We start from the raw sequence: 56339 nt of genomic DNA, 5'->3' as shown, positions 1-56339 counted from the left end.
TGCTTGTCAAGGCATCTTTCCCGCCTTGACAAGCACTCCCGCGCCGTCGTCACAATCAGCTTCGGGGTGCCCAACCGCACAAGCCGACCCGTACGAAACCGCAGCCGAAACCGGCCTCACGCGATCAACAACGTCTTCCCAATAGTCCCCCGAGATTCGATCGCCGCGTGCGCATCAGCCGCCCGCTCCAACGGAAACCGCTGCCCGATCACCGGAATCAACTGCCCAGCCGCAGCCGCCTCCAGCGCCGATTCCGTATACCCGCGCATCGCCGCCGCATCACCGATCGACCGGACCAGCTTCACGCCCCGCGCCGCAGCGTCCTCTTCGGACACTTCAGCCCACGAACCGCTTGCCAACCCGTACATCGCCATCCGCCCGCCAGGCCGCACCAGAGAGAACGCCGCCGTACCGACCGCTCCTCCCACACCGTCGAACACCACGTCCACCTCCCCAGCCAACGCAGTCCACTCCGGATCCGTGTAGTCGACCGCGAGGTCCGCGCCCAATTCCCGAGCACGGGCAACCTTTTCCGCCCCGCCCGCAGCCGCCACGACCTCCGCGCCCGCAGCCTTCGCCAGTTGCACCAAGAGGCTGCCGACCCCTCCTGCGGCAGCCTCGACGAGCACCCGTTCCCCTGGCGCCACCGCGGTCGCGTGTACCAACCCGGTCGCCGTGCGGCCGTCGGCCAGCAGCGCGACGGCCGCGTCGAGGCTGAGCGCGTGCGGCACCGGGAACACCAACGCCGCGTCCACGACCACGCGCTGGGCGTAACCGCCGCTGCCGCCGGTCGACGTCACCACGCGTTTCCCGATCAGCGCTGGGTTCACGCCCTCCCCGGCGCGGCTGATCACGCCCCCGACGCCGTTGCCGGGCACCATCGGCAGCGCGCCCGCGAACGGCCCGGTGCCGGTCGCCCTGAACTGCGTTTCCACGAAGGTGACGTTGGCGAACGCCACCTCGATCAGCACCTGCCCCGGCCCGGGAGCCGGATCGGGGGCGTCCCCCGCCTCCAGCACCGCCGGCCCGCCGAACTCCCGCAGCCACACCGCTCGCATGTAAGCCCTTCCTAGAGTCTCCGCCATGAGCCAGCCAACTACCTCAAGTGCGGTCGAGGTCAAGTGCGTTGTCCTGACAGCACTACTGACCCGGCGCAAGACTGTGGCGACGGGATGATGACACCGCCGTCCGGGTAGATCACCGTGAGTGGCAACACCTTCGCCAGAACCGCCGCCAGGAGGCAAGCAGTGCGCATCGCCGTTCCCCGTGAGATCAAGAAGCACGAGTACCGGGTCGCCTTGACCCCGGCCGGCGTGCACGAACTGGTCGGTCGCGGGCACGACGTCTTCGTCGAGACGGGTGCCGGGACCGGGTCGTCCATCACGGACGAGGAATACGTCGCCGCGGGCGCGAAGGTGCTCGCCACGGCGGACGAGACGTGGTCCGAGGGCGAACTCGTGCTGAAGGTGAAGGAGCCGATCGCCGAGGAGTACCCGCGCCTGCGCAAGGATCTGGTGCTGTTCACCTACCTGCACATCGCCGCGGACCGTCCGCTGACCGACGCGCTGCTGGCCGCGGGCACCACCGCGATCGCCTACGAGACGGTGCAGAAGCCGAACGGCGCGCTGCCGCTGCTGGCCCCGATGTCCGAGGTCGCGGGCCGGCTGGCCCCGCAGGTCGGCGCGTACGCCCTGATGAAGCCGAGCGGCGGCCGCGGCGTTCTGCCCGGCGGCATCCCCGGCGTGCACCCGGCCCGCGTGGTCGTCATCGGCGGCGGCGTCGCCGGGCTCAACGCCGCCCGCGTCGCACTGGGCCTCGGCTCCGACGTGGAAATCCTCGACACCAACGTCGACCGCCTCCGCCAGATCGACAACGACTTCGGCGGCCGCATCCGCACCGTCACCTCGAACCGCCTGTCGGTCGAAGAGTCGGTCCTGGAAGCAGACCTGGTCATCGGCGCGGTCCTGGTTCCCGGCGCGAAGGCCCCGAAGCTGGTCTCCAACGACCTGGTCTCCCGCATGAAGCCGGGCAGCGTCCTCGTGGACATCGCCATCGACCAGGGCGGCTGCTTCGCCGACTCGCGCCCCACCACGCACGACGACCCGACCTACACGGTCCACAACTCGGTCTTCTACTGCGTCGCCAACATGCCCGGCGCAGTCCCGCGCACGAGCACCTACGGCCTCACCAACGTGACCCTCCCCTACGCAGTGCAGTTGGCAGACAAGGGCTGGAAGCAGGCCTTGGCGGCAGACCCCTCCCTGGCCCTGGGCCTCAACACCCACGCAGGCGCCCTGACCAACGCCCCCGTCGCCACCGCCCACAACCTCCCCCACACCCCAGTGGAAACCGCCCTGGCGTAACCAACCAAACACGAAAAGCGGCGAGGCCCCACCGGGACCTCGCCGCTTCTCTTGCACCACAAGTCTTTTTGTACCAACAAGACCCACCACCCAACCGCCGCCTGAGGCACCGTGGGGGTCCGGGGGGCTCGGCCCCCCGGGTACTACGACGCCCCTTCCTGGGCGAAGCGCCGCCAGGCGCGAGCAGAGGAAGGGAAGAAGGGGCGACCCGCTCAACCAGCCTGGGGGTCACTGGGAGCGGGTCGCCGAGTACTAGCTTAAAGAACATTGGGCGGGAGCGCGCGCCCGGGGGTGGATTTCGCCGGGGTTCTTCCCGGTGACCAGGTGAACGTTCAACCTTCCGCCTTCGGCCGCCGGACCAGGCTTTCCCTGCTCCATGCGGCTTCCAGGGTCCTGGGGAATCCGCTGGCGTGCCCTTCGTCACCTCTGCTCTGGGAGGGCTCGGGAGCGCGCCGGTTGTGCCCGTTTGGTCCGGGCCGGCGGTTCGCCGGGGAATAAATTGTCGGTGCCGCTCCCTAACCTTCTGATGTGACCACCACTGCGACGCCTGCGCGTCAAGACCGTCCGATTGCTGAGACGGCGCCCCGACCGGTCGGCTGGGTGCGCCGGTTGTCCGCTGCCTGCTGGGAGCATCGCGGCGTCGTCGTGCTCGCGATGACGGCGGCGATCTTGAGCGTCGGCGTGCAGGCGGCGAGTCCGTTGCTGGTGCGGTCGGCGGTGGACGACGCGGTGGCCGGGCACACGTCGCAGCTGGGCGGGCTCGCGGTGGGGCTGGTGGCGTTGCAGGTCGTCGCGTTCGGCTCGGCGTTCCTGCGCCGGTATGTCGGCGGGCGGCTGGCGCTGGACGTGCAGCACGATCTGCGGAACCGGGTGTTCGGCGCGGTGTCGCGGCTGGACGGCGGGAAGCAGGACGCGTTGCGCACCGGGCAGGTGGTGTCGCGCGCGATTTCGGATTTGCAGCTGGTCACCGGGTTGCTGATGCAGGTGCCGTTGTCGGCGGGCTCGGTGATTTTCGCGGTGCTGGCGCTGGGCGCGATGCTGTGGATGTCGCCGCTGCTCACGCTCATCGCGCTGGTGGTCGCGCCCGCGGTCGGGATTGTCGTGGCGCTGAGCAGGCGGCGGTTGTTCCCGGCGACCTGGTCGGCGCAGCAGCGCGCGGCGGATGTCGCGCAGCACGTCGAGGAAACCGTCACCGGCGTGCGCGTGGTGAAGGGTTTCGGGCAGGAGGCGCGCGAGGTCGCCCGCTTGGAGCGCACGGCACGAAAGCTTTTCGCGGAACGGCTGCGCGCGGCGAAGCTGTCCGCGTTGCCGACAGCGACCACGTCGGCACTGCCTGCCGCGGGTCAGGTCGCGGTGCTGGCGATCGGCGGCGTGCTGGCGTTGAACGGGCAGATCAGCCTGGGCACGTTCCTCGCGTTCGCCACGTATCTCGCGGCGTTGATCGGCCCGGCGCGGTTCCTGTCCGGCTTGGTGGTGCAGTCGCAGCTCACGCGCGCTGGCGCGGAGCGGGTGTACGAGCTGATCGACGCGCAGCCGGAGGTCACCGACAGCCCCGACGCGCGGCCGTTGCCGCCCGGCACGCTGGGCGTGGAACTGGACGACGTGAAGTTCGGCTACACCCGCAGTGACCCAGTTCTCGACGGGCTCACCCTCGAAGCGCGCCCCGGTGAAACGCTCGCGCTGGTAGGTACCGCAGGGTCGGGCAAGTCCACGATTTCCATGCTGCTGCCCCGGTTTTACGACGTGCATTCGGGTTCGGTGCGGGTCGGTGGGCTGGACGTGCGCGACGTGCCGTTGAAAGACCTCCGGCAGGCGATCGGCGTGGTCTTCGAGGAAGCTTTCCTGTTCTCCACGTCGGTGCGCGACAACATCGCTTACGGCCGCCCGGACGCGAGCGACGAGGAGGTCTTCGCGGCCGCCCGCGCGGCGGAGGCGGACGAGTTCATCCGCGCGCTGCCCCAGGGGTACGCCACCGAGGTCGGCGAACGCGGGCTCACGCTGTCCGGCGGGCAGCGGCAACGGCTCGGGCTCGCCCGGGCACTGCTCACCGACCCGCGTGTGCTGATCCTGGACGACGCGACGTCGGCGATCGACACCGTCACCGAAGCCGCGATCCACGACACGCTGCGCGCAGTCACCGCCGAGCGCACCACGCTGCTCATCGCGCACCGGCGCTCCACGCTGCAACTGGCGGACCGGATCGCGGTCATGGACCAGGGCCGAGTGGTCGACGTCGGCACCGAGGAAGAGCTGCTGGCGCGGTGCGCGCTGTTCCGCGAACTGGTCGCCGGTCCGGGCGACGACGTCGAAAAACCGCACCGCTGCGACAACCTTGAGCCCGGCGCGGACGGCACCACCGCGGTGCTGTGGCCACACGACGAACGCGACGAGGTCGACGCTCTCGCCGAGGCCGCCCAGTCCCGCGGCGGCGCCCCAGGTGGTGGGACCGGCTTCGCTGGCAGCGGCGGTGCCGACGTGCCACCGACCCCAGAACTGCTGGAAGGCGTCCGCCGTCTTCCCCCGGCTACTGACCGCCCGCGACTGTCCGATGTGGACGTCACAGCCCCCGATCCCGGCTTCCGGCTGTCCCGGATCCTGCGTCCGGTGCGGTGGCCGCTCGCCGGAGTCGTCGGCCTGGTCGCGGCCGACGCGCTGGCCTCGCTCGCGCTGCCCGCGCTGTATCAACGCGGAGTCGACCACGGCGTACTGCCCGGAGTAGCAAGCGTCGTGTGGCTGCTGGCCGGAATCGGCGCACTCGTGGTGGCCGCCGACTGGTTCGTGGTGCGGTGGCAGACGCGGCTCACCGCGCGCGTCGGGGAGACGGTGCTGTACTCGCTGCGCGTGCGCAGTTACGCACACCTGCAACGGCTTGGGCTGGACTATTACGAGCGCGAACTGTCCGGGAAGATCATGACCCGGATGACGACGGACGTCGACGCGCTGTCCACGTTCCTGCAGACCGGCCTAGCCACCGCGGTCGTCAGCGCACTCACCTTGGTAGGCATCACGGTCGCCCTCCTGGTCACCGATGCCGCCCTGGCCGTGTACGCGCTGGCCATGCTGCCGATCCTGCTCGTCGCGACATTCGTGTTCCGTCGGGTCGCTTCGCGCGCGTACAGCGAGGCGCGCGAGAAGGTGAGCGTCGTCAACGCAGACATGCAGGAGAACGTCAGCGGTCTGCGCGTCGCTCAGGCGTACACGCGCGAAGAGCGTTCGGCGGCGGTGTTCGCGTCGCGCAGTGACGACTACCGGCGATCGCGGCTGCGCGCGCAGCGGTACATCGCGACGTACTTCCCGCTTGTCTCGCTGCTGTCGGATCTGGCGACCACCACGGTGCTGGTCGTCGGCGCACACCGCGTCGCCGGCGGCACTCTCGAAGCCGGTGTGTTGCTCGGATTCTTGCTGTACCTGCAGCAATTCTTCTCGCCGATCCAGCAACTCTCATCGGTCTTCGACGGCTACCAGCAGGCCCGCGTCGGCCTGAGCCGCATCGGCGACCTGCTGCGCACGCCGACGTCGGTGCCCGCCGCCGAGCGGCCGGTCGAACTGCCCAAGCACCTGTCCGGCGAAGTGCGGTTCAAGGACGTCGATTTCGCTTACACCGGCACGGAAAAGCCCGCGTTGGAGAACCTGACGCTCGACGTCGCAGCAGGCGAAACCGTCGCACTGGTCGGCGCGACCGGCGCGGGCAAGTCCACCGCGGTGAAGCTGGTCGCGCGCTACTACGACGCCACCGGCGGCGCAGTGTTGATCGACGGTGTCGACGTACGCGAATACGACCTGCCCGCACTGCGCGCCCGGATGGGCGTGGTGCCGCAGGAAGCCCACCTGTTCTCCGGCACCGTCGCGGACAACGTGCGCTACGGCCGCCCCGAAGCCACCGACGCGGAGGTCGAAGCCGCCGTCCGCTCAGTCGGCGCCTTGGACGGCGTAGCCGCGCTACCCGCCGGCTTCCGGCAACCAGTAGGCGAACGCGGCCGCTCGCTGTCCGCCGGGCAACGGCAGCTCGTCGCACTGGCCCGAGCCGAACTGGTCGACCCGGACGTCCTCCTGCTGGACGAAGCCACCGCTGCCCTTGACCCAGCGACCGAAGCCACCGTGCTGCGAGCCACCGAACACCTCGCCCGCCGCCGGACCACCTTCGTAGTCGCCCACCGCCTGGCAACCGCCGCGAAGGCCGACCGCATCGTGGTGCTCGACCACGGCCGCATCGTCGAACAGGGCACGCACACGGAGTTGGTCGCAGCGGACGGCCACTACGCGCGGTTGTGGGCACTGGGGTGAGTCAGGCGATCTTGCGGCGACAGATCACGTTGGCGCGCAACCCTGTCGCCACGCTCCCGACACACCACCGCATCGCCAGCGAACACGCCCACCGGATCAGCCGCGAGCAACAGGCGCTACCCGCAACCGCGAGCACCGGAGCGCATCAAGAAATCTTCCGGCGATAAATCACATTCGCGAACACATACGCCACCACCAAAATCCCCACACACCAAGCAAGCGCGGTCCAGATCCCGCTCCCCACCGGACGCTCCGCGAACAGGTCCCGGATGGTGTTCACGATCGACGTCACCGGCTGGTGTTCGGCGAACGCGCGCACCGGTCCAGGCATCGTGCCGGTGGGCACGAAGGCCGAACTCACGAACGGCAGGAAGATGAGCGGGTACGAAAAAGCACTCGCGCCGTCCGCGGATTTGGCGGTCAGCCCGGGGATCACCGCGATCCAGGTCAGCGCCAGGGTGAACAGCACGACGATCCCGAGCACCGCGAGCCAAGCCAGTAGGCCCGCGCTGGTGCGGAAGCCCATCGCGAACGCGACGAGCACCACGACCGCGACCGAGATCAGGTTCGCGATCACCGACGTCAGCACGTGCGCCCACAGCACCGCCGAGCGCGCGATCGGCATGGACTGGAAGCGCTCGAAGATGCCGCCCTTCAGGTCCAGGAAGAGCCGGAACGCGGTGTAGGCGATCCCGGACGCGATGGTGATCAGGAGGATGCCGGGCAGCAGATAGGTCACATACGACTCGGAGCCAGAATTGATCGCGCCGCCGAGGACGTAGGTGAAGAGCAGCAGCATGACGATCGGCGTGATCGTCGTGGTGATGATCGTGTCGAGGCTGCGGGTGATGTGCCGCAGCGACCGTCCTAACAGGACCGAACTGTCGCTGACGAAGTGGTTGCTCATCGCCCTTCCCCCCTGCTTCCGGCTCCGACGAGGGAAAAGAAGACGTCCTCCAGCGTCGGCTGCTTCTCGACGTACTCGACCTTGGCCGGCGGAAGCAGCTGCTTGAGCTCGGCGAGCGTGCCGTTCACGAGCACCCGCCCCTCGTGCAGGATCGCGATCCGGTCGGCGAGGTGTTCGGCCTCGTCCAGATACTGCGTGGTGAGCAGCACCGTGGCCCCCTGCTCGGCGAGCTCCTCCACCGCTTTCCAGACGTCGTTGCGCGCCTGCGGATCGAGCCCGGTCGTCGGCTCGTCGAGGAAAATGACCTGCGGGTCCCCGATCAGGCTCATCGCGATGTCAAGACGGCGACGCATACCCCCCGAATACGTCGACACCTTCCGCGCCCCGGCACCAGTCAGCGCGAACCGCTCCAGCAGCCCGTCCGCGATCCCGCCCGGGTTCTTGAGATGCCGCAGCCTGGCGACCAGCACCAGATTCTCGCGCCCGGTAAGGATTTCGTCGACCGCCGCGAACTGCCCGGTGAGACTGATCGACTCGCGCACGTCCGCGCCCTGGCCGGCGACCGCGAACCCGTTCACCTCCGCCTCCCCCGCGTCGGCCTTGAGCAGCGTGGACAAAATCCGCACGACCGTGGTCTTGCCCGCCCCGTTCGACCCGAGCAACGCGAAAATACTGCCTCGCGCCACCTCGAAATCGACCCCGCGCAGCACTTCCAATTTCCCGTACGACTTCCGCAGCCCCCGCACCCGAATCGCCGGTGCCGTCATCGCGCACCCCCAGCCGCACGGTCAATCGATTCGCTCAGCTTTTTCCGCTCCCGGGTAATCCAGCTCTCCTCGGGATAACTCCGGAGGAACTCCTCTGCGAACTCAACCGGCTCGTCGCCGACAATCCCCCGGACGGTCGTCCCGTTCGCCACGCTCTGCTCGAACAGGTCGATGAGATCATCCAGCATCCTCAGGTGGCCCTCCGCCGTCCCCGGTCCGAAGTGCTGCACGTACCGGTGCAACGCCTTGATCGCCGTCCGATAGTCCGGCGGCAGCTCCTCGACGCGCGCCTTGTACCGCCGGTACCGCTTCTTGTCCTCCAGCGGTCCGGTGACCACTTCCAGATAATGCAGATACCTGCTTTTTCCTTCATTCCCCATGATCGATTCCCTCCTTGCGCAGCTGTTCGAGCCGGTCCGAGAGAAACCGCCAGTTCCGCCAGAATTCGTCAAGGCTCGCCCTCCCCGGGGCGTTCAGCGAATAAACCTTCCTCGGCGGCCCTTTCTCGGACGGCACTTTTTCGACGTCGACGAGCCCGCGTTGCTCGATCCGCACGAGCAGCGCGTAAACGGTGCCCTCGGCGAGATCGGTGAACCCCCGTTCGCGCAACCAGGAGGTGATCTCGTACCCGTAAGCGGGCTGCCCGGCAAGAATCGCGAGGACGATGCCCTCCAAGGTCCCCTTGAGCATCTCCGTCGCCTGCTTGCCCATCGAACGCCCTTCAGCTAGTCAGTGTCGCTGAGTACCAGTAGATAGTAACACTGACTACCGGCGACAGGGAGGGCATTCCGGGACCGCCGCGAGAAGGCGCGCCAAACGGGCCCAGGCGACGGGGCTAGGCCCAAGGACGAGACAGGCAGGACAGCTTCAGAGAGACCGCGAGGCCAGGGCAGCTCGGAGACCGCGGGGTCAGGGCAGTTCGCGCCACCGGAGGTCGCCCCAGCCGGCGGAGGCGACATCGGCCAGCTCGGCCCAGCGAGTCGTCCCGGGACGAACGTGCGTGTCCGAGCCGATCGACCACTCGGGCGCCTCCGGCTCGACGTGCTCGAACTCGTCGATGCCGGACGGGGTGCGCCACACCCGCGGTGCAGGAATCGCACATCAGCACGACCTTGCCGTGCTCGGTGACGAGCGGGCGAATCAAGCCCTGGTCCCAGAACGACGGACATTCGACCAGCCACATCGCGTCATCACCGCCTCGCGCCTCGAAAACCGCTGCGCCCGAGGGAGGCCGCAGCCTTTCGACAGCACAACACCGCACAGTGAACGACCCGCTACGCAAACCCCAACTCGGCCGGAACAGGCGCGGACGACCGCGCACCGCCGCGCCAGGACCCGCATCGGACGCCCGCTTCGGGGCCACGCGAGCACCGCGACGGCCGACGCACAGCACGGCGCGGACCACGCCGAAGCCTCCGCCACGACGTGCCGCCCGGCTTCGCCGCAACCCCGCACCAGTCGCCAGTCCGCACCCGCCGCCAGCTCGCAGCACCGCCAACCTGCACCAGCCGCCAACCCGCGCCAGTCGCCAGTCCGCAGCAGCCGCCAACCTGCGCCAGCCGCCAGCCCGCAGCAGCCGCAACCCCGCACCCGCCGCGACCCCGGACCCTCCGCCAGCCCGCACCAGTCGCCAACCCGACTCAGCCGCCAACCCGGCTCAGGCCCAGCGACCGGCTCACCAACAAGGCGCCCACCCGTCGCGCAACGGGCCCCGCGCACCAGGCCCCAAACCAGCCGACCTGCGCGAAACCACACGCACGTGGTCCGGACCAACCCGGACCACAACCGCCCGCCCCGCCACATCCAGCCGAGCGGGCTGTGACACCGGGCACGCGCTGTGTCCGGGATCACCCCAAACCGGCCGAGGTGACGGCATTCGGCTCTTGCGACGCGTACGGTGGTCCCTGCTGTCTGTCAGGCTGGGCCTCTCAACCGATCCAGACAATGACCTGTCTCACGAGCGTCCAGGTGGCGTGTTTCGGGCCACCGGCAGGGGACTAGCCTGGCGGTCAGCAGATGCTTGTGATATCGGATCGAGAATGGATAGAGGCGAGAGCCAGCCGTGGCCAGCAGCAGTCCCGCATCGCAGTTCGGTGCCAATGAGTGGCTCGTCGAAGAAATGTACGAGCGGTTTCTCGCGGACCCCCAGTCGGTAGACGCCGCCTGGCACGATTTCTTCGCCGACTACAAGCCCACTCCAGGCGGCAACGGCACGCAAGCGGGAGGGAACGGAGAGGTCAAGGCCTCCGCGCCGGCCCCCGCCGCCAAGCCCGCCCCGTCCGCCAAGACCCCGGCTGCCCCGCCGGCCAGCGCCCCCGCGGCCAAGGCTCCGGCGGCGAAGGCCCCGGCCGCCAAGCCCGCCCCGGCGGCGAAGCCCGCGGCGGCCGCTCCGGCAGCCAAGTCCGCGCCGGAATCCAAGCAGCTGCGCGGCGCCGCCGCGGCGATCGCCAAGAACATGGACGCCTCGCTCGCCGTGCCCACCGCGACCAGCGTGCGCGCGGTCCCGGCGAAGCTGATGGCGGACAACCGCATCGTCATCAACAACCACCTCAAGCGCACCCGCGGCGGCAAGATCTCCTTCACGCACCTCATCGGCTACGCCATGGTGCGGGCGCTGAAGGACTTCCCGAACATGAACCGGCACTACCAGCTGATCGACGGGAAGCCGTTCGCGATCACGCCGGAGCACGTGAACTTCGGCCTTGCCATCGACATGAAGGGCAAGGACGACTCCCGCACGCTCGTCGTGGCCTCCATCAAGGCCACCGAGAACATGACGTTCATGCAGTTCTGGCAGGCCTACGAGGAGATCGTCAAGAAGGCCCGCACGAACAAGCTCACCGCGGACGACTTCGCGGGCACCACCATCTCGCTCACCAACCCGGGCGGCATCGGCACGAACCACTCGGTGCCGCGGCTGCAGGCGGGCCAGGGCGCGATCATCGGCGTCGGCGCGATGCAGTACCCGGCGTCGTTCGAGGGCACCAGCGAGAAGACTCTCGTCGACCTCGCGGTCAGCAAGATCATGACGCTGACCTCGACCTATGACCACCGCATCATCCAGGGCGCGGAGTCCGGCGAGTTCCTGAAGCGCATTCACGAACTGCTGCTCGGCGAGGACGGCTTCTACGACGACGTCTTCACCAGCCTGCGGCTGCCGTACGAGCCGATCCGCTGGGTCGCCGACATCCCGGACGGCCCGGTCGACAAGACCGCGCGCGTCATGGAGCTGATCGAGGCGTTCCGGATGCGCGGCCACCTGATGGCCGACACCGACCCGCTGAACTACCGCCAGCGCAGCCACCACGACCTGGACGTGCTCAGCCACGGCCTGACCCTGTGGGACCTGGACCGCGAGTTCGCGGTCGGCGACTTCTCCAGCCGCGAGCGGATGAAGCTGCGCGACATCCTCGGCGTGCTGCGCGACTCCTACTGCCGCACGGTCGGCGTGGAGTACACGCACATCCTCGACCCCGAGGAGCGCGGCTGGATCCAGGAGCGCGTCGAGGTCCGGCACAGCAAGCCGGAGCCGTCCGCGCAGAAGTACATCCTGTCGAAGCTCAACGCCGCCGAGGCGTTCGAGACCTTCCTGCAGACCAAGTACGTCGGCCAGAAGCGGTTCTCGCTCGAAGGCGGCGAGACCGCGATCCCGCTGCTGGACACCATCCTGGACAAGGCCGCCGAGCACGAACTCGACGAGGTCGTCATCGGCATGCCGCACCGCGGCCGGCTGAACGTGCTGGCGAACATCGTCGGCAAGCCGATCAGCCAGATCTTCCAGGAGTTCGAGGGCAACCTCGACCCGGGACAGGCGCACGGCTCCGGCGACGTGAAGTACCACCTCGGGGCCGAGGGCAAGTACTTCCGGATGTTCGGCGACGGCGAGACCCGGGTGTCGCTGGCGTCCAACCCGTCGCACCTGGAGACCGTCGACCCGGTGCTCGAGGGCATCGTCCGCGCCAAGCAGGACGTCCTCGACAAGGGCGGCGAGGGCTACACCGTGCTGCCGGTGCTGATGCACGGCGACGCGGCCTTCGCGGGCCAGGGCGTCGTGGCCGAGACCCTGAACCTGGCGCTGCTGCGCGGCTACCGCACCGGCGGCACCGTGCACGTCGTCGTCAACAACCAGGTCGGCTTCACCACCGCGCCGGAGCACTCGCGGTCCAGCCAGTACGCCACCGACGTCGCGAAGATGATCGGCGCGCCGGTCTTCCACGTGAACGGCGACGACCCCGAAGCCGCACACTGGGTCGCGAAGCTGGCGGTCGACTACCGCCAGGCGTTCCACAAGGACGTCGTGATCGACCTGGTCTGCTACCGCCGCCGCGGCCACAACGAGGGCGACGACCCCTCGATGACGCAGCCGGCGATGTACGACATCATCGATTCCAAGCGTTCGGTCCGGAAGACCTACACCGAATCGCTGATCGGCCGGGGCGACATCTCCGTCGAAGAGGCCGAGGCCGCGCTGCGCGACTTCTCGAGCCAGCTCGAGCACGTCTTCAACGAGGTCCGCGAACTCGAGCGGCACCCGGCGAAGGCGAGCCCGTCGGTCGAGGGCGAGCAGCAGATCCCGGCGAAGGTCACCACCGCCGTGTCGCGCGAGGTCGTCGAGCAGATCGGCGACGCGTTCGTCAACCTGCCCGAGGGCTTCACCCCGCACCCGCGGGTCAAGCCGGTCATGGAGCGCCGCCACAAGATGTCCCGCGAAGGCGGCATCGACTGGGCGTTCGGCGAACTGCTCGCGTTCGGGTCGCTGGCGCTGGAAGGCCGTCTCGTGCGGCTGTCCGGCCAGGACTCCCGCCGCGGCACCTTCACCCAGCGGCACTCGGTGTTCATCGACCGCAAGAACGGCCAGGAGTACTCGCCGCTGCAGCACCTGGCCGACGGCCAGGGCCGCGTGATGATCTACGACTCGGCGCTGTCGGAGTACGCGGCGGTCGGCTTCGAGTACGGCTACTCGGTGGCGAACTCCGAGGCGCTGGTGATGTGGGAAGCGCAGTTCGGCGACTTCGTCAACGGCGCGCAGACCGTGATCGACGAGTACATCTCCTCCGGCGAGGCCAAGTGGGGCCAGCGCTCGGACGTCGTGCTGCTGCTGCCGCACGGCCACGAGGGCCAGGGCCCGGACCACACGTCCGGCCGGATCGAGCGGTTCATGGCGCTGTGCGCGGAAGCGTCGATGACCGTCGCGGTGCCCTCCACCCCGGCGAACTACTTCCACCTGCTGCGCCGGCACGCCCTCGACGGCATCCAGCGTCCGCTGATCGTCTTCACCCCGAAGTCGATGCTGCGGAACAAGGCGGCCACGTCGACGGTCGAGGACGTCACCGGCCAGAGCCGGTTCATGTCGGTCATCGACGACGCGACGCAGGACCCGGCGAAGGTCCGCAAGGTGCTGCTCACCTCGGGCAAGCTCTACTGGGAGCTGGTGGCCGAACGCGAGAAGCGCGGCGCGGACGACGTCGCGATCGTGCGGATCGAGCAGTACTACCCGCTGCCGAAGAAGAAGCTGCTGGCCGCGGTGGAGCGCTACACGAACGCCCAGCAGATCGCGTGGGTCCAGGAGGAGCCGGAAAACCAGGGCGCGTGGCCGTTCTTCGGCCTCAACCTGCCCCGGAAGTTCCCGGAGTTCTTCGGCGGGCTTGACGTGGTGGCGCGCCGCCCGATGGCCGCCCCGTCGGCCGGTTCGTCGAAGGTGCACGAGGTCGAGCAGAAGGCGTTGATCGCCAAGGCGTTCGACTGATTTTCGCTTGCTCCGAAGGCCGCCGCGGGATCCGTTCCCGCGGCGGCCTTCGCCGTTGTCAGGCGGGTTCCACCCGGAACACCGCGATCCTCCCCGCAGCCGCGGCCGCCGCGACCCCGTCCGGCGTCGGCGACTCCGCCAACCCAGTCGTCACGTAACGCTTCCCCACGCTCGCCGGTCCGCCCGCCACTACCTCGCGCAGCACCGGCCCCCGTTCCCCGACCGGCAGTTCCACGAACCGCACCCGTCGCGACCGACGCCCGCGAGACAGCGTCCCGGCCCCGGCCGCCCGCACATTCGCCACCCACGCCGCCTTCGGGAACGCCTGGATCAGGTACTGCTCGCCCTGAACTTTCAATACTGCCAACGGAAACGTCCGCGGCTCGCCGCTGCGCCGCCCGGGGACGGTGAGCAGCTCCATCGGCCCGAACGCGAGCCCCGCGCGCTGCAGGGCGGTGATGACCCGGTTGATCGTGTTGACCTTGCGCCGGTATCCGGCTGCCTTGGTGTCCATGGCTTCGAGCGTACGCCAACTTGTATGAGTTTCATACTTTCTCGACTTCATAGCTATACCTTCCGGTTATGCCCGGGGTGCCGTAAAGGCAGTGGCGACGCTCCGGCCGGACCAAGTTGACTGGTTGACAAACACCGAGGAGGACCGAAGTGCACTACGACGTCGTCGTAGTCGGAGGCGGTGCTGGGGGTATCGCCTCCGCGGCCGGGGCGGCGCGGACCGGGGCGCGGGTGCTGCTGGTCGAGCAGTACCCGTACCTTGGCGGCGCGGCGACGATCAGTTCCGTGCTGACCCTGTGCGGTTTCTTCGACCAGACCGGCGAGCAGGTCGTCGCGGGCGTCGGCGAGGAGGTGCTGCGGCGGCTGCGCCGGCGCGGCGCCTACGAAGAAAAGACGATGGGCTGGACCGGCAACAAGATCGTCCTGCTCGACCTGGAGACCACCAAACTGGTCTACGACGAGCTGGCCGCCGACGCCGGCGTGGACGTCCTCCTGCACACCAAGCTCATCGGCGCGAAGCGGACGCACGGCGTCGTCACCGAGGTCGAACTGCACCACCGCGGCGGCCTCGAACGCGTCACCGCCGGCGCGTTCATCGACGCCAGCGGCGACGGCGCACTCCTGGCCGCCGCCGGAGCCGCCGTCCGCGTCGCGCCGCTGAGCGACCGGCAGACCAGCACGCTCGTCTGCCGATTCTCCGGCGTTCCCGAAGACGCCGACCTTTCGCGCGAGGGCCTGCGCGCCGCAGTTGCCGCGTACCAACGAGAAACCGGCATCCAGCTGCCTCGCGACTACGGCATCGCCGTGCATCTTCCCTTGACCCGCAACGTAATCGCGCTGCTTGTGGACGAGCACACCGACGTCCTGGACGCCGCCGCGCTAAGCCGCGACGAAGCCAACGCGCGACGGCAGGCTTGGCAATACCTGGACGCCCTGCGCAAACACCTGGCCGGCTGGTCGTCGGCCCGCCTCGAGGAAACCGGGCCACAGCTGGGCATCCGCGAAGGACGTCACCTGGTCGGCCGCGAACAACTCACCGGCCGCGACGTCCTGACCGCTCGCAAGCGTCCGGACGCGTCCATCGGCCGCTGCGGCTGGCCGATCGAAGACCACGCGGGCCCGGGCGTCACCCGCTACGAACCGATCGCCGACCGAGGCTGGTACGACCTCCCCTACGGCGCGATCTGCTCCGCCGACACCGCGAACCTCTGGGCCGTCGGCCGCCTGACCAGCTCCGACGACGACGCGTACGCCTCAGTCCGAGTCATGGGCACCGCCTTCGCGACCGGCCACGCGGCGGGGATCGCCGCCGCACAGTACATCGACGGCCGAGCCCACGACGTCCGCGCGATCCGCGCCGAACTGCACCGCCAAGACGCGGTGGCTTGACCCGTCGACCCGGTAACGAGAACCTTCCCTGATCGTCCCCAGGCCGAAGGAGCCCCCATGCCGAGCCGCTATCGCTGGGTCGTCCTGCTGCTCTGCTGGGCAGTGTTCACGATGACCTCGGTAGACCGGTCGACGTGGGGCCCGGCGTCGTCGGCGGTCAGCGATTCGCTCGGCGTCCCGCTGGCCGCGCTCGGGATCTTCGCCACCTGCTACTACATCGGCTACGTCATCTCCAACACCGCGGGCGGCTTCCTCTCCGATTGGCTGGGCAGCCGCGCCATCCTCGGCATCAGTTCCCTGGTCGCGGGCGTCCTGATGGTGGGGTTCGGCTCCACCACCTCCATTGCCTGGGGCCTGGTCCTGCAAGCCCTGCTCGGCCTCTTCGCCGGGGTCGACTTCTCCGCCGGGCTCAAGCTGATCACCACCTGGTTCCGCCCGGAGGAGCACGGCCTGGCGAGCGGCGTCTTCATGACCGCGACGTCGCTAGGAACCGTTGTAGCGAACGCCGTCGTCCCCACCCTGGTGAAGAACAGCGGCTGGCCAGTGTCGTACCACCTGTTCGGCGGAGTCACTGTCGTACTCGGCCTGCTGTGTCTGGCCTTCATCCGCAACGGCACCCCCTCGACAGACCGCCGCACCCTGCCGAACCCACGCCCGCTTTTCCGCAACCGCGACCTGCTGCTGCTGGGTTTGGCCGGTTTCGGCGGCCTGTGGGGCACCTACGGTTTCGTCACGTGGTCCAACACCCTGATGATCCGAGGCGAACACATCGACCCCGTGCGGGCGGGCGTAGTCCTGGTGATCTTCTCCGGGACGGCGGTAGTCATCAAACCGCTGATCGGCTGGCTCACCGACAAAATCGGCCTGGGCAGGCGAATCCCCATCATCGCCGTGCTCATCCTCTTCGGCGCGGCGCTGTTGGTCTTCGGTTCCCTGAACAGCTACGGCGCTTTCCTTGTCGTGGCCCCGGTTCTCGGCATCGGTGCCTACGCGTACAGCCCCCTGACCGCCGCCATGATCCCTGCCCTGACCGGCCCCCGCCTGGCCGGTTCCGCCGCCGGTGCCGTGAACGCCTTCTGGCAGCTGGGCAGCGTCATCGTGCCCGCGGTGGTGGGCCCGGTCTTCCACGCGACCGGCTCGTTCTACGCGGCTTTCCTCACCCTGGCCGCCGGACCGCTTGTAGGAGCGGCGGTTCTGCTTTTCATGCGCGACGACCGTCCAGCCCTGAAATCAATTTCCGCGCAGCCCGCCGCTCAGGGAGACTGAACGGCATGCAGATCCGCCAGTCGACCGCCGACGACGCACCCGCGATCCACGCCGTGCACACCGCCGCCTTCCGTGCCCACAACAAGGACGTCACCGGCGAAATCCCCGAAGCGAAGCTAGTCACCGAACTAACCGCGGACGGCGATCTGCTCCCCGCCCTCTCGTTCGTCGCCCACCGCGACGGCGAGCTGATCGGTCACGCCTGCTCCAGCCCAGGCCACCTCGGAGACGATCCGGAATCCGCCATCGGTTTCGGCCCGCTGGGCGTCCTCCCCGACCACCAACGCAGCGGGGCTGGCTCAGCACTGGTCCACGCGACGATCGGTGCGGCCAATGCCCTGGGGTACGGCCTGATCATCCTGCTGGGCGACCCGGGCTATTACTCCCGCTTCGGCTTCGTGCTGGCCGAAACGCTCGGCATCACGCCCCCGGTGCCGGAATGGGCTCCGCACTTCCAGGCCCTCCGGCTGGCGGCGTACGCCCCGGAAAACCGAGGAGCGTTCCGCTACGCTGCGGCCTTCGACCGGCTTTGAGCCTTCCTGAGAAGGAATTCCACAGTCTCTTGCTCGCTCAGGGCCAGCCTGCGCAGTGACGCGACCACAGGCTGATGCCTGCCGTTCTCCTTATTCTCAAAGAGAAACGTGGCAGCGTCGTGGTGTTGGCAATGCACCACGGCCGCATTAGCCGTTCGATACAGGGTAAACGGCCCCGACAGTGCGGGATGCCAGCCGACGCTCGCCGGGACGACTCGCACTATGGGACCTTCTTCCGCAGCTGCGGTTTCAGCCAGGAAACAGATCTGGCGTCCCATCGTGTCCGAGCCACCCACCACAGTGGAGAGAGCGTTTTCTCCGACATAGGCTTCAGTCGGAGCCGAACAACCGTAGGGCACGGCGGATGCCGCGATGCGGCCATATTCAGCGGTTTGCAGTACGCGAGGGATGAGGAGCGGATGCCAGGCGATCACGGCGGCGGCCGTCCGCTCGAGCGACGAGACGATGTCAGCCACCGTTTGGCCGCTATCGGCAACCCAATTCGGCCCCAGGACACCACGCGCCAAGCCGAGCAATTCTTCTTTGCGCTGACCAGTAACCCCAAGCGCGCCTAGAAGACCGGCTACATCGTCCACGCTGGGCACTCGCAGCGCCTGCTCCCAGTTCGACAAGAGCGCGGCATTGATGCCAACCCGCCGCGCTAGCTCTCGCAACCCGAACCGCGCATCGACCCGCGCGCGACGCAGCGCGGCGCCAAGGGCTCTCGCACGCGGTGTCAGCGCACTCGTGCCTCGCATGTCGTCCTCTGGTTGTTGCCGGAAAAATTCTCAACGTCGACGAGGAGCCGAGTTCCCGGGAGGAACGACCCAGCCGAGCGACTGGCGATAAATCAGGTCGCAGTACGGGCACTGCCTGAGCGGACCGTTCGCGCTTCGCTGGTCGTAGCGTTCGAACGCCGCGAAGGCGATCAGCCCGCACAGCATGGTCACCGACTGCCCCGGTTCCGGGACCGCAGCCACGTCGGTCCGATGCCAGATGCGTCCGACAACCGGGTGAATATGTGCGAGATCCAGGTAAATCACTGCATCCATCCCAACCTCCGTCGTCGCTCGCCGGTGTCCTTGCCCAAGGTTCGCCGGGGCTGCCGACAGCGGCTATCGCGATCTTTCAGTGGAAAAAATGCGCGCGACGCATACGCGCCGCGCATATCGACTGTCTAGGCTGGTGACACACGGAGCCACAGACACTTCACACGAAGTAAGGACCGGGTACGAGATGGGGATACGCCCGACCGCGCAGCACTGTCGCTGCGGAGCGCGGCTGGCCGGAGATCACCGCGGCAGCCTGTGCTCGGCCTGCCGCGACCAGCGGCGGAACACGCTGGTCAGCGCCCCGAACGTACCGGTGGAATTCTGGCACACCGACCAGGTTCGGGAGGCGGTCGACGCCTGGCACATGGGCCGGGTCATCCAGGCCTACCGCTACCACCCGTGGCACGGTCGCCCGCTGTCACAGGGTGTGGTCGCGGGATGGTTCGGCCTCACGCAGCCGCAACTGAGCCGGATCGAGAACGGGCCGGCTCCGCAAGACCTCGCCACGCTCATACAGTGGGCTGGTGTTCTTCGAATCCCGGTCGACCTGTTGTGGTTCAAGGTGCCAACCGCCGGCCCAGACCCGGAGCCCGTGGTCGACGAAGGGCGAGACGACGTGAACCGTCGCGAAGTGTTGCGCCTGCTGAGCCTCGCCAGCAGCCTGCTCGCCCTACCCGCCGCGGATCAGCTTGATCTCGACCGGCTGGAGGCCGCCGGGTCCCGCCCGGCCAAGCTCGATCCGGGAACGCTCGACGAATACGGCAAGGTCAACGAGCGGCTCTGGCAGGCTTTCGCGCAATCCAAGTCCAAACGCCTGGCTTCCCCGGTGGTGCGCAGCCAGCTGTCCGTTCTCAACCAGGCACTGCACGAGCCGCAAACTCAGGCCGGGCGACGGCGGCTGTGCCAGCTCGCGGGAGACTTGTTCCAGCTCTGCGGCGAGATCTTCTTCGACAGCGACCAATACCCGGACGCGGCGCAGTGCTACTCCTTGGCCGCGAATGCCAGCAAGGAGGCGGAAGCCTTCGATCTATGGGCCTGTGCCCTGACCAGGCACGCCTTTCTTGGTGTCTACGAGCGCCGATTCACTGACGCGGCACCGCTTCTCAACGGCGCTGCCTTCCTCGCCAAACGCGGCGACTCCGGCCTTGCTACCCGGCCCTGGGTCGCTGCGGTGCAAGCACAGACCTATGCGGGGCTCGGCGACCTCACAGCATGCGAGCGCGCCCTCGACGCGGCCGAACAGGTCACGCACCTCAGCGGCCCAGCGCGCACGAGCGGCTGGCTGCGGTTCGAAGGTTCGCGGCTGGCCGAAGAACGCGGCCGCTGCTACGTCGAGCTGCGCCGCCCCGAACTAGCGGAAGTCGCGCTTGCCGACGCGCTCGACCGGACCGTTTCCGCCCGCAGGCGAGGAAGTCTTCTGGCTGACCTCGCCTTGGTCGGCGTACAGCGCCGAGACACCGACCAGCTCGTCATGTACGGCAACGCCGCTCTCGACGCCGCCCGGCAAACCGGCTCGGCCGGCTACGTGGGGCGGATGCTGCACAACCTCCGGCCGCAACTGAAGCCGTTCCTGGCAGACGGTCACGTCCGGCATCTCGACCAGCAAATCGTCCAGCTCAAGACCGTCTCGGTCGTCTGACCTGCAAGGAGCGCCATCGTGCCTGAGGAACCCGGCCGGATCTTCCGCGAAGCCTGGATTGCCGGCGTCAAGCGGCATTTCCCCGGCGAGCCCAAGCCTGGTTACGTCACGCCGTGGGAAGAAACGCCAGGATGGGAGCGAGCCAGCGCCGCCGCGGTCTACGCGCAGGTTCGTCAGTTCGTCGAGATTTCCGGTGGCAGCACTGCGAAACTGAGCCGCTCACAGAAGAGCCGCTTCGTGGCGTTGTGCTGGATCGCGCAGATTCACCAGCACATCCCGGACCCGAAGCCAGCGTATGTCGCGGACTGGGATCAGCTCCCGCAGTGGCAGCAGGAGACCGACGCGGACATTTTCGAGGCTATCGAGAAAGCAGTGATCCCCGAGCAGTGACAGAGGAAGAATACGTCGACAACCTCGAAGACGAACGCCGCCACTTCGCCTGGGTCATGCAGCACCGCGGCGAGCTCTACTGGACCAAGCACCCAGAGCTACTCAACCCACCACCCGAATACACCGCGCTCAGCTAAGACTTCAACCCATTCCGCCGCAAAAACTCCTCAGCGACATCCTTGGCGTTCCGCTTCTCATCCGTGTACTGCACATTCAACTCAGTCAACTGCTCAGTAGTCAACGCCGCCGAAACCCGGTTCAACGCAGCCGTCTCGGCGTCGTTCAGCGTGCCCCGCGACACCAACGGCACGATGTTCTGCGCCGGGAACATGTGCTTGTCATCCTCCAACGGCACAAACCCATTGGACGCAATAGTCGCCGACGTGCTGAACAAATCCGCTACCTGCACATCGCCCGACTTCAGCGCCGCCACCGTCACCGGGCCGCCGGTGTCCGTGGTGCGGATTTCCTTGAATTCGCACCCGTACAGTTGCTTGATCCGGTCCTTCCACCGACTGCTCCACTGCCCCGGCCCGCCCATCACCAGGTCCTTGCAGCGCGGTCCCAGGTCGGAGAACGTCTTCACCCCGGTGGCCGCGAGTTCCTTGCCCACCACGAGCAAATCCTTGTCCTGCGCGGGTGACTGCGCGAGAACTTCAAAGCCAGCCGGGATCTTCTGCTTCAGCTGCGCATAGACATCTTCCGAAGTGGTCGCCGGGGTGTTCTTGTCGAAATACCGAAGCAGGTTCCCCGAGTAATCCGGCACCACCGACAAAGACTTGTCTTGCAACGCTTTCACGACAACCTCGCGGCTGCCCACCGGCGGCCGGACCGTCACGTTGTGCGCGCCGACATTGCGCAGAGCCCCGGCATAAATTTGGGCCAGCAAAGAGCTTTCCCCGACATCGGAAGCACCGATGATGATATCGCCGGTACTGCCGCCCTCACCGCCGCCGGACAGCGGGTTTCCGCATGCCGACGCCAGCAGTGCCAAGCCGGCGACCAGGATCCCCCACCGTTTCACGCTGCTCCTCCCGCAGCCACTGCCCGGCCGGACGCCGCCTGTGCGGCCAGCCGGACCCCCTTGGGCACCAACGCCCGCTGCGCCGCGGCGAGCAGCAGGTCGACCACGATCGCCAGCAGGGCGGTGAGAATCGCGCCCGCGACGACCTCGGTGTAGTCCAAAATGGCCAGTCCGTCGAGCAGGAACCGGCCCAGGCCGCCGAGTCCGACGTACGCGGCCACCGCCGCGGTCGCGATCAGCTGCAGTACCGCGTTGCGGATTCCGCCCAGCACCAACGGAAGCGCGATCGGCACCTCGACTTGCCACAGCCGCTGCCAGCCGGTCATCCCGATACCCTGCGCGGCGTCGACGACATCGTGTTCAGCCGCCTGCAGACCGGCGTACGTCCCAGCCAGCACCGGCGGGATCGCCAGCACTACCAGGCCGATGATCGTCGCCGTGGTGCTTTCGGTGAAGAGCAGGAACAGGAACGTGACGAGCCCGAGCGTCGGCAGCGCGCGGATCGCGTTGCCGACACCGACCAGCACGACGCCGCCGCGGCCGGTGTGGCCGACGAACAGTCCGATCGGGATCGCGATCACCAGCGCGATGACCAGCGCCAGCGCGATGTAGCCGACATGCTGGGCCAACCGAGCGAGAATGCCGCCCGAGCCCTGCCAGTTCGCGGCTGTGGTGAACCAGGTGAAAACGTCGCCGATCATCCCGCCACCTCCGCGGCCGGCGCGCGACCCGCTCTCTCCCAGGGCGTCAACAGATTGCGCAGCACCACCAGCAGCAGGTCGACGATCAGCGCGAGCAGCATCGTCAGCACGATTCCGACCACGATCGGCGAGAAGTACTCCCGCTGGAATCCGTCAGTGAACAGCACGCCCAGCGCGCCGGTCCCGATCAGCGCGCCGACGCTGACCAGGCTGATATTGCTCACCGACGCCACCCGGACCCCGGCCGCGAGCACCGGTACCGAGAGCGGCAGTTCGACGCTGAAGAACCGGCGCGGCTCGCGATACCCGATCGCCGTGGCGGCCGCGACGATGTGCGGCGGCACGGCTTCCAGCGCGTCGAGCACCGGACGCACCAGCAGCGCGGTGGTGTAGATCGTCAGCGCGACGATCACGTTGACGCTGTCGAGAATCTTCGTGCCGATAATGCCGGGAATCACCACGAAAAGCGCCAGCGACGGAATCGTGTACAGCAGATTCCCCACTACCAGCAGCACACTGCGCGCGGGCCGCCAGCGATGCCCGAGCCAGCCGAGCAGGATCGCCAGCACGATGCCCGCGACCAGCGGCACCAGCGCGAGATAGATGTTCTCGAGGAGATTGGAGAGAATCTCGTCGCGGTTGTTGGCGCTCGAAAGGTACCGGCCGAGCTCGCCGAAGAAGTCGCCCATCAGGACGCCTGCGGGGAGGCCTCGATTACATCCAAGACCTGGTGCGCGACCACCGTCCCGAGCACGCGGTTCTCCTCGTCTACGACGACGCCGAGGCTGGCGGGCGACGACAGCGCCGCGTCGAGCGCCCCGCGGATCGGCGTGCCCTGCACGTACAGCGATCCGCCTGCCACGAGGTCGGTTTCCGCGAGCGGACCGTCCACAGTGGATCCTGGCGGCAGCCACCCGCGCGGCTGCTTCTCGTCGTTCACCGCGAGCAGCCAGCCCTCCGACAGACCGTCGACCTTGCTGCCGAGATCGATCGTGCGAGCCGGCGACACCTCGACGCCGCTCGCCGGAAGGAACGAAAGCCCGCGATACCCACGATCGCGGCCGACGAACGACGCGACGAAGTCGTCCACCGGATGCCGCAGCACCTCAGCCGGAGTGCCGTACTGCGCGAGCTTCCCGCCGACGCGCATCACCGCGACCTTGTCGCCGAGCCGCACAGCCTCGTCGATGTCGTGCGTGACGAACACGATTGTCTTGCCCAGCTGGGATTGCAGCCGCAGCAGCTCGTCCTGCAGCCCTTCGCGAACCACCGGGTCAACCGCCGAAAACGGCTCGTCCATCAACAACACCGGCGAATCGGCCGCGAGCGCACGGGCCACGCCGACACGCTGCTGCTGCCCACCGGACAGCTGCGCCGGATACCGCTTCCCCAGCTCCGTCGGGAGCCCGACCGTCTCCAGCAGCTCACCCGCGCGAGCGCGCGCCTTGCGTTTGTCCCATCCGGACAGCAGCGGCACGGTGGCGATGTTGTCGAGCACTGTCCGGTGTGGAAAGAGGCCGGCATGCTGGATCACATAACCGATGCCGCGGCGCAGCACCGCCGGGTCGCCTTCGCTGACGTCCTTGCCGTCCAGCAGCACCGCGCCCGAGGTGGGCTCGACCATCCGGTTGATCATCCGCAGCGAGGTGGTCTTGCCGCAACCGGAGGGTCCGACGAACACCGTGATCGTGCCGTCTTCCACGGTGAGCGAGAGGCCGTCGACCGCGACCGTGCCGTCCGGATAGCGTTTGACGACATCTCGGAATTCGATGGTCACAGACTTCTCCCCACGTCCGGTGCAGAGTCCGACGGTAGCCCACTCGCGCGGCCTTGGCAGCCCGTCCCGCAGGGTGGCCGACTAGTCTGGGACCCCGTGACCGCCCTAGACGACGTCCTCGCCGCACACGGCGCCGCCGTCCGCCCGCTCTACGAAGTGCTAGGCCTGCTGCGCAGCGGCTCGTACGAACTGCCCGACCTAGTGCGGCTCACCGCCGCCCCGCGCCGAAGCGTCGAAGACCTTCTCGCGGCGCTGGAACCGGACCTGGAGCGCTCCCCCGCCGGCGTCCGAATCGCCCCCGACTCGCGCCCCGCCTACGCCGCTTACTCCCTGCCTCCTTTGCCCGACCCCCTCGACGCCGCAGTCGCGGACCAGCCCGCCCTGCTCACCATGCTGGCCGAACGAATCGCCGCCGTCCCGCCGCCGCTGGCCGCCCTGGACCACGTGCAAGCGACCCCCGAGACGGTGCTGCGCCGCGCATTGTGGCTGAACTCTCGCTACGACCTCCGCCGCAGCAAGGTCCTGTTCCTGGGCGACCACGACCTGACTTCCCTTGCCGTGCGCGCAGTGTGCCCGGACGCCGAACTGTCCGTAGTGGACCTGGACGAACGCGTCCTGTCCTACCTGGACACCACCGGCGAACGCACCATCTTCACCGCCCACGCCGACCTGCGCGTCGGCCTGCCTCCCGCTCTCACCGGCAAAGCAGACCTAGTCTTCAGCGATCCGCCCTATACCCCCGAAGGCATGGGCCTCTTCGCCGCACGCGCAGTGCAAGCTTTGAAGGAACCCACCGAAGGCCGAATCCTGCTGGCCTACGGCTACAGCCCGCGCCACCCCGCCCTAGGCGCACAGGTACAACGCTCGCTCGCCACTCTGGGCCTCACCTTCGAAGCGATCCTCCCGGACTTCAACCGCTACACCGGCGCACAAGCAATCGGCAGCGCAGCGGACCTTTACATCTGCCAGCCGACTGCGAAGGCCAAGAAATCGTTCGCCCGCAAGGGAAGCTCCGCGATCTACACCCACGGCCCGCAATCAGTGGAATCGGCCGCCACCAAACCGGGCCTCCTGGCAGCCGCCCGAGAAATCGCCTCCCAAGGCGGCCTCGCCCTGGAAACCCGCCCGGTCGGCTGGGCCACGTCCGGCCCCGAGGGCGACGCCGTCGCGATGGACCTCTCGGCTGATCCAGGCCCCTGGCTCCTGCGCACCCTGCTGGGCACGAACGCCCGCCGCCTGGCGCTGCTGGTGCCGAACAACCACCCCGACCTCGCAGACGCTGCCGCACAAGCAGCCCTGACCTCGCTGGTAGCGGACAAGTACCGGCTGCGCCTGCTCCGCAGCACCCCGGACAACCGCCACGCAATCGTCGCGGCAGACGTAGTGGACCACCCGTCCGACCTGCTGACTCGCGCCCACGCAAGACTGGCGAACGCCGCACTGAACGTCCCCGAGGACCTAGCGGACCTACGCCTGGTAGACGTCCCCCGACACCGACTGGCAGAACTACTCCCCGGCTAACCCCGCGCTCGAGTGGGCGGCCAGCTTGCAGTCCCCCCGCCGCCGAGCCGCCCGCCGAAAGCACGCCGCTGCCGTGAGGGGAACCCCCACGGACTCAGAGTCCCTCAGGGTTCCCCTCACAGCCCGCCTCTGTCCGTGAGGGGAACCTTCACGGACTTAGATTCCCTCAAGGGGCCCTTCACAGCCAGCCACGCCGCCAAACCGCACCGGTGCACCCAACGAAACCAGGCACCCACACCACCCCCGCACCCCGATACGAAGCCAGAAATGCAGTCTGCGGGGGCTTGTCAAGGCATCTTTCCCGCCTTGACAAGCCCCCGCAGACTGTCATCACAATGGGCTTCGGGGTGCCCCCAACGAGAACGGGCGCAATGTCGCCGCCAGGCGACGAGCCGCCCTCTAAAACAACCCCTCCGCCAACTCCCGATAAACCCCCATCACCTCATCGTCGTAAACCTGCAACCGCACCCCAGGCAACCCAGGATGCGTCTGGTACTTCTCCGTAATCACCTGCACCACAACATGATCCGCCCCAGCCGCCCGATGCTCCCCCAACCGCGCGGCAACCGCGGAAACATCCCCCACCGCCACGAGATCGCCAATCAACCGATCAGACCCAGCCAAATCCTCCTCCGAATACCCCAACCGCCGCAAATTGCTCACATAATTAACCAACCCCAAATAAGGATTCCGAACCCGCCCCCGAGCCGCCTCTAGACCCCGAACCACGTCCGAATCCACCATCACCTTCTGCTCCGGCGCGACAAACCCAGCAGAACCCACCGTCTCCCGAGCAACCCGAGTATGCGAAGGCGGAACCAAATACGGCACCACCCCACCAGCCCGCTCAGCAGCCAACCTCAACATCCGCGGCCCTAACGCAGCAAGCACCCGCCCGGAAACCGGCACCCCACCCGCATCCAGCACGTCAAGAAACCGCCGAACCGCGTCCATCGGCCGCTCATACCCCGCCGACTGCTCCCGATGCCCAACCCCGATCCCGAGCACAAACCGCCCGGGAAACCTCGAAGCCACCCGCTGATATGAGCGAGCCAGCACCGCCGGATCCCCCGACCACACATTGACGATGCTCGACCCCACCACCAACGACTCGGTAGCCGCCAGCAGCTCGTCAATCCCGGCCAGATCCACCCCAGGACCACCGAGCCACAGCCCCGAATACCCCAACTGCTCGATCTCGGCAGCCATCGCCGGAGTCGTCAACGCCCCGACCTGCCAAACGCCGTATCCGCGCAATCCGATCTTCATGAAACCCACCGTGCCGACCAAAAAATGGACCAGCAAGTCCAAAAGCATCACACAAGAAAGGCCCCCGGCAACCAACGCCAAGGGGCCTTCCCGCACAAGACCGTCAGCCAGTCACGCCGTCCTGCTCAGCAGCCTTGGCCACCGCAGCAGCGACCTCAGGCGCGACCCGAGGATCCAACGGACTCGGCACGATCCGATCCCGCCCAAGATCGTCCGAAGCCACCGCCACGATCGCCTCCGCGGCAGCCAGCTTCATGTTCTCCGTGATCGCCCGAGCCCCAGCATCCAACGCCCCGCGGAACACCCCGGGGAACGCCAGCACGTTGTTGATCTGATTAGGAAAGTCACTGCGCCCAGTGGCGACAATCGCCGCGTGCTGCGCGGCAACCGCCGGATGCACCTCCGGGTCCGGATTGGACAGCGCGAACACGATCGAGTCATCCGCCATCGTCGACAGCAGCGAGGGATCGATCGTCGCGCCGGACAACCCGAGGAACACATCGGCCCCGCGCAACGCCTCGGCCAACCCGCCGGTCAGCCCGGCCTTGTTCGTGGTCTCCACCAGCTGCCGCTTGATCGGGTTCAGGTCCTCGCGTCCCGCGTGGACGATGCCGCGCGAATCAAGCACCGTCACGTCCGCGACGCCGGCCGCGAGCAGGATCTTCGCGCAGGCCACCCCAGCCGCGCCGGCCCCGGACACCACGACCCGCTCGCCGGCGATGTCGCGGTCGAGCACCAGGTTCGCCCCGCGCAGCGCGGCGAGGGTGACGATCGCGGTGCCGTGCTGGTCGTCGTGCATGACCGGGCAGTCGAGCGCTTCCTTGAGCTTGTCCTCCAGCTCGAAGCAGCGCGGCGCGGAAATGTCTTCGAGGTTGACCGCGCCGAACGACGGGCGCAGCCGGACCAGGGTCTCGACGATCTCGTCGACGTCGGTGGTGTCGAGCACCAGCGGGATCGAGTCCAGCCCGCCGAAGGTCTTGAAGAGGACCGATTTGCCCTCCATGACCGGCAGCGAAGCGCTCGCGCCGATGTCCCCGAGGCCGAGCACCGCGGTGCCGTCGCTGACCACTGCCACGAGCCGGTCCGCCCAGGTGTACCGCTTCGCCTTGGCCGCGTCCTCGGCGATCGCGCGGCTCACCTTCGCCACGCCGGGCGTGTAGGCGATCGAGAGGTCGCGCGGGTCGGAGATCGGCCGGGTCGCCGCCACGGAGAGCTTGCCGCCCTCGTGCCCGGTGAAGATCTCGGCGTCGGTCACGGCCGCGACGGTGCTGGCCTGGTCGGTCATCGGGGTTCCTGTCGTGGGAATGACGGAAGCGGGCGGATGGGTCTGGGTCATCGAACGTACTCCTGGGACTGCGAGCGGGGGACCACCTGGTCGACGGGCGAACACGCCCGTCGCGTGTGGGAACTCGTCCTCCGGACGGCAGCCCAGCGCGGTAGCGCCGGCCTGTCGGCGAGGCGTCTGCACGGCCATCCGATCCGTGGGGTGTGGCGATGGCCGCCGACGCTGCGGTTCGTCAATCATGACAGGCCCCCGGTCGCACCCGACCCCTCGGTGCGGCTCATGTCACAGATTCGCGATTCCCAAGACGTCCGTCCGGTTTCGGAAGCAGTTCCGTTCCGCCTCCGGAAATCGCACTCGATATGGTGACGGCCATGGACTTCCGCCCGCTCAAGGTCCCCGACGCTTTCGAGTTCGTCCCGCGCGTGTTCCCGGACGAACGCGGGCTGTTCGTCGCGCCGTTCCAGGAGGAGGCGATCGTCCGCGCGGCCGGGCACCCGCTGCGGGTCGCGCAGACGAACCACAGCGTTTCCCGCGCGGGCTCGATCCGCGGCGTGCACTTCGCCGACACCCCGCCGGGACAGGCGAAGTACGTCTACTGCCCGAGCGGTTCGCTGCTGGACGTGGTGGTGGACCTGCGCGTCGGCTCGCCGACGTTCGGCGAGTGGGACTCGGTACGGCTCGACTCGGCCGAATTCCGCGCGGTGTACGTGGCGGAAGGAATCGGGCACGCCTTCATCGCGCTGGAAGACAACACCGTGATGGCCTATCTCTGCTCGGAGCCGTACAACCCGGCGGGCGAGCACGGCATCAACCCGCTCGACCCGGCGCTGGACCTGCCGTGGCCCGCCGGACTGGCGCCCATTGTGTCCGAAAAGGACAAAGCAGCGCCGACCCTGGCCGAAGCGCTCGACCAGGGCCTGCTGCCCTCGTACGCGGATTGCGTGGCGTACTACGAAAAGCTGCGGTCAGCGCACCGCTAGGCGCGCACGCCGTCCTCGGCGATGACCCGTTCGATATTGCGCTCGGCCAGCGCGGTGATCGTCACGAACGGGTTCACGCCGGTGCTGCCGGGAATCAGCGAACCGTCCATCACGTACAGGTTCCGGTAGCCCTTCACGCGCCCGTAGTTGTCGGTCGCGTCGCCGAGCACCAATCCGCCGAGCGGGTGGTAGGTGAAACGGTTCTCGAACGCCCGCGTGTCGCCGAAGAGGTCGTAGCGGTAGATCGTGGAGTTCGCCTTGTTGATCCGGTCGAACAACGATTTCGCCGCGTCGATCGACGGCTGCCCCTGGTCCGGCGTCCACTGCAGTTTCGCCGAATCGCTGGCGGCGTCGTAGGCGAAGTGGCCGCGTTCGGGGTTCTTGGTGATCGCCAGGTACAGGCTCGCCCACGTCTCCAGCCCGGCGGGCACCGGCGCGATCTCGGCGAACACCGGATGCGTCGGGTTGTCCCAGTCGTCGATGCCGAGCGCGGGCATCCCGGCTTCGAGGCTGCCGGTCGTGTCCCACACGTGGTTGGCGCGGCCGAGCATCACGTTGCCGTTGGTGCCCCAGCCCTGGCCGACGGCCTCGGACAGCCGCGGCAGCCGTCCGGTGTCGCGGGCGCGCACCAGCAGTTCGGTCGAGCCAAGGCTGCCCGCGCCGAGGAACAGGTACTTCGTGGACAGGTGCTTGGTGGAGAGCACGTTGCCGAGCGCGTCGGACTCGCGCACGACGAGCGTGTACGTGCCGTCCTGCTGCTGAATGATCTCGCGGACCTCGCTCAGCGTCTGGATCGTCACGTGCCCGGTGCCGAGCGCGGCGGCGAGATACGTCTTGTCCAGCGAGCGTTTGCCGTGGTTGTTGCCGTAGATGACCTCGGACGCCAGCGCCGAGCGCTCGACGGTGCCGGCCTCTTCCTGCTTCATGTAGTCGAAGTCGTAGACGCTCGGCACGAACGTGGTCTTCAGCCCGGTCTTCTGCGCGGCTTTCCGGGAAACGCGGGCGAACTGATACGACTTGCAGGTCTCGAACCAGTCCTCGTCGATGTGGTTCACGCCGAGGCCCGCGTTGGCGCGCGGGTAGTACTTGCCGTACATCTCGTCGGCGTCCACCTGCGGCAGGATTTCCTCGAAGTACGAACGCTTCGGCTGCACCGCCATCGCGCCGTTCACCAGCGATCCGCCGCCGACGCCGCGCCCGACGTACACCGACATCCCGCCGTAGTTCACCCGGTCCAGCACCCCGGCGTACGGATCGATGTCGTGGTTCGCGATGTCCAGCCACAGGAACGACGCGAGCGGCGCTTCAGTGCGCTTCTTGAACCACATCGACCGCCGGTCCGGCTTCAGCATGTCGCAGAAGACCTTGCCGTCCGGGCCCGCTTCGTTCCACAGCTGGCCCATTTCGAGCATCACCGTGGGCACGCCCGCCTCGCCGAGCCGCAGCGCGGTGACCGCCGCGCCGTACCCGGTGCCGATCACCACCGCGGGCGAGTAGTCCGGCAGCGGCGCGACGGTGGCCGCGCGCGCGGTCGTCGCCGAAATGCTGGTCAGTCCGAGGGCCGCGGCGGAGTTCAGCGCGGCGAGGCCGAGGAATCGGCGACGGTTGAGGGAGGCCATGCCCGGCATGCTGACGTGGCGCGGAGCACCCTGGCAAGGCTAAAACGAACGCTATTCGCATTTGCCCAGTAAACGGTGTTAAGTTTCACTCGGCCGGGGTAACGGGACGTACAGGTTTCGCCGGTCAGGCGGCTTTCCGGGGCGTGACCCACACCGTGATCGTCGCGGTGACCACCTCAGTCCCGCGGGAGTCCACGATCCGCACCGGAACCGGAAGATCGAATCCCTCGGAGCCGAACTCGGGGATCTCCGGCAATTCGGCGATCGCCCGCAGCCCGGTTTCGGCTTTCGCGACGTAACTCACTTCCATGCCCTTGGGCAGCCACCGGTGCGTGGCCGGGACGGTGGCCTCGGCCAGCATGCCCATCGCGATCTCGGCGAGGTTGCAGGCGGCGATCGCGTGGAAGGTCCGGATGTGGTTGTGCACACCCCACCACTTCGGCGCGGTCACCGAACAGTGCCCCGGACGGATCTCCCTGATGCTCGGCAGGACGGTGCCGAAGTAGGGCACGCGCAAGCACATCGCGGCGGAAAACAGCTGCTTGCCACCGGGTTTGGCGGCCAGCTTGCGCCACAGCCCGTACGTCGACGGCGTACCCATCAGTCCTCCCGAAGTGAAGTTACTCATCAGTAGCGAAGCACACGACGAGCCTGCCGGGCAAACCCGCCCCGGCTATATTCGGCCGCGTGGCACATCGGCTCTTTCTTCTCCGGCACGGCCAGACCGAATGGTCGTCGAACGGCAAGCACACCGGACGCACCGACATCCCGCTGACTCCGGCGGGCGAGGACCAGGCGCGCGCGGCGGGCGGCACCCTGCGAACCCTGCTCGGCGGGCCGGGGCTGGTGCTTTCCAGCCCGCGCGGCCGCGCGCTGCGCACGGCGGAACTCGCCGGCCTGCGCGTGGACGAGGTCACCGAGGACCTGGCCGAATGGGACTACGGCGACTACGAAGGCGTCACCACGCCGGAAATCCGCGAGACGGTTCCGGACTGGACCGTCTGGACCCGCCCGATCCCCGGCGGCGAAAGCGCGCAGGACGTACAGGCGCGCGCGGACAAGGTGCTCGACCGGGCCCGGCGCGAAATCGAGAACGGCGACGTCGTCCTGGTCGGACACGGGCACTTCAGCCGCGTGCTCGTCGCGCGCTGGCTCGGCCTGCCCGGCACCTCGGGTGTCCACTTCGGACTGGACCCGGCCGGTCTCGCGGTGCTCGGCGACGAGCGCGGCGAACCGCAGATCGAGCACCTGAACCTGCTGCCCGCCCTGGAGGGATGAAGTGACCGACCCCCGCGTACGGCGGATCCGGCCGGAAGACGTCGACGCCGTCGTGGAGCTCGTCTACGCGCTGGCCGAGTACGAACGCGCCCCGCAGGAATGCCATCTCACCTCCGAGCAGTTGCACGGCGCGCTGTTCGGCAAGGCCCCGGCGCTGTTCGGCCACGTGGCCGAAGTGGACGGCGAGATCGCCGGATTCACCTTGTGGTTCTTGAACTTCTCCACCTGGCGCGGCACGCACGGGATCTACCTGGAAGACCTGTACGTGCGCGAGGAGCAGCGCGGTTCGGGCCTCGGCAAGGTGCTGCTGGCGACGCTGGCCGCGGAGTGCGTGGACAAGGGCTATCACCGGCTGGAGTGGTCGGTGCTCAACTGGAACCCGGCGGTCGGGTTCTACCGGGCGCTCGGGGCATTGCCGCAGGACGAGTGGTCGGTGTACCGGCTGACGGACGAGCCGTTGAAGGTGCTCGCCAAAGAAGCGTGAGACTCGTGAGTGCCTACGCCGGTTCTCACCGGCATAGGCACTCACGAGCCACTTACGGCAACGGCAGCCCCGGCAGGCTCTGATCCGCCGGAACCACGCCGTCGACCAGATACTCGTCGACCACCTTGTCCACGGCCTTGTTGCCGCCGATCCCGTAAATCCCGTGGTCGCCTTCTCCGGTCACAGTCAGCATCCGCGAGTTCTGGAACGCGGCATGCGCCTTCCGCGCGCCTTCGATCGGCGTGGCCGGGTCGTGTTCGGACTGGACGATCACCACCGGCGGCACGCCCTTGCCGTTCAGCACCGGCATCGGCCGCGGCTTGCCCGGCCAGAAGGCGCAGACCTGGAGCCCCATCCACAGCGAGCTGTGCAGCGTCACGCCCCGGTCGAGGTACTCCTGCGACCGGCGGATCAGCGACTGCCGATTACCCGTCCACGGCCCGTCATTGCACAAGGTGGTGATCAGCGTCGCCGCCATGGCGTCATCGGAACCGGCCGTCGTGTCCAGCGGACCGGCGTTCTTCTTCTCCGACAATGTCTTGCCGAGCGCCGTGCGGGCGTCGTCCTTGGCTTGCGCCGAGGACCGCGCGTCGGTCAGCGTCTTGACCTTGACCAGCGTCGAGGCGATCAGCGGGAACTGGCTCTTGGCCTTCAGCGCGCCGACGAGGAACGAGTCCAGCGCGACCGCGCCGATCTTCGTGCCGTTCGGCTCGACCGGCTCGCGGGTCAGCGCGTACCGGACGCTCTCGTAGGTTTGCCGGGCCGCCTCTCCGCTCGTGCCGAAGTGGTACCTGGCGTCGTAGCGTGCTAGCCACGGCAGGAAGTCCTGCCGCCAGCGGCGTTCGTAGCCCTCCGGCTGATAGTCGAACGACTGCTGCCAGCTGCCGGTGAACTGGGTCGAGGAGTCCAGCACGAACCGGCCGGTGTGCTGCGGGAACTGCTGGGCGTAGTGCGCGCCGAGCCAGGTGCCCGCCGAGTACCCGATCCAGTTGATCCGCTCCCGGCCGAGCAGCGTCCGCAGCAGGTCGAGATCCCGGACGTTCTGGAAGGTGCTGATCAGCTCCCCCAGCTCGCCCGCGGCCTGGTGGCAAGCGATCGCCGTGTACCGGGTCGCGTCGACGATCTGGTTCAGGTTGCGCGGATCCCGGTTACGCGGGTCGAGATCGGCGCCGGTGCCGAACGCACCGCCGCAGGTGACGTTGGTGCTGCGGCCGGTGCCCCGGGTGTCGATGCCGATGATCTCCTGGTGCTCGCGCAGTTTGTTCTGGCCGCGCAGCAGCACCGGGAACCAGCGGCCGGGACCGCCGGGGCCGCCCGGGTTGGTGAGCACCGACGCCGTGGTGGCGCCGGTGGACTTGAGCCTGCTGATCGCGATGGTCAGCTCCTGCCCGTCGTCCGGGCGGTCCCAGTCCCGGGGCGTGCGGTAGCTGGAGCATTCGAGCCCCGAGATGTCGGTGCCCGGCGGCAGATCGGCCAGCTCGCCCGGCGCGCAGGCGTGCCAGTCCAGCGTTTGAGCGGTGTAGCGGGCCGGGCTCTCCGCGGTGCCCGCCGCCGCCGGCATCGCTCCGGCGAGCAGCCCGCACACGACCGCTGTGCTGGTCACGACGAGACGCAGTCTCCTCATGGGTTCCCCTCTTCGGAATTCGGATGAATTCGGTTGCGCAGTACCGATTCCATCGCCGGAGAGGGGTCACGACCAGTGTCGCCGCGTCACCTGCTCGCTATGACGTGACGTCACTGTCGCTCAGTCCTGTTCGCGACGCTCCCGCTCGGCCCGCCGTCCTGCGAGACCGCCGCGTTCGGCCGCCTCTTCCTCGGTCTCGTCGTCGTGCATTCCGAGCGCCCACGCCCGCGACGGACGGCGGAACAGCAGCACCAGCGCCGCCAGCCCGAACAGCCCGATCGGCACGCCCCACAGCGGCTGTCCGGACGGCCCGAGCAGGTACCAGCCGACCCCGATCACCAGCAGCGCCACGACGACGCCGGGCGAACGCGCCCACGTCTGTCCGAGCAGCAGCCCGACCGACGCGGCGAGGAAGATCAGCGCCAGCACCGCGTAGGTGCCGAACTCGGCCCACACGTTGTTGCCCGGGATCGGCGGGTTCCGCAGCCCGTGCACCAGCAGCACCACGCCGAAGACCAGCAGGCCCAGCCCGGGCAGCCCGGTCAGGACGCCGGCGAGGCGGACCTCGAGCGGGGTGGGCGGCGGGTTCTCGGGATGCGACACGGGCGCGGCCCTTTCAGCTGCTGTGCGGGAACTTTCGCGGGAACTTGCCGGGGCACAGCCACCCGACCAGCGCGAGTCACCGTGCGTGAGCACTACCGATCGTATGCCACCCGGTCGGCCGTTTTCCGGGGCGGCGGCCGAAGAGAAAATCGGGATAGTCGTCGATGAGCGGGCGGTCGGCCCGGGTGCACTTGTCACGACGCGCGGAGTTTTCGCCGTCTGCAGAGGAGGACCGCCCGCCACAGGGTCGCCACAGGTCACCGAGCCGGGACGGCGCGCGCGAGCGGCTGAGCTTCGCGTCACCTTGTGGCGCTGGAGGTACGTCCGCCGGGCGAAAAACACCTACCCTGCGGTAGTGCGCGCCATCCTCGTCGTGAACCCCCAGGCCACCTCGACCACCGCGGGTGGCCGGGACGTGCTGGCGCACGCGCTGGCCAGCCAGGTGAAGCTGGACGTCGTCGAAACCGACTACCGCGGGCACGCGCTCGCGGTGGCCCGTTCGGCGGCCCGCGACGGCTACGACCTGGTGGTGGCGCACGGCGGCGACGGCACGGTCAACGAGGTCGTCAACGGCCTGCTCGCCGATTCCGCGGGCGCTCCCGGACGCTCCGGGTCCGTCCCGATGCTCGGCGTCGTGCCGGGCGGCTCGGCCAACGTGTTCGCGCGCGCGGCCGGACTGCCCGCCGATCCGGTCGAGGCGACCCACCAACTGCTCACCGCGCTGGAAACCGAACGGACCCGGCGGATCGGCCTCGGACTGGCCGACGGGCACTGGTTCACCTTCAACGCGGGGCTCGGCTGGGACGCCGACGTCGTCGGCCGCGTCGCGAAACGGCGCGGCAAGCAAACCAGCGCGAGCCTCTATCTGCGGGCCGCCGTCCGCTCCTACTTCCGTCCGCCGCTCGGACGGCCGGCGCTGACCGTCCGGATCCCCGGCGAGGAACCGGCCGAGGCGGTGACGGCGTTCGTGTCGAACACCGATCCGTGGACTTACCTCGGGGAACGCCCGGTCCACCTCAACTCCGGCTGCTCGTTCGAGACCGGATTGGGCCTGTTCGCGTTGAACGGTCTGCGATTGCCCACCGTGTTCACGCATGTACGGCAAGCTCTCCTCACGGAGAGCGATCAGCACGGCCGCCGTCTGCTCCGCCGCGACGATGTGCCTCTGATCCGCATCGACGCAGCTGAACCGGTCAACTTCCAGGTCGACGGGGACCTCGTCGGGCAACGCACCCGGGTCGAGTTCCAGAGCGTTCCGGATGCACTCACCGTAGTCGGATAGCCGAGCGACCGCTGATCGCCCGCGGCAAAGTGCGCCCTGCCGCTCGGCGACGCAAACCCTCCGTTCACCGCACCGGCCTTCCGGCGAGCGGAGCTTTTCAGAACGAAACCGCAGGTCAGAGGCATAGCTCGGCCGGGTGAGCTGACTCACCGATCTTGTCGAAACCCTTGTCGAACGCGGTGCTTCGTGAAAGCATTCACAAGCACCCAAAAACACGACCGCCACTACTGTGGCGCGGCCCTCCCGCGTCACTGTGAAGGAGCTCACGAACATGGACTGGCGCCACGACGCGGCCTGCCGAGACGAGGACCCCGAGCTGTTCTTCCCGGTGGGAACCAGCGGTCCGGCTCTGTTGCAGGTCTCCGAGGCGAAGGCCGTGTGCCACCGCTGCCCCGCGGCTTCCGACTGCCTGGCCTGGGCTCTGGCCAGCGGCCAGGACGCCGGCGTCTGGGGCGGAATGAGCGAAGACGAGCGACGCGCGCTCAAGCGCCGCCGTACGCACATCGGCACGCGTACCACCGCCTGAGTCTTCACGACTCAGCTGCAGCACCCAGAATCGCAAGCACCACCACCTCGGACCGGACTTTCGCCCGGCGGGCATTCGCGTGCCCGTGCCGCACATGGCGACACATACCCGGAACGAGCGTAACAACCGAGGTCGGCCACCCCGCATCCGGGTGCCGCCTCACCCAGGACTATCCAAGTCCTCCCGCGGAACGTTGAACGGGCCGGTACCGCCGAGCTTCACTGGTACCGGCCCTTCAACGCGTCTGGGGTCCGAGGCCAGGGACTTGAGCCGTGCGCTCGGCAGCCCCGCAACGGACGCCGCACTCGCATCGCCGCGCCGTTTTTAAAGTCTCCGGCAATGCGTCTGGGTCCGATGTGGACGACTCAGGCCTCGAGCGCCCAGCGCACGTAACGCATCTTGGGCGTGAACCCGGCGCGCTCGAAAACTCCGGGAGCGCCGGCCTCGCTCGCTGAATCGACGGTGAGGCTGGCTTGGTCGTAGCCGTTTTCGGCCGCGGCCCGCAACGCGTGCGCGACGACCGCGCCGGCAAGTCCCCGTTTCCGGTAGCCGGGAACCGTGCCGACCACCATGAAGTGCGCGTCGCGAATGCCGGACAGTTCGGTGTCGGCGGCCCAGGACAAGGTCAGCACGAGACTCGCCGGAGCGCCGGTTGCCTTGTCCCGCAGCAGAAAACTGATCTCGGGCTGGAGCACGTGGTTCGTGAACTTGTTCTGCCACGCGTCCGCGGACACCGGGGTCGCGCCCCAGTGGTCCTGATAGGACTCGTTGCGGGCGAGCCGGAAATCCTCGTCGAGCTCCCGGGTCCACTGTTCGGCCTGGAAACCCTCCGGGATCGGCGCTTCACCGACCGTCCCGAGTGGATGTTCCATGCGCTGGAAATAGCGGGCGGGCGAAAAACCTTGCGCGCCAAAGAGTTCTTTCGTCCCGGCGATGTGCTCCGCCTTGTGGATGTCGACGGCGAGCTTCAGCGTCGGGTGGTGCAGTTCGTGCACCGTCTTAGCCCCGGCGATCCCCGCTTCCACGAGCTTGGTCCCGATTCCGCGCCTGCGGTAAGCGGGATCGACGCCGCCGTCGAGGAACACGCGATGGGTTCCCTCGGCGTACCGCTTGTACCGGGTCTTCATGAAACCGACCATGCGATCGCCGTCGAACGCGGCGAGACTCGCGCGTTCGAGGTCGGTGTACGGGTCGACCAACTCCTGGAGAGTGTCTTCCGCGGTGTAGTTCTCGCCGATCCGGTCGGCCGTTTCGATGGCGTTGAGCAGATCGGCCGAGGACTGGGCGTCCGCTTTCATGAGCGGCCGCCACGTGAGGTCAGGCATGCGCCGGACAGTAATCCGGCGGGACCAGGCTGTCGCCGGGTTTTAGAGCCGCCGCGACAGCGGAATCCGCAGCGCCGCTTCGGTGCCCGGGACCCGGTTGCCCGCCTCGTCGGTCCGGACCTGGCGCAGCGAAAGCGACCCGCGCAGTTCCGATTCGACCAGCGTCCGCACGATCTGCAGGCCGAGCCCGTCGCTGCGCTCCAGCGAGAATCCGGACGGCAGCCCGCGGCCGTTGTCGCGGATCAGGATGTCCAGCCAGCGCGCCGACCGCTCCACGATCAGCTCGACCTTGCCCGGCCGCCCCTGCGGGAACGCGTGCTCGATCGCGTTCTGCACCAGTTCGGCCAGCACCATCACCAGCGGCGTCGCGATCTCGGCCACGACCACGCCGAACGAGCCCTTGCGCGTCATGCCGACCTGCGATTCCGCGGTGGCGACCTCGCCGACCATCGGGAGCACGTTGTCGAGCAGCTTGTCCAAGTCCACGCGCTCGTCGACGGAGATCGACAGCGCCTCGTGCACCATCGCGATCGACGACACCCGCCGCACCGATTCGCCCAGCGCCAGCCGGGCCTCCTCGCTCGTGGTGCGCCGCGACTGCAGCCGCAGCAGCGCGGCGACGGTCTGCAGATTGTTCTTCACGCGGTGGTGGATCTCGCGGATCGTGGCGTCTTTCGACATCAGCGCGCGGTCGCGGCGCTTGACCTCGGTGACGTCGCGGACCAGCACCAACGCGCCCGCGGGCTGTCCGGCCGGACGCAGCGGCAGCGCACGGAACAGCACGACCGCGCCGCGCTTCGAGTCGGCCTCGGTGCGGGTGGACGGCTTGCCGTCGAGGGCCTCGATGATCCGGTGCGAGACCTCGGTGGCGTCGAACGGGTCGCGGATCAGCGACCGGGTGAGCGGGGCCAGCCGCTGCCCGACGAGGTCCGATTCGTGGCCCATCCGGTGGTAGGCGGACAGGCCGTTGGGGCTGGCGAAGACGACGGTGCCGGCCTGGTCGAGCCGGACGAGACCGTCGCCGACGCGCGGGCTGGTGTGCGTGTCGGTCTGGTTGCCGCCGGCCGGCGGGAAGGTGCCGTCCACGATCATCTGGCACAGATCGCCCGCGCTGCCGAGGTAGGCGATCTCCAGCGGGCTCGGCACGCGCGGCGCGGCGAGGTTGGTCTCGCGGCTCAGCACGGCGATCACCTCACCGCCGAAGCTCACCGGCACCGCTTCGCGGCGCATCGGCAGGTCGCGGTACCAGTGCGGGTCTTCCTCGCGGCAGATCTTGACCTCGCGCATGGCCTTGGCCAGCTGCGGATGCTCGTCCACGGTGAACCGGGTGCCGACGACGTCCTCGGGATGCGCGGTGGGCGCGGTGGTCGGCCGGGCGTGCGCGACGCACACGAAATCGCCGCCGTCGGGCTGGTGTTCGGCGGAAACCGGAACCCAGAGCAGGAAATCGGCAAACGAAAGGTCGGCCAGCAACTGCCACTCCGCGACGACGGTCTGCAGGTGGTCGGCCGCTTCGCCGGGGAGGCCGGTGTTCTCGGCGAGCAGGTCGGAAAGGGTCGACACGGCTACCGGCCGCCCTCGAATGCGGTGAGTTCGTTCATGCCTGCGCACCTCCTGAGTCCATCCAACCAGAGCGTACGGCGGGTGCCGCCGAGGTGTGCGGCACCCGCATGACACACTTGAGCGGTTGACCCGTGCCCGGCCGGTGTGTCGCACCCCGCCCCGGGCCACTCAGCGGACACCCGAGGAGAGAACATGTCGAAGCGCGCCCGCAAGCGTCGCGACCGCAAGAAGAACGGCGCCAACCACGGCAAGAAGCCCAACGCCTGAGTCCGCGCCAGGACCTGACACGGCCCCCGCACCGGGATTCGGTACGGGGGCCGTCGTCGTAGTGGTCAGTCGCGGCTGGTGCGCTGTTCCACGGTGATCTCGGTGCGCTCCACGGTGACGCCGCCCTGCGTGGCGACGGTCTGCCGGATCGAGGCGCGCAGCCTGCTCTTCAGCTCCGCCGGGGCGAGGTCGCCGCCGCATTTGCGGGCGAGCAGGTGCTTGAGCTGCTCGTCGATGCCGTACTCCTCGAGGCACGGCGGGCAGTCCTCGATGTGCCTGCGCAGCTCCGCGTCCCGCTCCGGACTGCATTCGCGGTCCAGCAGCAGGTAGATCTCCGCGAGCGCGTCCTCGCAGGGCATCTTCTCCGCGGGCACGTCTTCCGAGCTCATCGTTTCGCCACCTCCTCGCGGTTCCCCCGGATGAAGCCGCGCTCGCGCGCGACGTCGGCCAGCAGGTCGCGCAGCTGCGCGCGGCCGCGGTGCAGCCTGGACATCACGGTGCCGATCGGAGTGTCCATGATCTCGGCGATCTCCTTGTACGCGAAGCCCTCGACGTCGGCGAGGTAGACCGCGAGCCGGAACTCCTCGGGAAGCTTCTGCAGCGCCGCCTTCACGTCGGTGTCCGGGAGGTTGTCCATCGCCTCGACCTCGGCCGAGCGAAGGCCGCTCGAGGTGTGGCTCTCCGCCCGCGCGATCTGCCAGTCGCTGATCTCGTCCGTGGGCTGCTGCACCGGCTGCCGCTGACGTTTGCGGTAGCCGTTGATGTAGGTGTTGGTGAGGATGCGGTACATCCACGCCTTGAGGTTCGTGCCTGCCTTGAAGGACGCGAACGCCGCGTACGCCTTCAGGTAGGTCTCCTGGACCAGGTCCTCGGCGTCGGACGGGTTGCGGGTCATCCGCATCGCGGCCGCGTATAGCTGGTCGAGCAGGGGCATCGCGTCGCGCTCGAAGCGCTCGGCGAGCTCCACTTCGTCGGCCGCCGTCTCCGGCGCGGAGTTGGGGGTGCTCGGCAAACCGTTCCCTTCCCGTTCGGCGTCGATGCGCGTCTGCGCATACGGCAGCACCGAGTTTACGCGGGGGTTCGGGAAGCCGGTCCCGGGACGGCTCCTTGCGGGGCGGGGAGTGGCGAGCGTGGTGGTCACGATGGGTGTAACAGAACGTGCCGACCGGGCATTCCCGGCCCCTTTCGTAGACTTCCCCGCATGGCGGGCAAGGGCACTCCGGCGACGGCGCTGCTGCAGAAGCAGAAGGTGACGCACACCGTGCACACCTACGACCACGATCCCCGGGCGGAATCGTTCGGCTTGGAGGCGGTGGAAGCGCTGGGCCTGGAGCCAGGGCGGGTATTCAAAACGCTGGTCGCGGACGTGGACGGGAAACTGGTCGTCGGCGTGGTGCCGGTCACCGGCCAGCTGGACCTGAAAGCCCTCGCCGCGGCGGCCGGCGGCAAGAAGGCGAAAATGGCCGACCCGGCCGCTGCTCAGCGGGCCACTGGATACGTCCTCGGCGGGATTTCGCCGCTCGGCCACCGAAGCCGCCTGCCGGTGGTCGTGGACGGTTCGGCGCTGAACTACCCGACGATGTTCTGCTCTGGCGGGCGACGAGGGCTTGAGGTGGAGCTGGATCCGGCCGAACTGGTCCGGCTGACCGGCGCGGTGGTGGCGGGGATCGCGGCCGGTTAGGCGGCTTCGGGCTTAGGCGGCTTCGGGGGCCTCGGGTACTTCGAGGACGAAGAACAGGAAGCAGAGGAAGGCTTCCTTGTCTCCGAGTTCTTCCGGGAACTTCTCCTTGGCGCCCGCTGCTGGATACGGCTCGCTGACCACTGAGGTGCGGAACCCGGCCTTGGTGAAGGCGTCGGTCATCGCGTGCAACGGACGGTGCCAATACGCGAGCACGCCCTTTTGGCCGTTGAAGGTGTACTCCTCGGACCACCGTTCGGTGGCGAAGTAGCTGCCCTCGGGGTGGACGATTTTGTAGAGGATCGGGTGGTTGACGGCCAGAATCAGCCGCCCGCCGGGCCGGATGATCCGCCGCAGTTCGGCCAGCGGGGCGCTCCAGTCCTCCAGGTAGTGCAGGACCAAGGCCGAGATGACGTCGTCGAATTCTTGGTCGGCGTAGGGCAACGGCTGGCTGATGTCGGCGACCCGGAGGTCCGCGTCGGCACCAAGTCTCTCCCGCGCGAGGCGGATCATGGTGGCGCTGAAGTCGAACCCGCTCACGTGCGCGCCGCGGTCCCTGAGCGAGGCGGACAGCGGTCCCGCGCCGCAGCCCGCGTCGAGGATCTTGCGGCCGGTCACGTCGCCAGCGAGATCGAGAATCGCGGGTCGGGTGTAGTAAGCGTTGATGAGACTGTGCTCGGTTTCGATCGCGTAGGCCTCGCCGAAGGTGTCGTAGTCGTTGGCGAGGGTCTCGTCGGAAGCGTTGGCAGTCATGAAATCCACCCTGGCACGGGTGACGCTCCTCGCGCCGCAACTGGTCCGGCGTCATGCCGACTGGCACGCAACCGTCGAGGGTTGGCAGGACGGTGGCCAGCTCTGGATCGAAGGCGGGACGCGGCATTTCCTGCGTCATGAGTGCTCCTGGACGTCATCGATCCCCTCGCCCCGACGGCGCACGGCTGAGCCCCGCCAATGCCATCCGGGGAGGGAGGCGGCGCACCCCCGCCCTCCACTGGGGGGCTGCCCTTGCCCAGTCTATCCGCCGCCACCGGCCAAAAACCGGGTTCGCGCTCAGTTGCCCACAGGCTCGCCAGGTTGTGGATAACTCATCCGAATAGGCACTGACCTGTGGATTTACTGGACCGAACTATCCACAGTCAGCCCGGCAGAGCCGCCAGAACGGCACGGTGGGAGAACGCCGCCGAACAGTGCGCAGCCAGGCGTTGAGTCGGTACCGACCACGCGCGTCGGCGACAGTCCGCGGCAAAACCTGACGAAAGACCGCCGCCGCAGACGACGCGAGTGTCACAGCGGAGTCGAAACCGCGCCGCCCAATGGCAGGCGCACCGACAGCCAGCCGAGAAGACTCACAGATGCGGCCGAACAACCCGCCCCAACCACTCCGCCGCGGCCCGCGCCACCGCGTCCAGATCGCTCGCCAGCGTATGGTCCCCAGCCACCACGACGATCTCGTGATGCGGCGCAGCCGAAGGCCTCCCGAACGGATCCCGCTCCCCCTGGATCACCAGCGCGGGCACCTCCACCGCGTCCAGTTCCGCCTGCCGCGATTTCTCCGGCCGGCCTGGCGGGTGTTCCGGAAAAGCCAGACACAGCACCGCGACCGCCTGCCCGGCCGAAGCTGTCCGGCAAGCGACCCGCGCCCCGGAAGAACGACCGCCGAACACCAGCGGCAAATCATCGAACCGAGCGGAAACCTCGTCCGCCACGGTCAGCCAAGCCGTGTCCAGCTGCTTAGCCGGAGCCGGAGCCCGACGGCCAGCCACCCGGTACGGCTGTTCCACCAGCGCCACATGCATCCCGGCCGCCTTCGCCGCCTGGGCTACCGCCACGAGATCTTTCGCTCCGATGCCCCCGCCCGCGCCGTGGCCGAGGAGCAGCACCGCGTCGCCGTCGGGCGCGCAATGCAGTTCGACTCGCGCGAGTCCGTGTTCGGTGTCGATCTCGAGGGTGGTCATGACAGGTCGAACAGCGAGTCGACGGACTGCTCGGTTTCCGTGCGCCGCAACAAGTCCGGGCCGTTGTTGCGGACGTTGTTCACCAGGCTCGACACCGGCCGCAGCTCCAGCGATTCCACGACCGCGGGCGAGGTCGGCACCATCAGTTCGTCCACTTCGGACCGGTCCGGGTCGAGCCAGCCCGTCCAGTGCTCGCGCGGCACGATCAGGGGCATCCGGTGGTGAACGTCGGTGAGCTGGCCCGCGGCGTCCGTCGTGAGGATCGAGAAGGTGATCAACGGCTCGGCGTCCGCGTCGTCCTTCGGCCGCCAGCTTTCCCAGATTCCGCCGAACGCGAGCGAATTCCCGGAGGGATCCGTCATGTAGAACGGTTCCTTCTCCTTGCCCGTGCGCCGCCACTCGAACCAGCCGTCGGCGGGGACCAGGCACCGCCGCGACGCCAACGCGCGTTTGAACGCGGGCTTTTCCTTCGCGGTTTCCGCGCGGGTGTTGATCATCCGCGAGCCCGCCGAAGGATCCTTGGCCCAGAACGGAACCAGGCCCCACCGCATGATCCGCAGCGAGCGCTCCGCCGGCTCCTCTTCCAGGACGAGCCCGTCGGCGTCGCGGGGATGCCGCTGCACCACGGTCACGACGTTCTTGGTCGGCGCGACGTTGTGGTCCACTCGCGCCCGGCCCTCGGTCAGGTCGACCGCGGCGAACTCCTCGACCAGCTTCGCCGGGTCTTTCGTCGCGGCGTAACGGCCGCACATGCCAACCTCCTCGGGGTGCCTCGAGCGCCATCGTCGCACGCAAACCGGGCCCGGCGCGACCGGCATGGGATCATTCGACCAGGCAAAGGGCGACCGGGAGGACGTGGGCGGCTTGGGGCGAGGCGACTGGAGGCGGCTGGACGAATCCGACGTGCGGGTGCGTCCCGGCAAGGGCACCAGGCCACGCAGCAAGCGCAGGCCCGAGCACGCCGACGCGGTCACCGCGATGGTGATCGGCAAGGACCGCGGCCGCTGGACGTGCGCGGTCGACGCCGATCCGGACCGCGTCGTGACGGCCATGCGGGCCCGCGAGATGGGCCGCGTTTCGGTGGTCGTCGGGGACACGGTCGCGCTGGTCGGCGACGTCTCCGGACGGCCGGACACGCTCGCCAGGATCGTCCGCGTCGACGAGCGCTCCAGCGTCCTGCGCCGCACCGCCGACGACACCGACCCGTACGAGCGCGTGGTGGTCGCGAACGCCGCGCAGCTGCTGATCGTCACGTCGCTGGCCGATCCGCTGCCCCGGCCCGGATTCATCGACCGCTGCCTCGTCGCGTGCTACGCGGGCGGCCTGGAACCCGTGCTGTGCCTGACGAAAGCCGACCTCGCCAGCCCGGATTCGCTGCTCGCCGGCTACGCGGGCCTGGACGTCCCGGCCATCGTCACCCGGCACGACGAGGAACCCGAGGGCCTGCGCGAACGCCTCGGCGGCCGGATCACCGCCCTCGTCGGCCATTCCGGAGTCGGCAAGTCGACATTGGTCAACCGGCTCGTGCCCGCCGCCGAACTGGCGACCGGCGACGTCAGCTCGGTCGGCAAGGGACGGCACACCTCGGTCGCCGCGGTGGCGCTGCCGCTGGCCGGCGGAGGCTGGGTGGTCGACACCCCCGGCGTCCGGTCGTTCGGGCTCGCGCACGTGACCGCGGACGACATCGTCGACGCCTTCGAGGAGTTCGCCGAGGCCGCCGAGGAATGCCCGCCGAACTGCGGCCACCTCGGCCCGCCCGAAGACCCGGACTGCGCACTGGACGCCGTGGTCGCCGACGGCAACGCCGGGGCGGACCGGCTGGCGTCGCTGCGCAGGCTCCTAGTCTCGCGAGCGGGCGGCGGCGGGGACCTCCGCACCGAATCGTGACCTGGAGACGGTAACCTCGCGCGGCTGTCACCGATATGCGGGTGGATGCCCGGCAGGGGACAAACCGGGGGAAAATTCCTCCGTCCGGAGGGAACCTTTTCCCGCCGGACGGCGTCACAGAAGCAACCTCGCGGAGTCACCCCGCCAGTGGCCCGCGCGCCGGACCGCAAGGACGCGGCTATCCAGGCCGACCGGCGACAACGCAGGTGAAAGACCGATTCCTTCCTAGGGGGAGAACCATGCGCAAGACCACGACGTTCGCCGTCGCCGCCGGTGCGGCGCTGGCGCTGGTGCTGACGGGCTGCGGCTCGAGCGCCGAGAACGGCACCGCGGCCCCGGCCGGGCAGGCCAAGGACGGCGGGTCCGGCCTGGCGTCGCCGTTCAGCGACGCGCTGAAGCTGGCCGACGCGGCCAAGCAGGGCACCGAGAAGGCCAAGTCGGCGAAGATGTCGATGGACATGTCCATGGGCGGCCAGTCCATCAAGGCCGAGGGCGCGATGCGCTTCGACGGCGAGAACTCCGCCATGTCGATGACGATGAACACGCCGCAGGGCGCCACCGAGATGCGCTACGTCGACAAGACCCTGTACATGAAGGTCCCGGCCGAGCAGTCCAAGCAGTTCGGCACCGACAAGCCGTGGCTGAAGATCTCGCCGGACGCCAAGGACCCGATGTCGCAGTCGTTCAGCAAGGCGATGGCGCAGTCGACCCAGCAGAGCGACCCGACGCAGATCCTCGACCAGGTCTCCAAGACCGGCCAGATCATCGGGGCCGACCAGGTCGAGCTGAACGGCGAGAAGGTCAACCACTACAAGGTGGAGCTGGACGTCAGCAAGTCCATCGAGACCTACGCGAAGGGCCAGCCCGCCGAGGTCCAGGAGCAGATGAAGAAGATGCTCGCGGGCAAGAACATCAAGATCCCGGCCGAGATCTGGATCGACAAGGACCAGCTTCCGCTGCAGGTCACGATGGACCAGTCCGAGATGATGAAGCAGCTCGGCGCCCCGAGCGCCGCGGGCGGCGGCAAGGTCACCGTCAAGTACACCGACTGGGGCCAGCCGGTCGACGTGGCCGCGCCGTCCGCCGACCAGGTCACCGATTTCGGCGAGATCATGAAGAAGATGGGGCGCTGATCCCCGGAGCTTTCCGCGGGCCCCGAGCCATTCCGGCTCGGGGCCCGTTTTTTGTGCGCTACTGCCGGTAGCACGCGTTCCCCCGAACGGGTCGGCCCCGCGCGCTGTGCTTGGGTTGAGGCACTTAACGGCCGGTCAGAGAGGGTTTTCGGATGCGCAGGACGGCCGTCGCGGGTGTCGCCGCGCTGCTGGCGATCGCCTCGGCGGGATGTTCCAGCACTCCGGAACCACAGCGCTTCACCGACGCCCGCACGCTCGCGGACGCCGCCTCCGCCGCGACCTTGGCCGGTCACACCGCGAAGTTCACCGCCGACGTCACCACCGGCACCCTCGTGTCCCACGGGAAGGGCCAGGCGAAATTCGACCGCGCCGGAACAGCTCTGTCGATGACGACGGACTACGTCGGCGAGCCGCTCGAACTGCGCCTGGTCGACAAGACGCTGTACGCGAAGGTCCCGGAAAGCGCGCGGGACCAGGTCAGCGACCACAAAGCGTGGGTGAAAGTGTCGCCGGACGGCACCGATCCGCTTTCGCAGGTGCTGGGCGGCAGCCTGGCGCAACTGGCCGAGCAGAACGACCCGGCGCGCACGCTGGCGCAGGTCCGCACGGCGGGGACGGTGGCCTCCAGCGAGGAAACCACGCTCGACGGAGCCTCGGCCGAGCACTATCACCTGACCGTCGACCTGGCGAAACTCGGCTCCGAACTGCCCGGCGGCCTGCCCGCCGAAGCACTGACCCGGCTCGGCGACCGCGGCAAGACAGTCCCGTTCGACCTCTGGCTGGACGCGCAGCACCGGCCGATGCAGCTGGTCCTTGACCTGACGCCGGTCATGCAGGCGACCGGCCAGACCGGCGTCGCCACGGTCAAAGCGCGCTACACGGACTGGAGCGCTCCGGTCACGATCGACGCCCCCGCTCCGGCTGACATCGGCATCCTGACCGGCGGCTGACGTGCCGTGAAGGGCTCCTTGAGGAAATCTGATTCCCTCAAGGAGCCCTTCACGGACCGCTAGAGCAGTTCGAGCAGGAAGGGCAGTTCCTGCAGCGCGTACCAGGCCAATTCGTGGTCTTCGGCGTCGCCGAGGGTGAATTCGGCGTCCTCGTCGCCGAGATCCGCCGCGTCGATCACGGCAGCGGCCGCCGTCACCGCGTCCTCCGCGTCGGCCGAGTCCACGTGGATCGCGGCGATCTGGGACTTCGGCACCGGACCCGCGAGACGCACGACAGCGGCGTCCAGGTCCGGGCGCAGCGTCGCGTCGTCGACGTCCACCGAGACCACTGCGCGGCGCGGTTCGCCCTTTTCCTCAGCGGCGATCAGGCGCAGCGAAGCACGGGCCGCGTCCAGCAAAGCCGCGTATTCCAGTTCCTCGTCGGAACCGCTCGCGTACGCCTCGCGCAGGGCGGGCGTCAGGGCGAAACCGGTGCCGCTGCGAGCGCGGAATTCGCCATTGGCCTCCAGGTCTCGCAGCATCGCGATCGTCGCAGGCAGATAAACCCTCACCAGTGCGCACCCTTCAGCTCTTCAAGCGCTTCTTCGATCATCCCGCCGAGCAGCCCGACGTCGAACGCGGCCTTGCGGTCGCCGTTGAGTCCGAAGTAGACACCGCCGTGGTAGGAGGTGACCCCGATCGCCAGCGCCTGCGTGCGCATCAGCGGCATCACCGGGAACATCTCCACCAGTCTCGCCTCTCCGGCGTACACCGGCACCTGCGGGCCCGGCGAATTCGTGATCATCAGGTTGAAAATCCGCCCGGACAGCGATCCGCCCGCCCGGGCGCCGAGCGAATGCAGCGTCGCCGGCGCGAAGCCGCTCACCTTGAGCAACCCGCGCGCGGCCACTGATCTTCCCGAATTCAGGTGCTCGGCCATCGCGTGCCCGATGTGCTGCAGCCGCAGAACCGCGCTCGGCTCGCCGACCGGCAGGTCGATCAGGTACGCCGCGACCTGGTTGCCGACCAGCGCGGGCGTCGCGAACTCGGGGGTTTCGGCGTCGGTGACCGCCATCGGCACGAGCGCGCGCACGGTCTCGGTCGGTGTGAGGTTCTCCCCGCGCGACAGCAGCCATTCCCGCAGCGCGCCGGCGATCGCGGCCAGGATGACGTCGTTGACTGTGCCGCCGTGGTCCGCGCGGATCTTGCGGAAGTCCTCCAGCCGCGTGCGCACGACCGAGAACACGCGGCCGCCGGACACCCGGACGTTCAACGGCCCGGACGGGGCGGGCCGGGCCACCGTCGCCGCGACGCCACCGAGCGTCTCGACCGCCTTGCTCACCGTGGTCACCGCGTCGCCCGCGATCGAGCGCACGTTTTCGATCAGCTCGCCGGGCCGTTGCACGGTCTCGCTCATCGCGTCGAGGACCAGTTGCGTACGGCTCGGCTCGCGCCGCGGCACCCACATGTCCTCGAACGGCTCGGGCGGTTCGGGCGTCTCGTCGAGGATCAGCTGGCCGAGGTCGATCGTGCCGACACCGTCCACAACGGACTGGTGCGTTTTCGTCACCATCGCGACCCGGTCGCCGGCCAGTCCCTCGACGAAATACGCCTCCCACAGCGGGCGTTCCGGCGCGAGGCGGCGCGACATCAGGCGCGCGACCAGGTCGAACAGCTGGTCGTCGCTGCCCGGCTGGGGCAGCGCGGAGCGGCGGACGTGGTAGTTCAGGTCGAAGTCGACGTCGTCCACCCACACCGGGCGCGCGAGGTGCCCCGGCACGGCGAGCACGCGCTGGCGGTAGCGGGGCAGGAACGCCAGCCGCGCGCCGACGAGGTCGAGCACCTGCTCGTAGGTGAACCCGGACGACGGCCGTTCGAAGATCGCCACGCCCCCGACGTGCATCGGCGTCGTCTGGTCCTCGACGTACAGGAACGAGGCGTCCAGCGCGGACAGGCGGTCGGGCATGAGCCGATCCTTACACAATGCGAGACTGGCCGGTGTGGGTGATGAGCTGGCGGGTTCGCCGAAAGACCGCTTCCTGACCGTTTACGGGCGCAAGCCCGTGCTGGAGGCGCTGGGCGATCCGGACCTGCGCGTGGACAAGGTGATCCTCGCCGACACCGCGCGCGGCCCCGCCGCCGCGGAGATCCAGCGCGCCGCGAAAGCCGCCGGGGTGCAGGTGCAGCGCGCGAGCGCGCACCGGGTGAAAGTGCTGGCCGGCAACGGAAAACAGGACCAGGGCGTACTGGCCGACGTCGTCGCGCCGCGCATGCGCGCCCTCGCCGCGGCCCTCGACGACCGCCGCCCGCCCGCCCGGCTGCTGCTCCTCGACGGCATCACCACGCCGGCCAACGTCGGAATGATCCTGCGCACCGCGACGGCCGCTGGGTTATCCGGCGTGATCGTGCCGCGCCGGGGCGTAGCCGCGCTGGATCCGATGGTGGTGAAGTCCTCGGCGGGCGTTGCCTTCCGGGCACCGGTGCTGCGCTGCGGATCGGCGCGCGAGGCGGCGGAAATGCTGGTGGAGGCTGGATACAGCCTGTTCGCGCTGGGTGCGTCGGCGGGGACCTCGGTCTTCGATGTCGAACTGCCGCAGCGGTCGGCGTTCGTGCTGGGCGGCGAAACCGAAGGCGTCGGCGAGGCGGTCGCGGAACTGGTGACGGAGTGGGTGTCGATCCCGATGCCTGGCGACGTCGAATCGCTGAACGTCTCCGCCGCGGCCGCGGTGCTGTCGTTTGAACTCGTGCGGCGCGGGGTCAGCTGAACAACGCCGCGAGCTCGTCGAGAGTGTCGGCGATGCTGCGGTGGTGCACGCCGACCATGCCCGCGGCGACCGCCCCGCGCACATTCCGCTCGGCGTCGTCCACGAACACGCACCTGGGCGCGGCCAGCCCAATCCGCTCAGCCGCGACAAGGTAAATCTCCCGGTCCGGCTTGGCCACGCCGACCTCGCCGGAGAAGACGAGCGCGTCAAAGTATTGCGACAGCTCGGTTTTCACCCCCGGCGCGGCTCCGGGCGCATTCGACACGAGCGCGGTGCGGGTGCCGTTCGCACGGGCGTCGCGCAGGTATTCGTAGAGCAGCCCGGCATCCGGATCGGTAAGCACTCCGGCGTAGTCGACTAGCAAGCCTTTCAGCACTTCGCCAGCCTATCTGTCCTCGCCTGGGCAAGGCCCTTAGCGCATCCGGCAGATCCAGTCTGCGCCGTTCTGCCCTTTTCGCCGGATCAGGCACTCAACGTCCCATCGTGCGGCGGCAGCGCGCACTAAACAGGCGGACGTCCATGTTTCGGGGAGGGAACTCAATGACGAACCACAGCCTCCGGCCGCTGTCCGCTGCACCGGAGGTCGCGGGCAGGCGAACGCACCGCCGCGGCGCGTGGCCTTCGCCGTACGATCTGCCGCCCGCCGGGCACCGGCTGGTGCGGCTCACCGACCCGCCCACCGGGCGACGGCTCGGCCAGCGCCTCAACGCCATCCTCGAAGTCCTCGCCGGACGACGGGCGGCCGGGCAGATCCGTCCGCTCGTGGACGAGGCGTTGTTCTCCCGGCTCAGCAGCCAGGGGCTGATGCCGGGCATCCGCCACCATGTCGCCGGAGATCTGCGGGTTTGCCGTCCGACCGAGACCGCGTTGGAGACCAGCACGATCATTCATTCCGGACCCCGGGTGCTCGCGCTGGCGGCCCGGTTCGAGCGCACGCGGACCGGCTGGGTGTGCACGCGGTTTCACGTGCTTGCACCACGAACCGACAGCGTGCAGGCCGGACGTCCGTCAGTCGCCTGAACAGGACAGGTGTCCTGAAACTTAGGACAGCAGAACCGCAGCGGGTCCATTGTGGACTCGCCCGGGGCAGGGAACGACAGAACGGCAGCACGAGCGTTCTCGTGCTGCCGTTCTCAGTCGTGCTCAGCCGTCCACAGTGGACGGATCAGGGACGCGTCAGCGACGCGGTCCCTTCTTGCCCTTCTTGGACTGCGCCCGCTCGGCGGCCCGGCGTTCGCGCCGGGTGCCACCGCCCGCGCCGCCCGCTTCCGCGTCGTTCGCACTGTCCGAATGCGACTCGACGCCGCCGCCCTCAGACGGCCCGGACATCGTCAGTCCGGATTGGACACCGCCGCCGAGTCCCTTGCCGCGCAAGGCGGACGGGACCGAATCGGAGTCGGTGGCCGGCGGCTGGGGCGGAGCCGGACGGGCGTGCTTGCCCTCGTCCTCGCCCTGGTTGCCGAAGGAGCCCGCCGCCGCGGCAGTCGCGGAGGTGACGCCGCCCGGGAGCGCCGACGGTTCCGGCTGCTGCGCGGTTTCCGGCTCGGCGCGCTCGACCTGAAGGTTGAACAGGAAGCCGACGGCCTCCTCCTTCAGCGAGTCGAGCATCGCGCGGAACATGTCGAAGCCCTCGCGCTGGTACTCGATCAGCGGGTCGCGCTGCGCGAGCGCCCGCATCCCGATGCCCTCCTTGAGATAGTCCATCTCGTAGAGGTGCTCGCGCCACTTGCGGTCCAGCACGGTGAGCATGACCTGGCGCTCGAGGCGGCGCATCGAGCCTTCCTCGCCGACCAGCTCGTCGATCTCGGCCTCGCGCTTGGCGTACGCGTCGAGCGCGTCGTCGACCAGCGCCTGGGTGAGGCCTTCCGCGTCGAGGTCGCCGTCCTCGACCAGGTCGTCCCAGTCGAGGCTCACCGGGTACAGCGTCTTCAGCGCGGTCCACAGCTGCTCGTGGTCCCAGTCCTCGGCGTAGCCCTGGGACGTCGCGCCCGCGGCGTACGCCTTGACCACGTCGATGATCATGTGCTCGATCTGCTCGCGCAGGTCCTCGCCGCCGAGCACGCGCAGCCGCTCGGCGTAGATCACCTTGCGCTGCTCGTTCATGACCTCGTCGTACTTGAGGACGTTCTTGCGGGTCTCCATGTTGAGCTGCTCGACCTGGGTCTGCGCGCTCTTGATCGCCTTGGAGACCATCTTGTGCTCGATCGGCACGTCGTCCGGCAGCCGCATCGTGGTCATGATGCGTTCGACCAGCACCGCGTTGAACCGGCGCATCAGGTCGTCGCCCAGCGAGAGGTAGAACCGCGATTCGCCGGGGTCGCCCTGCCGCCCGGAACGACCGCGCAGCTGGTTGTCGATGCGCCGCGACTCGTGCCGCTCGGTGCCGAGCACGTAGAGCCCGCCCGCCTCGCGGACCGCGTCCGCTTCGACCCGCGCCTCTTCCTTGATCTCCTCGAGCACCTTCGGCCACGCGGCCTCGTACTCCTCGGAGTGCTCGACCGGGTCGAGGCCGCGCTCGCGCAGCACCTCGTCGGCCATGATGTCCGGGTTGCCGCCGAGCACGATGTCGGTACCGCGGCCCGCCATGTTCGTGGCGACGGTGACCTGGCCCTTCTTGCCCGCGCGCGCGACGATCAGCGCTTCCTTGTTGTGGTACTTCGCGTTCAGCACCTCGTGCGGCACGCCCAGTTTGAGCAGCAGCTTCGACAGGTGCTCGGACTTCTCCACGCTCGTGGTGCCGACCAGCACCGGCTGGCCCTTTTCGTGCCGCTCCGCGATGTCCTCGGCGACGGCCTCGAACTTGGCCTGCTCGTTCTTGTAGATCAGGTCGGCGCGGTCCGCGCGGACCATCGGCCGGTTCGTCGGGATCGGCACCACGCCGAGCTTGTAGGTCTGGTGGAACTCGGCCGCCTCGGTCTCGGCGGTACCGGTCATGCCGGACAGCTTCTTGTAGAGCCGGAAGTAGTTCTGCAGCGTGATCGTGGCGAGCGTCTGGTTCTCCGCCTTGATCTCGACGCCTTCCTTGGCCTCGATCGCCTGGTGCATGCCCTCGTTGTAGCGGCGGCCGACGAGGATGCGCCCGGTGAACTCGTCGACGATCATGACCTCGCCGTCGCGGACGATGTAGTCCTTGTCCTTGTGGTAGAGCTCCTTGACCTTGAGCGCGTTGTTCAAGTAGCCGACCAGCGGGGTGTTCGCCGCCTCGTAGAGGTTCTCGATGCCGAGCTGGTCCTCGACGAACCGGACGCCCTTCTCGGTCACCGCGACGGTGCGCTTCCGGACGTCGGTCTCGTAGTGGTACTTCGAGTTGATCAGGTTGGCCTTCTCGACCCGCTCGCGCGTGCCCATGGTGGTGGTGTCGATGCCCTGCATCAGCGGCGCGAGCCGGGCGAACTCGACGTACCACCGCGAGGACTGGTCCGCCGGGCCCGAGATGATCAGCGGGGTGCGCGCCTCGTCGATGAGGATCGAGTCGACCTCGTCGACGATCGCGAAGTTGTGCCCGCGCTGCACGCATTCGTCGAGCGACCACGTCATGTTGTCGCGCAGGTAGTCGAAGCCGAACTCGTTGTTCGTGCCGTAGGTGACGTCGGCGTTGTAGTGCTTGCGCCGCTCCTGCGGGTCCTGCTCGGCGATGATGACGCCGACCTCGAGCCCGAGGAAGCGGTGGATGCGGCCCATCCACTCGGCGTCGCGCTTGGCGAGGTAGTCGTTGGTGGTGACGACGTGCACGCCGTCGCCCGGGATGGCGTTCAGGTACGCCGCGAGGACACAGGTCAGCGTCTTGCCCTCGCCGGTCTTCATCTCGGCGACCTGGCCGAGGTGCAGCGCGGCCCCGCCCATGAGCTGGACGTCGTACGGCCGCTGGCCGAGCACCCGGTGCGCCGCTTCCCTGGCGACGGCGAACGCCTCCGGCAGCAGCTCGTCCAGGGATTCGCCCTTGCCGTACCGCTCGCGGAACTCGTCGGTCTTGGCCCGCAGTTCGGCGTCCGACAGGTCCTTCACGTCGTCTTCGAGGGTGTTGATGTGATCGGCGATGTTGCGCAGCCGCTTCACCATCTTGCCCTCGCCCGCGCGGAGCAGGCGGTTCAGCACCATCCGGTCGACCTCACTAGCTGATCATGATCGAGCCCAGGCCGTTCCCGGGCAGTAATCGCCACGGCTGGCGCCCGTGTGCGCCGCCGCCGTCTCCCCCATCGTAGGGAACGCGGACTGGTCCGCGCACGCACGTCGTCGCAGAAGGTCACGAGAGGTTTGCACAGGTCCCGACGAAGGTCGTGCCCCGGGCCGTGCTCCGGGCACGCGGACGGCCCGCACGCGTTCGCGTGCGGGCCGTCCGGAGAGGTTGTTCCGGGTGGGATCAGCCCAGCCGGATCACGCCGTAGTCGAAGCCCTTTCGCCGGTAGACGACACTCGGCCGGCCGGCCTCGGAGTCGTTGAACAGGTAGAAGTCGTGGCCGACCAGCTCCATCTCGTAGAGAGCCTGGTCCACCGTCATGGGGTCCGCGTCGTGTTGCTTCTCGCGGACGACGCGGCCGGGCTGATGGCCCAGGTCCTCGTCTTCCCAGCGCCCCTGCCGGGGAATGTCGCCCGCACTCGTCGCCGCGAAACCGTTCACCATGGGTTCGGTCGCGTCGGGTGCGTCCAGGACGGCCGTGCCCATGGCGGGCCCGGCGACGGCATCGGATCCGCCGACCATCGACGTCGCCTCGGCGACCGACTCAGGACGGCTGCGTCCGTAATGCACGCGCCTGCGGTCGTGTGTCCGCCTGAGCCGGTTTTCCAGCTTGGTGACGGCGGAGTCGAGCGCTGCGTAGAAGTCGGCCGCGCTCGCTTCGGAGCGAACAGCCGGACCGCGGCCCTTCCCGGTGATCTCGACGCGCTGGCAGCTCTTGGCCTGCCTGCGGTTGGGTTCGTGGAAGAGTTCCACTTCGTAGCGGATGACCTTCTTGTCGTAGCGCTCAAGGCGGGCCAGCTTTTCGCTGACAAGCGCCCGGTAATGCTCGGGCACCTCCACGTTGCGGCCCTTAACGACGATGTCCATACACGACCTCCCTCGCTGAGGAAACTGCGAGCTGTTGTGTTCTCACGGCACCGGTACTACAGCGGCTACTGCACGGGTTCGGCGGGCTGATAAAGAATTCGCGACCGGATCACGACGTCTCGTGGCGGTAGCGCGAACGCGGACTCAGCGGGCCGCCGGCGCCAGGGACATGGGCTGCACACCTCCCTGCCTGCGGGTATTGCTGATAGCGGTGCACGTTAGCTTCATCACGCCGTCCGCAACAGCCCCCGAGCCGGGGGATGTCACGATCCGGGAACTCGTCACGGGGCGCAGTGAATCATGCGTGCGCAGCCCGAAACCGCCGCCCGGAAGGCCGAGCGCGCGTGCCCAAGTTTCACGCGGACGGCTCAACCCGGCGACACCTCGGACGCCGAGGGTGACCGACCCCCTGAGCACAGCCGCCACCTCGGCGAACTGCCCCGGTTCGGGGGTGATTCCGGCCTTGACCCTCATGCCCGGACAACGGGCGACGGCCGTGGGAGGTTCCCTCTTGACATCACTCGTGTAGGTGACGCCTGGCGGTAGTGGGCGTTCGAGCGCGGGTTACCTCCCTGGCGAGTAAACGGAGAAAGTTTTTCGGGTGGGTGGTTTTTGGAATCGTTCCGTTTTGGCGGCGGCCGGAGCGGATGATCGGTTTCCGCATAACCGGCTTTTCGTTTGGGCACCGCCCGTCTTGGCGCGGCGGATTCGCGGGGATGGACTCGGGCCAGGACGCGTTCGGGTTTCGGACGACGCCGATCTCGGCCGCCGCCCGTCTTGGCGCGGCGGATTCACGGGACGGGCTCGGACCAGGGCACGTTCAGGTTTCGGACGACGCCGATCTCGGCCGCCGCCCGTCTTGGCGCGGCGGATTCACGGGACGGGCTCGGACCAGGGCACGTTCAGGTTTCGGACGACGCCGATCTCGGCCGCCGCCCGCCTCGACGCGGCGGATTCACGGGACGGGCTCG

General features: G+C 68.5%; 52 protein-coding genes and 1 pseudogene. 22 read left to right on the top strand and 31 right to left on the bottom strand.

Going from position 1 to position 56339, the window contains the following annotated elements; all coding sequences use genetic code 11:
- Nucleotides 1-116 precede the first annotated feature (116 nt).
- Nucleotides 117-1058 (bottom strand): zinc-binding dehydrogenase, encoded by a 942-nt coding sequence (locus ABD156_RS12155; protein ID WP_344270920.1) that lies wholly within the window; start codon nucleotides 1056-1058, stop codon nucleotides 117-119.
- 189 nt (nucleotides 1059-1247) lie between these two features.
- On the opposite strand from ABD156_RS12155, the gene ald reads away from it, so the two are divergent.
- Both ald and ABD156_RS12145 read left to right on the top strand, forming a co-directional pair.
- The gene (ald, locus tag ABD156_RS12150; RefSeq protein WP_344270917.1) at nucleotides 1248-2363 is read left to right on the top strand and encodes an alanine dehydrogenase; all 1116 of its coding nucleotides are present in this window, start codon (nucleotides 1248-1250) and stop codon (nucleotides 2361-2363) included.
- 567 nt (nucleotides 2364-2930) lie between these two features.
- Complete coding sequence (locus tag ABD156_RS12145; protein WP_344272284.1) at nucleotides 2931-6647, top strand: ABC transporter ATP-binding protein; 3717 nt, start codon at nucleotides 2931-2933, stop codon at nucleotides 6645-6647.
- Between the two features lie 145 nt (nucleotides 6648-6792).
- On the opposite strand, the gene ABD156_RS12140 is transcribed toward ABD156_RS12145, so the two are convergent.
- The 5 genes from ABD156_RS12140 to ABD156_RS12120 all read right to left on the bottom strand — a co-directional run bounded on the left by ABD156_RS12140 (nucleotide 6793) and on the right by ABD156_RS12120 (nucleotide 9401).
- The gene (locus tag ABD156_RS12140) at nucleotides 6793-7554 is read right to left on the bottom strand and encodes an ABC transporter permease (RefSeq protein ID WP_344270914.1); all 762 of its coding nucleotides are present in this window, start codon (nucleotides 7552-7554) and stop codon (nucleotides 6793-6795) included.
- Complete coding sequence (locus tag ABD156_RS12135; RefSeq protein WP_344270910.1) at nucleotides 7551-8321, bottom strand: ABC transporter ATP-binding protein; 771 nt, start codon at nucleotides 8319-8321, stop codon at nucleotides 7551-7553. The genes ABD156_RS12140 and ABD156_RS12135 overlap by 4 nt, the downstream gene beginning before the upstream one ends.
- Nucleotides 8318-8701 carry a DUF1048 domain-containing protein gene (locus ABD156_RS12130; RefSeq protein WP_344270907.1) on the bottom strand — a complete coding sequence of 128 codons (384 nt, stop codon included), beginning with the start codon at nucleotides 8699-8701 and terminating at the stop codon, nucleotides 8318-8320. The genes ABD156_RS12135 and ABD156_RS12130 overlap by 4 nt, the downstream gene beginning before the upstream one ends.
- The gene (locus tag ABD156_RS12125) at nucleotides 8691-9032 is read right to left on the bottom strand and encodes a PadR family transcriptional regulator (RefSeq protein WP_344270904.1); all 342 of its coding nucleotides are present in this window, start codon (nucleotides 9030-9032) and stop codon (nucleotides 8691-8693) included. Before ABD156_RS12125 ends, ABD156_RS12130 begins: the two co-directional genes overlap by 11 nt.
- A gap of 198 nt (nucleotides 9033-9230) precedes the next feature.
- Nucleotides 9231-9401, bottom strand: coding sequence for a hypothetical protein (locus ABD156_RS12120; RefSeq protein WP_344270901.1), 171 nt, complete (start codon nucleotides 9399-9401; stop codon nucleotides 9231-9233).
- Between the two features lie 982 nt (nucleotides 9402-10383).
- On the opposite strand from ABD156_RS12120, the gene ABD156_RS12115 reads away from it, so the two are divergent.
- Nucleotides 10384-14067 (top strand): multifunctional oxoglutarate decarboxylase/oxoglutarate dehydrogenase thiamine pyrophosphate-binding subunit/dihydrolipoyllysine-residue succinyltransferase subunit, encoded by a 3684-nt coding sequence (locus tag ABD156_RS12115; RefSeq protein WP_344270898.1) that lies wholly within the window; start codon nucleotides 10384-10386, stop codon nucleotides 14065-14067.
- Between the two features lie 58 nt (nucleotides 14068-14125).
- Here the strand turns inward: ABD156_RS12115 and ABD156_RS12110 are convergent, their stop codons facing one another.
- Nucleotides 14126-14581 carry a nitroreductase family deazaflavin-dependent oxidoreductase gene (locus tag ABD156_RS12110; RefSeq protein ID WP_344270895.1) on the bottom strand — a complete coding sequence of 152 codons (456 nt, stop codon included), beginning with the start codon at nucleotides 14579-14581 and terminating at the stop codon, nucleotides 14126-14128.
- 149 nt (nucleotides 14582-14730) lie between these two features.
- Between ABD156_RS12110 and ABD156_RS12105 the strand changes: the two genes are divergently transcribed.
- Genes ABD156_RS12105 through ABD156_RS12095 form a run of 3 tightly spaced genes read left to right on the top strand, consistent with a single transcriptional unit; the run spans nucleotide 14731 to nucleotide 17768 of the window.
- A complete protein-coding gene (locus ABD156_RS12105; protein ID WP_344270892.1) occupies nucleotides 14731-15969 on the top strand; it encodes an FAD-dependent oxidoreductase in 1239 nt (412 codons plus the stop codon).
- Nucleotides 15970-16026: 57 nt separating this feature from the next.
- A complete protein-coding gene (locus ABD156_RS12100; protein WP_344270889.1) occupies nucleotides 16027-17235 on the top strand; it encodes an MFS transporter in 1209 nt (402 codons plus the stop codon).
- 5 nt (nucleotides 17236-17240) lie between these two features.
- Nucleotides 17241-17768 carry a GNAT family N-acetyltransferase gene (locus tag ABD156_RS12095; protein ID WP_344270887.1) on the top strand — a complete coding sequence of 176 codons (528 nt, stop codon included), beginning with the start codon at nucleotides 17241-17243 and terminating at the stop codon, nucleotides 17766-17768.
- Here ABD156_RS12095 and ABD156_RS12090 read toward each other — a convergent pair.
- Nucleotides 17741-18526: a Scr1 family TA system antitoxin-like transcriptional regulator gene (locus ABD156_RS12090; RefSeq protein WP_344270884.1), complete on the bottom strand. Its 786-nt coding sequence runs from the start codon at nucleotides 18524-18526 to the stop codon at nucleotides 17741-17743. The two genes, ABD156_RS12095 and ABD156_RS12090, sit on opposite strands and share 28 nt — an antisense overlap.
- Before the next feature lie 30 nt (nucleotides 18527-18556).
- Nucleotides 18557-18820, bottom strand: a complete 264-nt coding sequence (locus tag ABD156_RS12085) for a hypothetical protein (protein WP_344270881.1) — start codon at nucleotides 18818-18820, stop codon at nucleotides 18557-18559.
- Between the two features lie 88 nt (nucleotides 18821-18908).
- Here ABD156_RS12085 and ABD156_RS12080 point away from each other — a divergent pair, with 88 nt between their 5' ends.
- Genes ABD156_RS12080 through ABD156_RS12070 form a run of 3 tightly spaced genes read left to right on the top strand, consistent with a single transcriptional unit; the run spans nucleotide 18909 to nucleotide 20986 of the window.
- Nucleotides 18909-20459 (top strand): helix-turn-helix domain-containing protein, encoded by a 1551-nt coding sequence (locus ABD156_RS12080; protein ID WP_344270878.1) that lies wholly within the window; start codon nucleotides 18909-18911, stop codon nucleotides 20457-20459.
- Nucleotides 20460-20477: 18 nt separating this feature from the next.
- On the top strand, nucleotides 20478-20849 hold the full coding sequence (locus ABD156_RS12075; protein WP_344270875.1) for a hypothetical protein: 372 nt from the start codon (nucleotides 20478-20480) through the stop codon (nucleotides 20847-20849).
- A complete protein-coding gene (locus ABD156_RS12070) occupies nucleotides 20846-20986 on the top strand; it encodes a hypothetical protein (protein ID WP_344270872.1) in 141 nt (46 codons plus the stop codon). Before ABD156_RS12075 ends, ABD156_RS12070 begins: the two co-directional genes overlap by 4 nt.
- On the opposite strand, the gene ABD156_RS12065 is transcribed toward ABD156_RS12070, so the two are convergent.
- The 4 genes from ABD156_RS12065 to ABD156_RS12050 are packed head-to-tail and all read right to left on the bottom strand — an operon-like array spanning nucleotide 20983 to nucleotide 24351.
- Complete coding sequence (locus ABD156_RS12065; RefSeq protein WP_344270870.1) at nucleotides 20983-21873, bottom strand: ABC transporter substrate-binding protein; 891 nt, start codon at nucleotides 21871-21873, stop codon at nucleotides 20983-20985. The genes ABD156_RS12070 and ABD156_RS12065 overlap by 4 nt on opposite strands.
- Nucleotides 21870-22574, bottom strand: coding sequence for an ABC transporter permease (locus ABD156_RS12060; protein WP_344270867.1), 705 nt, complete (start codon nucleotides 22572-22574; stop codon nucleotides 21870-21872). Before ABD156_RS12060 ends, ABD156_RS12065 begins: the two co-directional genes overlap by 4 nt.
- Nucleotides 22571-23263: an ABC transporter permease gene (locus ABD156_RS12055; protein WP_344270864.1), complete on the bottom strand. Its 693-nt coding sequence runs from the start codon at nucleotides 23261-23263 to the stop codon at nucleotides 22571-22573. Before ABD156_RS12055 ends, ABD156_RS12060 begins: the two co-directional genes overlap by 4 nt.
- Complete coding sequence (locus ABD156_RS12050) at nucleotides 23263-24351, bottom strand: ABC transporter ATP-binding protein (RefSeq protein ID WP_344270861.1); 1089 nt, start codon at nucleotides 24349-24351, stop codon at nucleotides 23263-23265. Before ABD156_RS12050 ends, ABD156_RS12055 begins: the two co-directional genes overlap by 1 nt.
- A gap of 96 nt (nucleotides 24352-24447) precedes the next feature.
- On the opposite strand from ABD156_RS12050, the gene ABD156_RS12045 reads away from it, so the two are divergent.
- Nucleotides 24448-25872 (top strand): bis-aminopropyl spermidine synthase family protein, encoded by a 1425-nt coding sequence (locus tag ABD156_RS12045; RefSeq protein WP_344270858.1) that lies wholly within the window; start codon nucleotides 24448-24450, stop codon nucleotides 25870-25872.
- A gap of 399 nt (nucleotides 25873-26271) precedes the next feature.
- On the opposite strand, the gene ABD156_RS12040 is transcribed toward ABD156_RS12045, so the two are convergent.
- The gene (locus ABD156_RS12040; protein WP_344270855.1) at nucleotides 26272-27189 is read right to left on the bottom strand and encodes a TIGR03620 family F420-dependent LLM class oxidoreductase; all 918 of its coding nucleotides are present in this window, start codon (nucleotides 27187-27189) and stop codon (nucleotides 26272-26274) included.
- Nucleotides 27190-27244: 55 nt separating this feature from the next.
- Nucleotides 27245-28426: an NAD(P)-dependent malic enzyme gene (locus ABD156_RS12035; protein ID WP_116202557.1), complete on the bottom strand. Its 1182-nt coding sequence runs from the start codon at nucleotides 28424-28426 to the stop codon at nucleotides 27245-27247.
- Between the two features lie 371 nt (nucleotides 28427-28797).
- Between ABD156_RS12035 and ABD156_RS12030 the strand changes: the two genes are divergently transcribed.
- Entirely contained in the window at nucleotides 28798-29406 is a 609-nt protein-coding gene (locus tag ABD156_RS12030) for a dTDP-4-dehydrorhamnose 3,5-epimerase family protein (protein ID WP_344270848.1), read from the top strand.
- On the opposite strand, the gene ABD156_RS12025 is transcribed toward ABD156_RS12030, so the two are convergent.
- Complete coding sequence (locus ABD156_RS12025) at nucleotides 29403-31025, bottom strand: GMC oxidoreductase (protein ID WP_344270845.1); 1623 nt, start codon at nucleotides 31023-31025, stop codon at nucleotides 29403-29405. The genes ABD156_RS12030 and ABD156_RS12025 overlap by 4 nt on opposite strands.
- Nucleotides 31026-31149: 124 nt before the next feature.
- Entirely contained in the window at nucleotides 31150-31626 is a 477-nt protein-coding gene (locus tag ABD156_RS12020) for a hotdog fold domain-containing protein (RefSeq protein WP_344270842.1), read from the bottom strand.
- Between the two features lie 86 nt (nucleotides 31627-31712).
- Between ABD156_RS12020 and ABD156_RS12015 the strand changes: the two genes are divergently transcribed.
- On the top strand, nucleotides 31713-32303 hold the full coding sequence (locus ABD156_RS12015; protein ID WP_344270839.1) for an acid phosphatase: 591 nt from the start codon (nucleotides 31713-31715) through the stop codon (nucleotides 32301-32303).
- Between the two features lies 1 nt (nucleotide 32304).
- Complete coding sequence (locus ABD156_RS12010; protein WP_344270837.1) at nucleotides 32305-32787, top strand: GNAT family N-acetyltransferase; 483 nt, start codon at nucleotides 32305-32307, stop codon at nucleotides 32785-32787.
- Between the two features lie 52 nt (nucleotides 32788-32839).
- On the opposite strand, the gene ABD156_RS12005 is transcribed toward ABD156_RS12010, so the two are convergent.
- Together ABD156_RS12005 and ABD156_RS12000 are read right to left on the bottom strand one after the other, a co-directional pair.
- Complete coding sequence (locus ABD156_RS12005) at nucleotides 32840-34411, bottom strand: alpha/beta hydrolase (protein ID WP_344270834.1); 1572 nt, start codon at nucleotides 34409-34411, stop codon at nucleotides 32840-32842.
- 120 nt (nucleotides 34412-34531) lie between these two features.
- The gene (locus ABD156_RS12000; protein ID WP_344270832.1) at nucleotides 34532-35014 is read right to left on the bottom strand and encodes a hypothetical protein; all 483 of its coding nucleotides are present in this window, start codon (nucleotides 35012-35014) and stop codon (nucleotides 34532-34534) included.
- Between the two features lie 355 nt (nucleotides 35015-35369).
- Here ABD156_RS12000 and ABD156_RS11995 point away from each other — a divergent pair, with 355 nt between their 5' ends.
- Both ABD156_RS11995 and ABD156_RS11990 read left to right on the top strand, forming a co-directional pair.
- The gene (locus ABD156_RS11995) at nucleotides 35370-36296 is read left to right on the top strand and encodes a diacylglycerol/lipid kinase family protein (protein WP_116202565.1); all 927 of its coding nucleotides are present in this window, start codon (nucleotides 35370-35372) and stop codon (nucleotides 36294-36296) included.
- A gap of 271 nt (nucleotides 36297-36567) precedes the next feature.
- Nucleotides 36568-36822, top strand: a complete 255-nt coding sequence (locus tag ABD156_RS11990) for a WhiB family transcriptional regulator (RefSeq protein ID WP_009082948.1) — start codon at nucleotides 36568-36570, stop codon at nucleotides 36820-36822.
- Nucleotides 36823-37187: 365 nt separating this feature from the next.
- Here ABD156_RS11990 and ABD156_RS11985 read toward each other — a convergent pair whose 3' ends face one another.
- Both ABD156_RS11985 and ABD156_RS11980 read right to left on the bottom strand, forming a co-directional pair.
- Nucleotides 37188-38147 (bottom strand): GNAT family N-acetyltransferase, encoded by a 960-nt coding sequence (locus tag ABD156_RS11985; protein WP_344270815.1) that lies wholly within the window; start codon nucleotides 38145-38147, stop codon nucleotides 37188-37190.
- Between the two features lie 42 nt (nucleotides 38148-38189).
- Nucleotides 38190-39710, bottom strand: coding sequence for a sensor histidine kinase (locus tag ABD156_RS11980; RefSeq protein ID WP_344270812.1), 1521 nt, complete (start codon nucleotides 39708-39710; stop codon nucleotides 38190-38192).
- Between the two features lie 192 nt (nucleotides 39711-39902).
- Here ABD156_RS11980 and ABD156_RS47800 point away from each other — a divergent pair, with 192 nt between their 5' ends.
- Nucleotides 39903-39977, top strand: coding sequence for a 50S ribosomal protein bL37 (locus ABD156_RS47800; RefSeq protein WP_098515123.1), 75 nt, complete (start codon nucleotides 39903-39905; stop codon nucleotides 39975-39977).
- Nucleotides 39978-40042: 65 nt separating this feature from the next.
- Here ABD156_RS47800 and rsrA read toward each other — a convergent pair whose 3' ends face one another.
- Both rsrA and ABD156_RS11970 read right to left on the bottom strand, forming a co-directional pair.
- Nucleotides 40043-40366, bottom strand: a complete 324-nt coding sequence (gene rsrA / locus ABD156_RS11975; protein WP_116202568.1) for a mycothiol system anti-sigma-R factor — start codon at nucleotides 40364-40366, stop codon at nucleotides 40043-40045.
- Nucleotides 40363-40989 carry a sigma-70 family RNA polymerase sigma factor gene (locus tag ABD156_RS11970; protein WP_344272281.1) on the bottom strand — a complete coding sequence of 209 codons (627 nt, stop codon included), beginning with the start codon at nucleotides 40987-40989 and terminating at the stop codon, nucleotides 40363-40365. The genes rsrA and ABD156_RS11970 overlap by 4 nt, the downstream gene beginning before the upstream one ends.
- A 189-nt stretch (nucleotides 40990-41178) precedes the next feature.
- On the opposite strand from ABD156_RS11970, the gene ybaK reads away from it, so the two are divergent.
- Nucleotides 41179-41658: a Cys-tRNA(Pro) deacylase gene (ybaK, locus tag ABD156_RS11965; protein WP_344270806.1), complete on the top strand. Its 480-nt coding sequence runs from the start codon at nucleotides 41179-41181 to the stop codon at nucleotides 41656-41658.
- A gap of 12 nt (nucleotides 41659-41670) precedes the next feature.
- On the opposite strand, the gene ABD156_RS11960 is transcribed toward ybaK, so the two are convergent.
- The 3 genes from ABD156_RS11960 to ABD156_RS11950 form a co-directional block, all read right to left on the bottom strand.
- On the bottom strand, nucleotides 41671-42408 hold the full coding sequence (locus tag ABD156_RS11960) for a class I SAM-dependent methyltransferase (protein WP_344270803.1): 738 nt from the start codon (nucleotides 42406-42408) through the stop codon (nucleotides 41671-41673).
- Nucleotides 42409-43001: 593 nt separating this feature from the next.
- On the bottom strand, nucleotides 43002-43610 hold the full coding sequence (locus ABD156_RS11955; RefSeq protein WP_344270800.1) for an alpha/beta hydrolase family protein: 609 nt from the start codon (nucleotides 43608-43610) through the stop codon (nucleotides 43002-43004).
- The gene (locus tag ABD156_RS11950; protein ID WP_344270797.1) at nucleotides 43607-44362 is read right to left on the bottom strand and encodes an SOS response-associated peptidase; all 756 of its coding nucleotides are present in this window, start codon (nucleotides 44360-44362) and stop codon (nucleotides 43607-43609) included. Before ABD156_RS11950 ends, ABD156_RS11955 begins: the two co-directional genes overlap by 4 nt.
- Nucleotides 44363-44426: 64 nt before the next feature.
- Here ABD156_RS11950 and rsgA point away from each other — a divergent pair, with 64 nt between their 5' ends.
- The 3 genes from rsgA to ABD156_RS11935 all read left to right on the top strand — a co-directional run bounded on the left by rsgA (nucleotide 44427) and on the right by ABD156_RS11935 (nucleotide 47580).
- Nucleotides 44427-45497 (top strand): ribosome small subunit-dependent GTPase A, encoded by a 1071-nt coding sequence (gene rsgA, locus ABD156_RS11945; RefSeq protein ID WP_377926912.1) that lies wholly within the window; start codon nucleotides 44427-44429, stop codon nucleotides 45495-45497.
- Between the two features lie 239 nt (nucleotides 45498-45736).
- Nucleotides 45737-46630, top strand: a complete 894-nt coding sequence (locus tag ABD156_RS11940) for an SCO4651 family lipoprotein (protein WP_344270795.1) — start codon at nucleotides 45737-45739, stop codon at nucleotides 46628-46630.
- A gap of 152 nt (nucleotides 46631-46782) precedes the next feature.
- Complete coding sequence (locus ABD156_RS11935) at nucleotides 46783-47580, top strand: SCO4651 family lipoprotein (protein WP_344270792.1); 798 nt, start codon at nucleotides 46783-46785, stop codon at nucleotides 47578-47580.
- Nucleotides 47581-47639: 59 nt separating this feature from the next.
- Here the strand turns inward: ABD156_RS11935 and ABD156_RS11930 are convergent, their stop codons facing one another.
- Nucleotides 47640-48131 (bottom strand): DUF6912 family protein, encoded by a 492-nt coding sequence (locus tag ABD156_RS11930; RefSeq protein ID WP_344270789.1) that lies wholly within the window; start codon nucleotides 48129-48131, stop codon nucleotides 47640-47642.
- Nucleotides 48128-49525 carry a WS/DGAT/MGAT family O-acyltransferase gene (locus ABD156_RS11925; protein WP_344270787.1) on the bottom strand — a complete coding sequence of 466 codons (1398 nt, stop codon included), beginning with the start codon at nucleotides 49523-49525 and terminating at the stop codon, nucleotides 48128-48130. Before ABD156_RS11925 ends, ABD156_RS11930 begins: the two co-directional genes overlap by 4 nt.
- A gap of 34 nt (nucleotides 49526-49559) precedes the next feature.
- Between ABD156_RS11925 and ABD156_RS11920 the strand changes: the two genes are divergently transcribed.
- Entirely contained in the window at nucleotides 49560-50324 is a 765-nt protein-coding gene (locus ABD156_RS11920) for a TrmH family RNA methyltransferase (protein WP_344270784.1), read from the top strand.
- Here ABD156_RS11920 and ABD156_RS11915 read toward each other — a convergent pair.
- A complete protein-coding gene (locus ABD156_RS11915) occupies nucleotides 50317-50700 on the bottom strand; it encodes an HAD-IA family hydrolase (RefSeq protein WP_344270781.1) in 384 nt (127 codons plus the stop codon). The genes ABD156_RS11920 and ABD156_RS11915 overlap by 8 nt on opposite strands.
- Before the next feature lie 164 nt (nucleotides 50701-50864).
- Between ABD156_RS11915 and ABD156_RS11910 the strand changes: the two genes are divergently transcribed.
- Nucleotides 50865-51344, top strand: coding sequence for an Rv3235 family protein (locus ABD156_RS11910; protein ID WP_344270778.1), 480 nt, complete (start codon nucleotides 50865-50867; stop codon nucleotides 51342-51344).
- 518 nt (nucleotides 51345-51862) lie between these two features.
- On the opposite strand, the pseudogene secA reads toward ABD156_RS11910, so the two are convergent.
- Together secA and hpf are read right to left on the bottom strand one after the other, a co-directional pair.
- Nucleotides 51863-54422 (bottom strand): annotated as a pseudogene (secA, locus tag ABD156_RS11905) (preprotein translocase subunit SecA); the annotation flags it as partial.
- Nucleotides 54423-54684: 262 nt separating this feature from the next.
- A complete protein-coding gene (gene hpf, locus ABD156_RS11900; protein WP_344270772.1) occupies nucleotides 54685-55368 on the bottom strand; it encodes a ribosome hibernation-promoting factor, HPF/YfiA family in 684 nt (227 codons plus the stop codon).
- Nucleotides 55369-56339 lie beyond the last annotated feature (971 nt).

This window comes from Amycolatopsis albidoflavus, assembly GCF_039525725.1.
GTDB lineage: Bacteria > Actinomycetota > Actinomycetes > Mycobacteriales > Pseudonocardiaceae > Amycolatopsis > Amycolatopsis albidoflava.
The sequence above is the reverse complement of the archived record's forward strand: the minus strand, read 5'-3'. Positions and strand labels throughout refer to the sequence as shown.

What these genes read in the sequence shown, in the direction of transcription:
- ABD156_RS12090 (WP_344270884.1), bottom strand. Translation starts at nt 18,526, where the DNA reads ATGCGAGGCACGAGTGCGCTGACACCGCGTGCGAGAGCCCTTGGCGCC.
- ABD156_RS12060 (WP_344270867.1), bottom strand. Translation starts at nt 22,574, where the DNA reads ATGATCGGCGACGTTTTCACCTGGTTCACCACAGCCGCGAACTGGCAG.
- hpf (WP_344270772.1), bottom strand. Translation starts at nt 55,368, where the DNA reads ATGGACATCGTCGTTAAGGGCCGCAACGTGGAGGTGCCCGAGCATTAC.
- ABD156_RS12135 (WP_344270910.1), bottom strand. Translation starts at nt 8,321, where the DNA reads ATGACGGCACCGGCGATTCGGGTGCGGGGGCTGCGGAAGTCGTACGGG.
- ABD156_RS11940 (WP_344270795.1), top strand. Translation starts at nt 45,737, where the DNA reads ATGCGCAAGACCACGACGTTCGCCGTCGCCGCCGGTGCGGCGCTGGCG.
- rsrA (WP_116202568.1), bottom strand. Translation starts at nt 40,366, where the DNA reads ATGAGCTCGGAAGACGTGCCCGCGGAGAAGATGCCCTGCGAGGACGCG.
- ABD156_RS12100 (WP_344270889.1), top strand. Translation starts at nt 16,027, where the DNA reads ATGCCGAGCCGCTATCGCTGGGTCGTCCTGCTGCTCTGCTGGGCAGTG.
- ABD156_RS11910 (WP_344270778.1), top strand. Translation starts at nt 50,865, where the DNA reads ATGACGAACCACAGCCTCCGGCCGCTGTCCGCTGCACCGGAGGTCGCG.
- ABD156_RS12030 (WP_344270848.1), top strand. Translation starts at nt 28,798, where the DNA reads ATGGACTTCCGCCCGCTCAAGGTCCCCGACGCTTTCGAGTTCGTCCCG.
- ABD156_RS12020 (WP_344270842.1), bottom strand. Translation starts at nt 31,626, where the DNA reads ATGGGTACGCCGTCGACGTACGGGCTGTGGCGCAAGCTGGCCGCCAAA.
- ABD156_RS12055 (WP_344270864.1), bottom strand. Translation starts at nt 23,263, where the DNA reads ATGGGCGACTTCTTCGGCGAGCTCGGCCGGTACCTTTCGAGCGCCAAC.
- ABD156_RS12140 (WP_344270914.1), bottom strand. Translation starts at nt 7,554, where the DNA reads ATGAGCAACCACTTCGTCAGCGACAGTTCGGTCCTGTTAGGACGGTCG.
- ABD156_RS12155 (WP_344270920.1), bottom strand. Translation starts at nt 1,058, where the DNA reads ATGCGAGCGGTGTGGCTGCGGGAGTTCGGCGGGCCGGCGGTGCTGGAG.
- ABD156_RS12130 (WP_344270907.1), bottom strand. Translation starts at nt 8,701, where the DNA reads ATGGGGAATGAAGGAAAAAGCAGGTATCTGCATTATCTGGAAGTGGTC.
- ABD156_RS11960 (WP_344270803.1), bottom strand. Translation starts at nt 42,408, where the DNA reads ATGACTGCCAACGCTTCCGACGAGACCCTCGCCAACGACTACGACACC.
- ABD156_RS12005 (WP_344270834.1), bottom strand. Translation starts at nt 34,411, where the DNA reads ATGAGGAGACTGCGTCTCGTCGTGACCAGCACAGCGGTCGTGTGCGGG.
- ABD156_RS12040 (WP_344270855.1), bottom strand. Translation starts at nt 27,189, where the DNA reads ATGCTTTTGGACTTGCTGGTCCATTTTTTGGTCGGCACGGTGGGTTTC.
- ABD156_RS12025 (WP_344270845.1), bottom strand. Translation starts at nt 31,025, where the DNA reads ATGGCCTCCCTCAACCGTCGCCGATTCCTCGGCCTCGCCGCGCTGAAC.
- ABD156_RS11990 (WP_009082948.1), top strand. Translation starts at nt 36,568, where the DNA reads ATGGACTGGCGCCACGACGCGGCCTGCCGAGACGAGGACCCCGAGCTG.
- ABD156_RS11985 (WP_344270815.1), bottom strand. Translation starts at nt 38,147, where the DNA reads ATGCCTGACCTCACGTGGCGGCCGCTCATGAAAGCGGACGCCCAGTCC.
- ABD156_RS12095 (WP_344270887.1), top strand. Translation starts at nt 17,241, where the DNA reads ATGCAGATCCGCCAGTCGACCGCCGACGACGCACCCGCGATCCACGCC.
- ABD156_RS12080 (WP_344270878.1), top strand. Translation starts at nt 18,909, where the DNA reads ATGCGCGCGACGCATACGCGCCGCGCATATCGACTGTCTAGGCTGGTG.
- ABD156_RS11955 (WP_344270800.1), bottom strand. Translation starts at nt 43,610, where the DNA reads ATGACCACCCTCGAGATCGACACCGAACACGGACTCGCGCGAGTCGAA.
- ABD156_RS11950 (WP_344270797.1), bottom strand. Translation starts at nt 44,362, where the DNA reads ATGTGCGGCCGTTACGCCGCGACGAAAGACCCGGCGAAGCTGGTCGAG.
- ABD156_RS12125 (WP_344270904.1), bottom strand. Translation starts at nt 9,032, where the DNA reads ATGGGCAAGCAGGCGACGGAGATGCTCAAGGGGACCTTGGAGGGCATC.
- ybaK (WP_344270806.1), top strand. Translation starts at nt 41,179, where the DNA reads ATGGCGGGCAAGGGCACTCCGGCGACGGCGCTGCTGCAGAAGCAGAAG.
- ABD156_RS12110 (WP_344270895.1), bottom strand. Translation starts at nt 14,581, where the DNA reads ATGGACACCAAGGCAGCCGGATACCGGCGCAAGGTCAACACGATCAAC.
- ABD156_RS11925 (WP_344270787.1), bottom strand. Translation starts at nt 49,525, where the DNA reads ATGCCCGACCGCCTGTCCGCGCTGGACGCCTCGTTCCTGTACGTCGAG.
- ABD156_RS12035 (WP_116202557.1), bottom strand. Translation starts at nt 28,426, where the DNA reads ATGACCGACCAGGCCAGCACCGTCGCGGCCGTGACCGACGCCGAGATC.
- rsgA (WP_377926912.1), top strand. Translation starts at nt 44,427, where the DNA reads ATGGGATCATTCGACCAGGCAAAGGGCGACCGGGAGGACGTGGGCGGC.
- ABD156_RS12085 (WP_344270881.1), bottom strand. Translation starts at nt 18,820, where the DNA reads ATGGATGCAGTGATTTACCTGGATCTCGCACATATTCACCCGGTTGTC.
- ABD156_RS11935 (WP_344270792.1), top strand. Translation starts at nt 46,783, where the DNA reads ATGCGCAGGACGGCCGTCGCGGGTGTCGCCGCGCTGCTGGCGATCGCC.